Below are 47,231 nucleotides of genomic sequence, written 5' to 3' on the forward strand. Positions count from 1 at the left end.
GTCCGATGGCTCGCCGCAGGCCGAGCCCGGCGGACTTGTCCGACATCAGCGGCAGCACCACCAGGCACACAGCAAACGGCAGGCTGAACAGATACAGGCGCAGGAGCAATTCGCCGCCATACGGCTGKAGTGGAATCAACACCAGCGGCGCAAGGGCCCCGGCCGCTGCCGTCAGCCACGGCGCCTTCCGCCGGTAGCCCACAAAGGCGCCGACAGCGGCGAGAATCCAGACCAGAGCAACCTCGGCCATGCGCGTGTACACGACGAACACGTGGGCATCACTGCCTGAGACTCTGGTACTCAGCGCACCGAAGCTGTTCGCGCCGATGTCACCGAGCGAGCCGAACAGTTGGCCGAAGTGCCCCTGCAGGAAGGCTGACGCCGCAAAGAGCAGCCAGCCGACCGGCAGTACCACGGCAAGAACCGGCAGGAAGCGCAACCGGAGACGGCCGGTCAGGAGCATTGCGGCCAGAATGGGGATCACGGCAAAGGGGGTGAGCTGATGTGAAGCCGTCATGGCGAGCAGGATCAGCCCGCAGACCACAACGAGCACTGCCGCGTCCGTCCGGGGCGGTTCAATGACGCCCTGCCGGGGGACCGCGCCGTCCAGCTTGCTGACATTCCGGGAAAGCCATCGCGAGAACCGGGTGCGTTCCGTGGGCCACGCCCACCCGCCAAAGACGCTCAGCAGGCAGGCAATCAGGGTGAGCAGGAGGAAGAACGAATAGGCCTGCGGCGACAGATAGTCTTGTCCAATCCAGCTGGCCAGGTAGAAGATCCAGACGGCCGCCCAGGCCTGGCGCGGATTTGCCGTCAACCGCCGGGCCAGGGCCAGCAACGGTGCCAGCATGAGGATGTTGATCCCCACCGGCGCCCACGTTGCGATACCCATGAGATCCTTCGCTCCCGACGCTCCGGAGAGCATTCCCAGAAGGTTGAAGAATCCGGGCCAGTTGAAGTACGCGTCCAGGCTGGGATCCAGCTGACCCGTTTGGGCGATGTTGTCGGCAATGCCCAAATGGCGGAAGCTCGCCTCAAGCCGGGGCAAGCCGTGGATGACGGGATCGGCGCCATTCAGGACAACCGCCGTGACCAGAAGTTGCCAGGTCAAGAGCGCCGGAACGAGCCGGCGGAGGCTCAGCGAGGCGACGAATCCGACCAGGCTGAGTGCGAGTGCGACAAAATAGGCTGGGGGGAGGACGTCGATGAGTCCGGCCCCGCCGATCCTCAGAGGGTCGACCTGCGTCATGCTCCAGACACCGAGGACGAGGGCGGMCGCGGCCACTGCAGCCAGGGCGCCGACATGCCACGTAGGAGTCAGGCCGAGGTTGCGGTGGGTGGGCGGTTTGGCACCGCCGTCCCGAAGCCGCGCATCATGCCGGTGGGGGGTGCGCACAGGGGGGCTTGCTGCCATTTCGTGTGTCATGATTTCTCGATTCAGGTCGGCTGGTGGCGCGCCGCTGAAGGAATCTCGCCTGCGGTGGCGGCGGGCTTCACTCGGGTCAGGGTGACCAGACGCCGAGCAGCGATCACTGACGCTGTCGCCTGGGCGACGGCCCAGAGCACGGAGACGCCGGTGAGGCCGTAGTTGACGGCCACGGCCGCGGCGGGAGCCACGACCAGGACGGCGGCCAGAGTGGCGACCACTGTGGCTTCGAAGAGTCGCCCTTGGGCCCGGCACAGCCCGTAGTAGACCTGCGTAACGCAGCTCAGGAGAAGTGCCGGAACGAGTACGGGAAGAAGGACCCACGCGGACGCATACTGCGGCCCGAGGAAGCTCAGGAGCAGGGGCCCGGCAATCACCAGGATCAGGCCGGCCACGAGAGTCAGGACCAGGCTGGCCCGGAGCGCTGAGGCGACGAGGCCTGGCCGCGCCCGCGTTCCCGCGAGGGCCGTCTGCAGGGTGAAGCCGGCTGACTGCGGGACGAAGAACACCGCGGAGGCCATCATCCACACTATGTACCAGGCGGCAGTGGAGGAGGGGCCCAGGGTGGATGCAACGATGAGCGGAAGCACGTAGCCGGGCGCCCGGTCGGCGAGCATGAGGGCGTGGTTGGGAAGCCCCGGTTTCAGGAGTTTCAGGGCCGGGCCGGGCCGGAGACCATGCCTCCAGTCCGGGGATACCTTGGCCCGGGCAAGCTGGCGAAACCCCACGAGGACGCTGGCCAGCGCACCGGCCGCAACGGCGCCGACAACGACGGACAGGTCCCGGATCCCGACGGCGAACCCGGCGGCCAGGAAGGCAAGCTGCACGAGGCTCTGCACAAGGCTTCGGACCAGGGTGCGGTCGGCGCGTTGCTGGGCCACGCCCACATGATCCAGCTGATACGCGCTGGCGGCCAGAAGCGCCGTGGCCAGGAACAGGACCGTGACCACGGGATCGTTCCAGGCCTCGCCCACGCCCGTGCCGAGCCACCGCGTGATCACGACCAGCAGGCCCGCGCCAAACAGGGAAGACGTAGCAACGGTGAGCAGGCTTGTGGCGACGAGGCGCCGCCCGCCGTCAGTTTCCGTCGGAAGCAGTGTCAGCGTGGCGGGGCCGACGCCCAGCATCCCCAGCTGCACGGTCAGGAGGGCGGCAGACACCACCGCGGATCCGAGGCCTATTTGCTCCGGGGKCAGGACGAGGGCCGCCAGCGCCCAAAACAAAAAACCCGTGACCATCGGCGCGATCCGCGCGGCGGCAAGCCAGGCCGCGTTCCCTCCAACCGAGATGGGCTTATGCGCCGGGCGCAGGATCTCACCGAACATGGCGCGGTAGTTGTAGAGGAAAAACCCCATCCAGTACGGCAGGAAGCGGGGAGCCTTGAAGAGGGACAGGCCCACGCCCCGCACTGTGGCCAGCAGGGGCAGCATCGCCATCCAGCCGGCGCGGCCCGGATGCTTTCGGACGGTTCGGGCCATCCCGGCCCCGTCCTGGAGCCACTGGTCGCGGGCGTAGTCAAACGTGTCGTCGAACCGGTGCCTGACCACGACGGATTCGGAAACGCCAAGCCGGTACCCTGCCTGCTCCAGGCGGATCCTGAGCTCCACATCCTCCCCGGAGCGGAATTCGTCGTCGAACCMGACCGAAAGMAGCACGTCGCGGCGCATCAGTGTGGCGCTCACGCCGAACCAGCTGCGCACCCGGCTGTGGTTGTGGTGCCAGGCCAGCGCCGCCCCCCAATACCCAGGGCCGTCGGCTTCGCTGGCCAGACCGAACTGCAGGCCGTCGTAGCCGCCGGACTCGAATTCGTCCAGCAGTCGGCGCAGGCTGTCCGGCGGAAGGACGACGTCGGCGTCGATCAGGGCGACGACCTCACCAGTGGAGGTTCGGGCTCCGAGCATGCGGGCGGCCGGCAGGCCGTGGCCTTCGTCGGAGATGACGGTTGCCCCGCACTCGCGGGCGATTGTAGCGGTGTCATCCGTCGAACAGCCGTCGACGACGATCATCTCGTGCGGATGTTGGCTGCGGATTGACTCGAGGCATTCGCGCAGCCAGGCTGCTGCATTGCGCGCCGGAACCACGACCGACACCTTCAGATCGCTCACGTGGGCTCGCCTCACTCATCCAGTTTTGAGCGGACCAGGTTCGCGATGTAGTCAGAGGCCTGGTCCGCGGACCAGGCGGCGGGCAGCCGGAGCAGCCAGCAGGGAACGTCCTCCAGGGCCCGTCGCACCACGGCCGCTTTTTGGCCGAAATGATCCTCCAGCGGGACGAGGCTGGTGGCACCGAGGGCCTCGACGAGCCGCCGCGACACCATGGGCAGTTCCGAATGGAAGTTGCCGACGATCCGGGACGTCATCCACTCGGCGCTTCGTGCTTCCAGCCGTGCGTCCGCGCCGTCAAAGCGTTCAAGGAAGATGGCCAGCTGGGTCGGCGCCGCGGAGGAGATCCGCTGCGCCCCGAAGACGTGCTCCGGCTGCACCATGCGGTGTTCGGGGGACCACCGCCGCGTGAAGGCGGCCGTTTTTGGATAGCGGACAATGACCGGGTGGACTGCCGTGGCCAGGTGGGCCACGGGTTTTGTCATCCATCCGGGGGCCAGGGGCTTGCGGGTCCCCCGGAACATGTCCGGGTAGATCGCACGGTGGTGGGGTTTGATGAACATMGGTTTGGCGTAGCCCATGAGCATTCCGCCGGCGCCCATGAAGGCCCAGTCGTCAGCCATGAACCGCACATCGGGCATGGCGACCAGCTTCGCCACCGTGCTGGTCTTTCCGACCCCGCCCCAGGCCGGCAGGAGAACCCCGGAACCGCGGAAGTCCACCACCGCGGCATGGATCATCGCCGTCTCCTCCTGAACGCACAGACGGTCCAGCAGCGGGATAACAGAGGTCAGGAGTTCACCGGCGCCTTCGACCCGGTAACCGTCTTTCGTCTCGATGATCTGGACGTGGTCTGCCGGGATGTAGAGGGAGTCTCCGGTGAAACGGTAGGCATCCTCCGCGTGCGACTGGCTGGAAATCGGCGATATCTGTCCGCCGACGGTTATCCGCCGTGGCGCACTGGAGTCCCCCAGGAACGGGGCGAACATATCCCGCAGTTGCGGTTCACCCGGCGTCCCGGCCTCCACATCTATGCCTACGATCCCGTGGACGTCGAAGGAGGCTCCTGCAGACGCACTAATCGGCTGTTTCACGTCGCGTTCAGACTGGCTCATGATCCAAGCTTTCTGGGGTCGGGGTCCTGCGGTCAGGTGGTTCAGGGTGCAGATGATGCACCGGGCGGTGTACGGGGACGGATGCGTCATCTGCTCGTGTCACTGGACTTCCCTCCAGGCATCTTCCGCCGACACCGGGGCCGGTTTCAGCGGGACGGGCGCGGCAGGCAAGCGGCGGCCGCGTACATAGCCGGTAGCGGTGGCCGCGAGGACGGCGATGATGACGGCCGCCCTGCCCAGTCCCGCGGGGTCTTCGCCGCGCAGCCAGCCGCGGATTCCGGCAAACACCGCCCGGGGCAGGACCTGCCGCACGTAGCGCCGTTCGGGGCCTAGTGCCCGCTTGTGGCCGACCACCCTGCTGACCTGCGCTTTGGAGATCCCTTCGGACCAGGAGCGTGCCAGCATGTAGCGCAGGGTGCMGCGCGTGGCAGGGACATGGTGGTGCACCAGGGCCGCGGGTTCATAGACCACCCGGGAGCCGGGGGCGCCGATTACGGCGCGGATGCATAGCTCGGTCTCTTCGCAGCCCAGCGGGGTGGCGTCCTGGCGTCCCAAGGCTGTGTTGAATCCTCCGACGCGGCCCAGGACATCGGCCCGGAAGGACATGTTCGCGCCAATGACGTTGCGGACCTCGGCGGCGACTTTAGGCATTCCCCGGTACGTGCACCCGACAATCCAGTCGAGCTCGTTGGCGAAGTGGCCCGGCCGCCCTGCTTCCCAGAGCGGTTCCACCCGGCCGCCCACGGCCAGGACGTCGGGGTCGTCGTAGAGGGCGACGAGCCGCTCGATCCAATCCGGCGCTGCCTCGGCGTCGTCGTCGAGGAAAGCCACGATCTCTGCCTTGGCAACGGAGGTTCCGGTGTTTCGGGCGCCGGAGAGGCCCTTGGGGCCGCTATTTTCGACAATTACCGCGTCCGGGACGGTGAAGATCAGTCGCTTGTACAGGTCCACGTTGTAATCGACGACGACGATCGTCTGCTTGGGCGGTACGGTCTGGGTGCGCACCGAGTCCAGGGCGCCCATCAGCATGTCCCACCGGTCCTCCGAATAGGAGCAAATCACCACAGATACTGCCGGCAAGGCTGAATGCTCGGACATCTTATTMACCTGTCCTTATGCCCAGAACGCTGCTGGGATCGGTGGGGACGTGTGGGAACACCACGCTGGGGTACTTGTACTTGACTCTTCGCAGGGCCTCGGGGCGGGCTCCGGCGGTTGGAGCCTCCCAGCTCACGCGCTCGCGGGCAAGGGTGCGCAGAACCCGCCAGCCGTCCCGGAAGGTGTGCAGGTTCGACTGTCCCGAGATGCGCGACAACTCGTGGCTGGGGACCTCGGCAATGCGCAGACCGGCCCGTGACGCCCGCACAATCAGTTCCGTCTCGATCTCGAAGCCGTCCGACTCCAGCTCCAGAATGTCAACGCATTCGCGGYGGAGGGCGATGTAACCGTAGCAAAGGTCCGAGTAGTCGCTGTGGAGAACKGCATTGGCGAGCCCGGTGAGCATCTTGTTTCCCCCGCTGCGCAGCCACGTGAGATCGTCCGAGCCGCCGCCCGTCACATAGCGTGAGCCTTTCACGAAGTCGTATTCGTGCTGGAGCGGAGTCACCAGCCAGCCGATCTCCTGGGGGTCCATGCTGCCGTCGCCGTCAAGCATGACGATAATGTCGCCGGAAGCCGCGGCAAAGCCGGCCCGCACCGCGTTGCCTTTGCCCGGGCGGGGTTCGGCCACCACCACGACGTCCAGGCGCAAGGCCCGCGCGACGTCGACTGTGGCGTCCAGGGAACGGCCGTCAACGATTACCACCTCATCCACGTAGGAGGGCATTCGCCGGAGCACCCACGGCAGGTTCATTGCCTCATTCAGAGTGGGAATGACCACACTGACGGAGGGATTTGCCGGAGGGGGCGTCGTTTGGGGGCGCGCGTTCGGCTTGAGATTCGGAATGGACACTGGCCTCACCACTCAATGACGTGTTTCTGCTCGCCTCAACTGCAGCGCTTCCCGGCTGCTCTCACCGAAAATTAGACCCAACGCTTACGCTTTACAGTTGCCGACAACTTAGTGAATTACCCCAGGGTTAAAGTCTGGTCACGGCACCTTGCATTAACCTTGGATTAACTTGATGATTCAACTAAAATGGTCGGGAAACGGTTGATGGACCGATGCCTCCATGCGACACTGGCCGGATGCGGACATACGTGCGTAGGGGGCGCGTGCCGATGAATCGCCGTCACCCCCTCACTTCCCGGGTCGTGCTGTTTCCTGCCATGGTTCTTGTCTCCGCCCTGGCGCTGGCCGGGTGCGGCTCCGATGCCGCTMCCCGCGGTGAGCGGCCGCTGTTCACGTCTGTTTCGCCGTCGCCCGCTCCGTCAGCCGCCCAACCCACCGGGTCACCGTCCACCGGCTCCCCGCCAGGGGTCCCGACCGGGTCTGCCGAAGGCGGCGCCGCGACTGAGCCGGCTCCGGCGGCGGCCAGCCAGCCCGCTCCCCGGTCGGGAGCCAGCCAGGCACCGCTCCCGGCCCGGACCACGGATGTGTCCATGACGGCCAACCTGCCAGGCTGGAAGCAAGTGTTTGTCGAGGACTTCTCCGCTGGCGACGTCCCGCTGGGCGGCTTCCCCGGCCCCCTCTACAGCGCACGATGGAGCGCCGGCTACAAAGACGGGACCCCGGACACTGCCGGGCAGAAGAATCCTGGAAAAACCGGCTACTACCCGTCGAAAGTCCTCAGCGTCCGCAACGGCTCGCTGGACTGGTACCTGCACACAGAAAACGGGATCACGATGGGGKCGGCGCCGATGCCCAAGATCCCAAACGCCAGCTCCAATCCGCCGCGCGCCAACAGCCTCCTCTACGRCCGGTATTCGGTCCGCTACCGGGCTGACGCGCTGCCGGGCTTCAAGACCGCCTGGCTTCTGTGGCCGGACAGTGGCGTCTGGCCTCGGGACGGCGAGGTCGACTTCCCGGAAGGGGACCTCGCCAAAATCATTTACKGCGCTGTACATTACGACCGCAACGGCGCGGACGCCTTCGAGAAGCTGGACTCGGACCAATCCGTCACATCCTGGCATGTGGCGACCATGGAGTGGAGCCCCGGGCGGGTCGAGTTCTTCCTGGACGGACGGTCCCTGGGCGTCAGCACCAAAGCGCCGACGACACCCATGCACCTGATCCTGCAGACCGAGTCCTGTCTGACCGGCTGCCCTGCCCCGGAGGCCCAGGGCCACGTGTCCCTCGACTGGATCAGCGTCTGGGTGCCGGCCTGATTCTCACGGCTCTACCGGATCGTGCAGGGGACGTGCAGCGTCCGTAACCCGAAGCGCGCCCGGCGCCGGGCCTTCACCTGCGGCGGAGCGTGAAGGAATCAGTGAAGGTGTATCCCTCTGCCGGAACGAACCGGGCCGCCAGTTGGTCCGCCGTCGCCGTGACATCGAGCGTCCCGAAGGCCGGCTCMCGGTTCTTTCCGGACGTGCTGGCGAAATAGCCCATTTCCGGGTCATCCGATTTCACGTTGTAAAGTCCGACACCGCMGACTCCGATCGTAGCGAACACGGTCCCAGAGCCCTGGTTCATGGAGTTGCCGGTATCGGCCAGGCAACCGGAGGTGAAGGTGGCGGGAACGAGTTCCGCGCAGTCCCCGCCGCTGGCCAGCTGATGGGTCCGCTGATAGATGTGGTCGTGACCGGACAGGACGAGGTCCACCTTCTTATCGATCAGCATGTTCGTGAAGTCCTTCCCTGCCTGGCAGTCATAGTTGCCGACGCTCAGGCAGGGGGTGTGYATTCCCACCACCGTCCACGGGATGTTATGCGATTTGGCCCCGTCGATCGCGTCGGCGGTCCAGCGCCAGCGTTCGCTGTCCCTCGAATAGTCCAGCGGCTCCCCGCCCCGGAAATCGATGCCGGGGGAGACCATAATGAAGCGGACCACGGGATTCTGCTCGGGAACATCGACGCGCCATTGCGTGCCGTATTCGCCCTGGAGACCGGGCAGCCTGTTGGGCAGGCACTGGACAAATTTCTCGATGTCGCCCTCGTGGCCGTCGCTCTCGTGGTTCCCGGTCACCAGTTGATAGGGAAAATCCCCGCCGAGACGTGCGGTGACCATGTCGCAGAACTGCTGTTCGATCCCGGCTTTGTACGTGAAGTCGCCGAGGGCGAGATTCAACTGGGGGCGGAGKCCGGCAACGACGTCGAGCACTTTCTTGGCGCCTGAACTGACGCCGATATCGCCTTGGGCGGTGAAGTGCACGGCTTCGCCGGACGACGGCGCGGGACCCGACGTCGGCGTGCCCGGCGCCGGTGCCGAACCCGACGACGGCGTGCCGGTGCTTGGGCGCGGTGCGGGTTCMGGCGGCCCGGGCTGGCAGGCGGAAAGCAGCAGGCTCAGGATCAGCAGGCAAGCGCCCAGACCGGCCTTGCCACGTTTCCCCAGGGACCTGGCCACGATTCCTCACATCACTCGGTTAATCAGGACTGTGTTGGTMAGCGCTGTGCGAATAGTTCTGCGACATAGGGTGATTGCCCGGCGTTTATAGGCCAGAGTAACCCGGCCGTGGAGTGAAGGCCAGAGAACGCGTCGGCCCCAGGCCGGGGAATCAGGTGCCGGCCCGGTCGTCCGATCAGGCGCCGTCACAGGCGCCGGGAGTCCGGAATCCGCACGCCCGGCGTCAAGTGCCTGCGGGACCCTAGCCCGGGATGGGGTTCCTCGTTAGCATGCAGGGTGGGGGAATACCCCGATCGCTCTGGCGGGACAGCCCGCCCCCGCTCGAAGGAGACCATTGTGACGCTGCCCGAAGGTTTGACCCCCGGAGTGTGGACACTGGACATGTCCCACAGCGAAGTCGGTTTCAGTGTCCGCCACGCGGGCATCAGCAAGGTCCGCGGCCGCTTCAATGAGGCCTCCGCGGAGGCCCGGGTGCGCGATTCCCTGGCCGACGCGAGCCTGCACGCCACGGTCAAGACGGCGAGCTTCGATTCGGGGGACGCCAACCGCGACAACCACGTCCGCGGCGCCGACTTCTTCGACGTGGAGAAGTACCCCGAAATGACCTTCCGGGCCACCGGGATCCGGGGTGACGGGGAGGACTATGTGCTGACCGGAGACCTCACGATCCGCGATGTCACCAAGCCCGTCGAGCTCGAAGTTGAATTCACCGGGGTCGCCGTGGACCCGTTCGGCGCCACCCGGGCCGGCTTCAGCGCAGAGGCGGATATCAGCCGCAAGGAATTTGGCCTGACCTGGAACRCCGCCCTGGAGGCCGGTGGACTGCTGGTCAGCGACAAGGTCAAGATCAGTGTTGAAGCCGCCATGGTCAAGCAGGCCGACGCCTCATAACCGGTCGGCCGGAAGCGGTACCCGGGGTCGGCTCCGAAAGCCAGGGATTATTCCGGGCCACCCCTCAGGCCGAATGTCACTCCCACGGGCGAGAATGGATCCATGAAGACACTTCTGAACATCATCTGGCTGCTCTTTGGCGGCCTGTGGCTGGCCCTCGGATACTTCTTTGCCGGAATCGTTTGCTGTCTGCTGGTCGTCACCATTCCGTGGGGCATCGCCTCGTTCCGCATCGCGTCCTATGCGTTGTGGCCGTTCGGCCGAATGGTGGTGGACAAGCCCGGCGGACACGGCGCGTTTGCCCTGCTGGGCAATGTCATCTGGCTGCTGGTGGCGGGCATCTGGATCGCGATCGGGCACGTTGTCACGGCCTTCGCCATGGCCATCACGATTATTGGCATTCCGCTGGCGATCGCCAACCTCAAGCTCATCCCGGTCTCGCTGATGCCCCTGGGCAAGCAGATCGTCCCGAGCAACACGCCCTATGTGACGGCTTACAGCCACGACCGCCGCTACTAGGGCGGCGGCGCAGCCGGCGGAACCCGGGGGACACTTCCGCCACCGGATCCACGGAAATCGAGGGAGAGGATCATGAGCGAACTGGCGTCCGGGGACACAGACCTCATGCTGGTGATTGTCCGCGAGTTCAGAGCACCGATCCGGGTAGTCTGGTCCGCGCTGACGGACCCGGACCAGGCTCCKGAGTGGTGGGGCCCGCGGGGCTTCCACGTCCCGCGCGAGAGCATCGACGCGGACTTCGAAGTCGGGGGCCTCTACCGCGCCTGCATGATCCAGGACAGTACCGGGCAGGAATTCTGGTGGAGCGGGGTGCATACGGATATCGAGCCGCCGCAGCTATTTGTGTTCACCCATGCCTGGGACAAGCCGGACGGCACCCGAGGCTTCGAAACCGAGGTAACCATCCAGCTGGACGAGATCGACGGCGGAACCCAAATGACGTTCACCCAGGGCCCGTTCGACTCCGCGGCCAGCCGCGACCGCCACGGCGAAGGGTGGCGGGAGTCGTTCGACCGGCTGGCGAATCACCTCAGCGTGGCCGCCTAAGCCTCACCACTGAGTTCAGCCACGCGGCCCTAGGGGCGGCGGCTGCTGCCGCGCGGCGGGTACGCCGTTCACCCGAGTTCGCCCTGCAGGTTCCGGCGGGCAGCCTCCAGCCACAGCCCGCGCCCTCGGTCAGTGTGAAACAGCGGATCAAGCTGCAGCAGTTGGCGGACGACGGCGGCGCGGCCGGCCGCGAAGTCGGCGTCGCCGATGTGGGCGAAGTCTTCCCTGACGGCGGCCAGATAGCGGGCGTAGGCCTCCGGTTCCCCGCCGAGGACGGAGAGATCGGCGTCGCTAAGCAGCGCGCCGGCGTCGTCGCCCGGCTCCGGACGGTGGTCCGCCGTCAGCAGCACCAGACGCGCCACCTCATCCACTTCGGCGGCCGGGAGACCGGCGTGCCCGAGCCGGTCTTCGGCCAGCCGCGCCGATTCTTCCTCATCCTGGCCCGCGACGCCGCGGTACACGGCGTCGTGGAACCACGCGGCCAGCACCACGGCCCGTGGCGGACCGGCCGGGTCGCAGAGCAGGTCCAGGGCCTCCAGTACGGCCAGCAGGTGGGTGCGGCCGTGGTATTTCCGGTGCTCCTCGCCCCAGCGGTCCAACAGGTCCAGGAACAGGGCGTCGTGGCCCGGCAGTACCTCGTTCCAGCGGTTCAGGAGCGGGACCCGGAGGGACTTTCCGCGCCGGCGGGCAGGAATCCGCAACCCGCTGGCAATCAGCTTCCGGACCAGGACCCGGCCCTCGACGGGAACGGCGCCGGCCGCCACCAGGGCCTCGTACCGGRCTTCGGCGACGTCATAGTGGTCGCCGTCGAACGCCCGCCCGGGAATGCCGGCGGCCGCGGCGAAGGCGTGCAGCTCTTCAAGCGACGTGTCCGACACGAGGTGGGAAAAGCGGGTCCCGTGGGCGGGCCAAAGCGGCGGATCGACGTAGACGGCCATGGAGGCAGTCTAGCGCCGACCGACGACACCGGCCCGGGCGTCGGACGTGCTCCAGCCGGAACTGCGCCGGCCCAGCCCACGCCGGCCGGGACGGCTCCGCCGGCGCCACATCCGGCGCACGAAGTCTGCCTATGCGGATATTTCTCAGTGAATAAACCGCATATGAGGAATAGTATGGACTTATGCCCAAAATTCGCGTCTCCGAAGCAGCCCGCTTTCTCGGCGTTAGTGACGACACCGTCCGGCGCTGGATCGAACAAGGAAGCCTGACCCCGCTCAAGGATGATTCCGGCCGGCTGGCCGTGGACGGCCTCGAGCTCGCGCAGCTCGCCCGGGAACAGGCCCAGCTTCCGGAGGACCCTGCCCGGGTGGGCAGCTCCGCCCGCAACCGTTTCKTGGGACTCGTGACCGCCATTACGGCCKATACCGTGATGGCGCAAGTGGAGCTGCAGTGCGGGCCTTTCCGCGTCGTGTCACTGATGAGCAGCGAAGCCGTGCGAGACCTCGGGCTGGAACTCGGCTCCGTMGCCACCGCCGTCGTTAAGGCCACCACAGTGATCATTGAAACGCCCAAGGGAAAGAGCCTCGCATGAGTCTCCGCACGAAGATCGCCGCCGTCGCCATGACTGCAGCCATGGCCGCTGCCGCCGCCGGTTGCGCCGCTACCACCGGCCAAAATTCCGCKGCCAGTGACTCCGGGAAGACTCTCACCGTGTTCGCTGCAGCATCGCTGAAGGCCCCCTTCACCAAACTCGCCACCACCTTCGAGGAAAGTCACCCGGGCACCAAAGTGGCGTTGAGTTTCGCCGGGTCATCCGATCTCGTCACCCAGATCAGCCAAGGAGCCCCCGCGGACGTTTTTGCCTCGGCGGACACCAAGAACATGGCCAAGCTCGCTGATGCCGGACTGTTGGACGGTGCGGCCGCGAATTTCGCCACCAACGTCCTGGCGATCGCCGTCCCGCCGGGCAACCCGGCCTCGATCGCGTCCTTCGCCGACCTTGCCCGTCCCGGGGTTCGGGTGGTGGTGTGCGCCGGCCAGGTCCCCTGCGGTACCGCCACCGCCGCCGTCGAGAAAGCCACCGGCGTGACGCTGAAACCGGTCAGCGAGGAATCCTCCGTCACCGACGTCCTGGGCAAAGTCACTTCGGGCKAGGCMGACGCGGGCATCGTCTACGTCACGGACGTCAAGGCTGCCGGTGACAAGGTCAAGGGGATTCCCTTCGCCGAAGCGGACAAGGTCATCAACACCTACCCCATCGCCACAGTCGGTTCCAGCAGGAATAAGGAACTGGCCGCGGCCTTCAATGCACTAGTCACCGGTGCCGAAGGTAAAAAGGTCCTGAGCGATGCCGGGTTCGGCACACCGTGAGACGCGCATGAGGCACGGCTATCAGGGTGTCCCGCGCTGGATCTACGTCCTCGCCGCGGCGGGGGCCCTGTTTGTCCTGCTGCCCCTGGCCGCCATCGTCGCGAAGATCAACTGGGCGGAGTTCCTGCCGCTGGTCACGTCGGAATCGTCCCTGACCGCGCTGGGACTGAGCCTGCGCACCTCCGCGGCCAGCACGGTGCTGTGTATCGTGCTGGGCGTGCCGCTGGCCCTCGTCCTGGCCCGCGGGCAGTTCCGCGGTCAGCGGCTCCTCCGCTCCTTCGTGCTGCTGCCGCTAGTCCTGCCGCCCGTCGTCGGCGGCATCGCGCTGCTCTACACTTTTGGCCGGCAGGGTCTGCTCGGCCGMTCGCTGGAACTGGCCGGTATCCAGGTCGCCTTTTCGACGACGGCGGTGGTCCTCGCCCAGACCTTCGTCGCGCTGCCGTTCCTGGTGGTGAGCCTTGAAGGGGCGCTGCGCTCGGCCGGGAGCCGGTACGAGGCCGTCGCCGCGACTCTGGGCGCCCGCCCCACCACGGTGCTGCGTCGCGTAACCCTGCCCCTGGTGCTGCCCGGGTTGGCTTCCGGCGCCGTGCTTTCGTTCGCGCGCAGCCTTGGCGAATTCGGCGCCACGCTCACGTTTGCCGGCAGCCTGCAGGGCGTCACCCGGACCCTGCCGCTGGAAATCTACCTGCAGCGCGAGACCGACGCCGATGCCGCCGTCGCGCTGTCCCTGCTTCTTGTCGCCGTGGCGGTCGCCGTCGTCGGGCTGTCGTACCGGCGCCCCGGGGCGGCCGGCGGGCGCGGACCCAGCGGGACTGAACGCGCAKCGCGGGACGGGGCGCCGGAGCCGGCGCCGGAGAGAGTGGCGCCGTGAGTGTCCGAATTGACGCCGCCATTGCCGCCCGCGGCTTTGACGTGTCCCTGAGCCTGGCGCCGGGGGAAACCGTCGCCGTGCTGGGTCCCAACGGGGCCGGCAAGTCCACGCTGCTGTCAGTCATTGCGGGCCTGCTCCGGCCGGACGCAGGGAGGGGCGACGTGGACGGCAAGGTCCTGTTCGACCTCGGTCCCGCGACKAACACCTGGACGGCGCCCCACCGGCGCGGCACCGCCCTCTTGGCCCAGGAGCCGCTGTTGTTTCCTCACCTGAGCGCGCTGGACAACGTGGCCTTCGGCCCCCGCAGCGCCGGCGTGGCCAAGGCAGCGGCCCGGGAAACCGCGCGGCACTGGCTGGCCGAAGTCGACGCCGTCGACCTCGCGTCCCGGCGGCCCGGGGAACTCTCCGGAGGCCAGGCACAGCGGGTGGCCGTGGCACGAGCGCTGGCCGCCGACCCCGAGATGTTGCTCCTGGATGAACCCATGGCGGCCCTGGACATCCACGCCGCGCCGCTGCTGCGTCGGCTGCTCAGGCGCGTCCTCGCCGGGCGCCGGGCCGTCATTGTCACCCACGACGTCCTGGACGCCTACATGCTCGCCGACCGGGTGATCGTCCTGGAAGAGGGCAGGATCACCGAGGAGGGCCCGGTCCGCGAGGTGCTCCAGCGCCMGCGCAGCCGATTCGCCGCCGGTCTCGCCGGGCTGAACCTCGTGACCGGCACCGTTACCGCCGCCGGTATCCGGTCGCCCGAGGGGCTGGAATTTGCCGGCCAGCATGATGCACCGCTGGTCCCAGGGCAGGCAGGCGTGGCCGCGTTCCCGCCGTCCGCCGTGTCCGTGTTCCTCTCCGAAGCGCACGGCAGCCCGCGGAACTCGTTCCGGGTGAGGCTTACGGACCTCGAGCCGCACGGGGACCAGATCCGGGTCCGCGCCGGCGAGTTGGCCGCCGACATTACGCCGGCCGCCTCCGCCGACCTCGGCCTGGCGCCGGGGCTGGAGGCCTACTTCGTGGTCAAGGCCGCGGCGGTGTCMATCTACCCGGCGTAGGTTGTTGTCTTGGCAGGGTGTGGTTGGTGGTTGGTGCCGGTCAGTCCCGGGCCGGTCAGCCGCGGGCAGGTTAGCCGCGGGCCGGTTAGCCGAGGGCGGCGCGGACCGGGTGCCGGCTGGCCGCGCCGATCTCGCCGGTCAGCCGCGGGCCGGTTAGCCGCGGGCGGCGCGCACCGGGTGCTKACTGACGATGGRGACACGGTTGAACGCGTTCATCGTGATCGCCAGCCAGCTGACGGCGGAGAACTCCTCGGCTGTCAGGTGCTTGCGGGCCTGGGCGCCCTCGCGGTCGCGGGCGTGGGCGTCGGAGATGGTCGTGATGGCCTCCGCCAGGGTCAGGGCGGCCCGTTCCTTGTCGGAAAAGAGTGCGGTGTTGCGCCAGGCGGGGAGCACAGCCAGGCGCTGGGCCGACTCGCCGTTCTTGACGGCATCGCCCACATGCAGGTCCAGGCAGTAGGCGCAGCCGTTGATCTGTGAAATGCGGACATTGAGCAGCTCGATCAGCTTCCCGTCCAGGCCGGCCTCTGTGGCGGCTTCTTTGGCTTTCAGGCCCAGACCGTTGAGCGCGCGCCAAGCGGCAGGGTGTTCCTTGTCCAGGAAGACACTCCGGTGCCCGGGATTCTGCGGTGCCGACGTCTCGTTCATGGATTCCACAATACCGACGAGGTTCCGCGCGCCCCGGAGCGTCGTGTGACAATTCTGTCAAGCATATGACAAGCTTTGGAGGTGGGAGTGATTGGCCCGGCGGCTGGTTCCTTGGGGGACCCGGCCGCCGTGCCGCTCCTTCCCGGCCGGGTACTCCTTGCCGGCGGGCTGGCCTTGCCAGCGGGCTGGCCCTGCCGAGTTCTGCCAGGCCCAGCGGCGGTCCGCCAAGCTCCGCTGCGGGGGACATGCCCCGCGTCTGGACCTGGTTGCGGGGGGCATGTCCAGCGGTCGCCTACCCCAGCGGAGGACATGTCCAGTGGTCGCCTAACCCAGCCGTGGACATGTCCAGTTTTGAGGTCCACGAACGGGCATGAGGGGAGTATGTCCACTCGTGCAGGTCAGCCGCGGGCATGTCCCGCAGTCACGAGCGTCAGCGGAGGACATGCCCCGCTGTCAAACGGTGCTAGGGGGCGAGATGTCCAGCCTTCAACGCGGTGCGGAGGGCGAGGGCGTTACCGACCAGCTTCAGGAGCACTAAGCCATCCCTTGCCGCGCGTCGAGGGGCACCGGACATGCTCATTGGCCGACCCTGGAGCGGCGCACCGGTTCATTCTTCGTGCCGACCTTGGCGGCCATGCTCATTCTGGATGCGGGCTCCTGTGGGCATGCTCATTTTTCGCGCCCGGGTGGATTGGGCATGTCCAGTCTTTGATTCGAACGATAGGCATGCTCATCGGGCTGAGTTGGCTTGGGGGGACCTGCTCATTCCCAGCCCCGAATCCGGGACCATGCTCATTTTTCGCGCCCGGATGGATGGGACATGTTCATTCCTGGATTCGAACAGTGGACATAGTGGGATTATGTCCATTCCTGGCGGACGGGGGAGAGCATGTTCCGTGGCAGCAGCGGTCAGGGTCCCAGATGTGCGGTCCCGCCCCCGCAGCCCCCGCACCCCGGGCCCCCGCACCCCGGGCCCCCGGCCACCGGCCCCGCGGTCCAGCGCGGCCCGTGCCAGCGGGGACTCCGGCCCTAGACAGCTGTTTCGCCGTCGGCAAAYATGGACCCAAAGGGACCTAATGCAAAGTTGAGCGGAGTACACTCAACTTTAATATCAGCATGTTCCCGAAAGGAGCTCTCTTTGGACGCCAAATTCACTACCAAGAGCCAGGAGGCTCTTGCGGCCGCCGCCATGAACGCCTCGACGGCGGGAAACCCGCAGCTCGAACCTGCCCATCTGCTCAAGGCGCTCATKGATCAGCGGGAGGGCGTTGCCGTCGCACTACTCCGCGCCACGGGCACGGACCCGGATTCCGTYAGCGTCCAGGCCAGCTCCGCCATCAAGTCACTTCCGTCCACCTCTGGCAGCTCTGTGCAGCAGCCACAGCTGTCCCGCACCGCCCTGCAGGCCATCAAGAATGCCCAGAACGAGGCCGAACGCCTCGGCGACACCTTCGTCTCCACCGAGCACCTGCTGCTGGGGCTGGCGTCCGGAAGTGACGCCGTCGGCAAGCTCATGCGCGACGCCGGCGCCTCCCACGAGGCCCTACTCGCGGCCCTGCCCGGGGTCCGCGGCGACCGCAAGGTGGACAATGCCGACCCGGAAAACACCTTCCAGGCGCTGGAGAAATACGGCACCGACCTGACAGCGATCGCCCGCTCCGGAAAGCTGGATCCGGTGATCGGCCGCGACGCCGAGATCCGCCGCATCATCCAGGTCCTGAGCCGCCGCACCAAGAACAACCCCGTCATCATCGGCGAACCCGGCGTGGGTAAGACCGCCGTCGTCGAAGGACTTGCCCAGCGGATCGTCGCCGGAGACGTCCCCGAAAGCCTGCGCGGCAAAACCCTGATCGCCCTGGACCTTGCGTCCATGGTGGCCGGCGCCAAATACCGCGGCGAATTCGAGGAGCGGCTCAAGGCCGTCCTGGAGGAAATCAAGAGCTCCGAGGGCCAGATCGTCACGTTCATCGACGAKATCCATACGGTGGTCGGGGCCGGTGCCTCCGGGGACAGCTCCATGGACGCCGGCAACATGCTCAAGCCCATGCTGGCCCGCGGCGAGCTMCGGCTGATAGGCGCCACCACTCTCGACGAATACCGCGAGAACATCGAGAAGGATCCCGCCTTGGAACGCCGCTTCCAGCAAGTTTTCGTCGGGGAGCCGAGCGTGGAGGACACCATCGGCATCCTGCGCGGCCTCAAGGAGCGCTACGAGGCCCACCACAAGGTCGCCATCGCCGACTCCGCCCTGGTCGCCGCCGCCACGCTCTCCAACCGCTACATCTCCGGGCGGMAGCTGCCGGACAAGGCGATCGACCTCGTGGACGAGGCAGCGTCCCGGCTGCGCATGGAGATCGATTCCGCCCCGGAGGAGATTGACCAGCTGCGACGCTCAGTGGACCGCCTGACCATGGAGGAACTGGCCCTGGCCAACGAAACCGATCCCGCATCGGTGGAGCGGCTCGCCGCGATCCGGGCGGACAAGGCGGACAAAAATGAAGAGCTGGCCGCCCTCAACGCCCGCTGGGAAGCCGAGAAGGCCGGCCTGAACCGCGTCGGCGACCTCAAAGCCAGGATCGACGAACTGCGCTCCGCCGCCGAGAAGTTCCAACGCGAAGGCGACCTCGAGGCGGCCTCGCGCATCCTTTACGGCGAACTGCCCGCCCTCGAGCGGGAACTCAATGAAGCCGCTGAGGCGGAGTCGGCCCGGGTKGCCGGCGGCGGCGCCAAGCAGGATCTCATGGTGGCCGACGAAGTCACCGCCGACGACATCGCCGAGGTCATTTCGGCCTGGACCGGCATTCCCGCCGGGCGCATGCTGCAGGGCGAGAGCCAGAAGCTGCTGGACATGGAGCACGTCCTGGGCGAGCGGCTGATCGGCCAGAAGAAGGCCGTCGCCGCGGTCTCCGACGCCGTGCGCCGCGCCCKCGCCGGAATCAGCGATCCCAACCGGCCCACCGGCTCGTTCCTGTTCCTCGGTCCTACGGGCGTCGGCAAGACCGAACTCGCCAAGTCCCTCGCCGACTTCCTCTTCGACGACGAGCGCGCGATGGTGCGGATCGACATGTCCGAATACTCGGAAAAGCACTCCGTGGCGCGCCTCGTCGGGGCCCCTCCCGGGTACGTCGGCTACGAAGAAGGCGGCCAGCTCACCGAGGCCGTCCGGCGCCGGCCCTACTCGGTGCTGCTGCTCGATGAAGTGGAAAAGGCCCATCCGGAGGTCTTCGACATTCTCCTGCAGGTGCTCGACGACGGACGTCTCACCGACGGCCAGGGCCGCACTGTGGACTTCCGCAACGTGATCCTGGTGCTCACCTCGAACCTCGGCAGCCAGTACCTGGTGGACCCCACCCTCGACGCCGAGGCCAAGAAGAACGCCGTCATGGCCACCGTGCACGCCTCCTTCAAGCCCGAGTTCCTGAATCGGCTGGATGAAGTGGTGCTGTTCGATCCGCTGAGCGTGGAGGAGCTGTCCCGGATCGTGGAGCTGCAGGTCAAGGAGYTGGGCGAACGCCTCAAGGGCCGCCGGCTGAACCTTGAAGTCACCGAGGGCGCCCGCGCATGGCTGGCGGTAACCGGCTTCKACCCCGCCTACGGCGCCCGTCCGCTGCGCCGGCTGGTGCAGCGCGAGATCGGCGACCGGCTGGCCAAAGCCATCCTGGCCGGCGAGATCTCCGACGGCGACACGGTTGTGGTGGACACCGCGCCCGACCTCATGGAACTCACCATGGGCGGCCCGGCGGTCACGGACCGGCCCGACGGCGGCGCGTCGACCGGCAGCGGCCTCTCGGTCCGGCGCAAGGAGTAGGCGCCKCCGGAAACCGTAAGTTAAACGCCGCTGGCAGCCGGGTCGTCCCGGCTGCCAGTGSGTTAAGCCCGGTTCGCTAAGGCCACGCCAAGCCAGGGCGGGGTGGGGCTCTAGGGAAGCAGGGACTCCATGATGACGTTCCCGCCGTCCGTCACGGCATAGCAGTCCACCCGGCGGTCGCCCTTGTTCCAGCTGCTCGAACTGGGGTAGGCCAGCTTGTAGCTCAGCGCGTAGTCGCCGGCCTTGTCCGTCAGGGGTGCGTCCTTGCAGGCATCGCGCGCCTTTTGCTTGAGGGCATCCCGGCCGGGGTAGGAGTCATCTGCTGCGTACCTCTCCACGGCGACTAACTGCGYCGAATGGCCGGTGGAGCAGTCCACGATCGTGGACTGATCGGCATTCGGGTCGAAGTCMTTGAAACAGTCACGCAACTGGAAGTCCAGGGGATTGACGCCTTCCAGCGGCAAGGCCCCKCGGCTGGCCGGGGCCGACGCCGACGCCGACGAGGTTGCGGAGGCCKGGCTGCTGCTATCCGCGGAGGGCTGGGCGCTGCCGGCAAACGAGGCCACCGCCCACCACACCAGAAGCCCGAGGACGACGAGCACGGCCGCGGCGACACCGAGCCGCTTGGGCCCTTKCCGGCGGATCCGGCGGGCGAGGGGGCGTGCGGTGTCTGAGACTGCTGAGGAGATGCCGGCGAGGCTGACGCCTGGGAGCTTCGCGGACAGGCGGTTGGCGGTGGAGGGTTTCGTGGCCGCGGGGTCGTCAGTGCGGGGCGCCCCGGCCGGCCCGGCGGTCCTATCCGCCGCAGATGTCGCGGTCCRTTCCGGGTCGGCCGTCACAACGGGCAGGGCGGACGTCGGCAGCCTCGAAGGCGGCGGCGGGACGGACCCGGCGTCGTGCCTTGGATTCTCTTCAGTCACTGAGAAATTCACCACTTCCGTGCATCTTTGCCGGGGCTGGAGGCCCGGCATTGTCACCCTTTTCCGGGCGCACATCACGAAACTCTATCGAAGAAGCGGGTCGGGGCGCATACGCCGGGGGCTGCGACGGCGGCTTCCGGGGGCGCAACACTGTCCACAGGGGACGGGCCGGCAAGCAGTTGACGCCGAAAGCATGTAATCTAGGTGTACGACAAATTGACCAAACATTCCGGGGCCTCACCGATCGCCAAAGGTGACCACCTCCGGTCCAAGTACAAAAGGGGGTCACGCCATGGGGCGCGGCCGTCAAAAGGCAAAAGCTACCAAGCAGGCTCGGGACATCAAGTACTACTCCCCGAACACTGACTATTCGGCCCTTCAGCGCGAGCTCACGGGCCCGGGAAGTCGTGCCACGAACCACTTCACGGATGACCCGGTCGAGCCGGATTATTCGGCGTATGTGGATAAGTACGCGGACGATTTGGAAGACGACGACGACGAGGTAGATACCCGTCGGATTGGTTAGTCGACGCTTCCTCCCGGGAGCTTTGTCCGGGGGGAACCTTCCGGCACTGCGGTGCCAACCATAGATTTTCAGGCCGCTGGCCAYACCTGTGCTTCAGGCGTGGCCGGCGGTTTTTCTTAAGCCCCCGGGCGGACCACGTCGCGACGCCGCGCAGTTGTCACCGCCGGGGCCCCGGGCTACGTTGATCGTGCCGGATTTTCCCGGACACCACGCCGACGCCCGGAAGGACAGCCATGACCATGCGCACAGGATTCGCCGAGGGCGAGCTCTGCTGGACCGACCTCCAGACCGGCGACGTGGAGGCGGCGAAGGCCTTCTACGCGGACGTTTTCGGCTGGCGTTACGAAAACTTGCCCACCCCGGACGGACGCAGTTATGCGAAGGCCTTCCTCGGCGATGACCTCGTGAGCGTCATCGCCCCGCAGAACTCACCGCAGGGTACGCCGCAGGAGTCCGCGGGTCAACAGGGCTGCTGGAACGTGTATTTCGCCACCGACGACGCCCGGGACCTGGCTGCCGAACTGGCCCATTCCTCCGGGCATCTTGAGTTCGGTCCCGAGGCCGTCGGCGACACCGGCGTCATGGTTTTCTTMGCCCCGCCCGGCGGCGGAACCACGGGTGCCTGGCAGGCCGGCAGCCACTTCGGAGCTGCCCGGAGCCAGGAGACCGGAGCCCTGGCATGGGCGGAGCTCCTGACGCCCGAGCCGCAGGCCGCCGTCGGGTTCTTCCAGCAGATCTTCGGGCATGAGGTGACCGAATACCCCCAGGACGACGGCGGCACGTACACAACGCTCATGGTGGACGGCACCGAGGTGGCCGGGATCGCGCGGGTCCCGGGCGATGCGCGGGACACCCTGCAGCCCGGGTGGCAGGTTTACTTCGGCGTGTCCGACGTCGCGGAAGCAGTGAAGGCGGCGGTGGCCGCGGGCGGCGTCGTGCTGATTGAGCCGGAGGACGCCGAGGAGGCCGGCAGCATCGCCACGATCCAGGATCCGCAGGGCGGCGTCTTCAGCCTGCTGGAGGTTTAGGGCCGCGGCTTAAGCGCATCGAGTGCTCCATAACTGCCGTTTTCAGGTCTCAAAACGGCAGTTTGGGCCCACGCCGGCAGGGTTCCCTGGCCGAGCTTGCGAGGCGAGGGAGCCGGTGGGGAGGAGCACTCGACGTCGGGTCGGGGCCTTTAGGCGTAGGCGTTGACCAGGCGGACGGCGCCGCCGTCGACGCCCTTGGCGCCCTGGACGTAGTCGGGGCCGGACTTGATGATCGAATCCGAGTTCTCCTCCACCGTGCCCATGATCCAGGACGGCAGGCCGCGGTCGTTGAGCCGGTTCACGGCGGCGTCGGCGGCCTCCGGGGAAACGATGGCGACCATGCCCACGCCCAGGTTCAGGGTGCGCTCGAGGTCGGCCAGCGGGACGTTGCCGAGCTCGGCGACCAGCTTGAAGATGGCCGGCAGTTCCCACGTGGCGCGGTCAACGGTGGCCAGCAGGCCCTGCGGGAGGACGCGGGCGAGGTTGGCCGCGAGGCCGCCGCCGGTGACGTGGCTGAAGCCGTGCACGGCCTTGYCGCCCGCGGAGCCGTTCACCGGGAAGGTGCGGGCGAGGTCCAGGCAGTCGGCGGCGTAGACGCGGGTGGGCTCCAGGAGCTCCTCGCCCAGGGTGCGGCCGAGTTCGGAGACCTGGCGGTCCAGGGCCCAGCCTGCGTGGTTGATGACGCGGCGGACCAGGGAGTAGCCGTTGGAGTGCAGGCCCGAGGAGRCCATGCCGATCACGAYGTCGCCGGCGCGGACACGGTCCGGGCCCAGCAGGGCGTCGGCCTCGACCACGCCGGTGGCTGCACCGGCGACGTCGTACTCATTTTCGCCGAGCAGGCCGGGGTGTTCRGCGGTCTCGCCGCCCACCAGTGCGGTACCGGCGACCGAGCAGGCGGCCGCGATGCCGCGGACGATGTCCGCGATACGTTCCGGCACAACCTTGCCGCAGGCGATGTAGTCGGTCATGTACAGCGGCTCGGCGCCGACCACGACGATGTCGTCCACCACCATGCCGACGAGGTCAAACCCGATGGTGTCGTGGATGTCCATGGCCTGCGCGATGGCCACTTTGGTGCCGACCCCGTCGGTGGAGGTGGCCAGGAGGGGCCTCTTGTAGGTCAGGAGCCGGGAGACGTCGTAAAGACCTGCGAACCCGCCGACGCCGCCGATCACCGAGGCGTTGTGGGTTGCCTTCACGGCATCCTTCATGAGTTCGACGGCGCGGTCTCCCGCTTCGACGTCGACGCCGGCGGAGGCGTAGGTGATGCCGGCGTTCTGGGCGGCGTTCATGTCAGCGGCCGGGGAGGCGGAAGTCATACTGGCTCTTTCTTGTCGGCTTTGGTGACGCGGTCGGCATCGGTGAGCAGTTCTTCGAATTCGGAGTCCGGCCCCGGATCGCAGCCCGTGGCGCCGGCCTTCTYGGCCGGGTCGTCCGAGATCGAGGTGCCGGGTTCGGCGTCGGGGGCGTCCGGGCCGCCGGACGCGGCATCCGMCGGAGCAGCCGGCGCGGAAGCGTCCGCTCCGGGAGCAGCTCCGCCGGCGGCGGGAAGACCGCCGAGGTCCGTGCGCTCGAGTAGGTTCTTGCCGAGCTTGTCTGCGCCGGGCAGCTCGATCGGGTACTTGCCGGTGAAGCAGGCGGTGCAGAGGCGTTCGCGCGGCTGCCGGGTGGCGGCGATCATGCCGTCCTCGGAGATGTAGGCCAGCGAGTCGGCGCCGATCGCCTGGGAGATCTCGTCGATGGTGGCGCCGTTGGCGATCAGTTCGGCGCGGGATGCGAAGTCGATGCCGTAGAAGCACGGCCACTGTACCGGCGGCGAGGAGATCTTGACGTGCACGGAGGCGGCGCCGGCTTCGCGAAGCATCCGGACGATCGCGCGCTGGGTGTTGCCGCGGACGATCGAGTCGTCCACCACCACGACGCGCTTGCCGCGGATCACCGATTCCAGGGCGTTGAGCTTGAGCCGGATGCCGAGCTGCCGCAGGGTCTGCGACGGCTGGATGAAGGTGCGGCCCACGTAGGCGTTCTTGACKAAGCCGTGCGCGAACGGGATGCCGGATTCCTCGGCGTAGCCCACAGCGGCGGGCGTGCCGGATTCCGGGACCGGAATGACAATGTCCGCTTCCTGGGTGTTCTCGCGGGCCAGCTGGCGGCCCATCTCCACCCGGGATTCATAGACCGAGCGGCCGGCAATGGCGGCGTCCGGGCGGGCAAGGTAGACGTATTCGAAGACACAGCCGGCCGGGGTCGCCTCGGCGAAGCGCTGGGAGCGGACGCCGTCCTCGTCGATCGCGATGAATTCGCCGGGCTCGATTTCGCGGATGAAGCTCGCGCCGACCGTGGCCAGGGCTGACTGCTCGGAGGCGACCACCCAGCCGCGCTCCAGCCGGCCGAGGCACAGCGGGCGGATGCCGTAGGTGTCGCGGGCCGCGTAGAGGGTTCCCTCATCCATGAAGACGAAGCAGAAGCCGCCCTTGATCTTGGGCAGGAGCTCCAGGGCGGTTTGTTCGAGGGACTTGCCCTCTTCACCCTCCAGGAGCGCCGTGACCAGGGCGGTGTCCGAGGTGTTGCCCTGCTTCATTTCGCCGCTCAGGTTTCCGCCGTTGCGGTCCGTGATCATGGCCTTGAGCTCGGCCGTGTTCGTCAGGTTGCCGTTGTGGGCCAGCGCCACGGTGCCCGTGGAGGTCGCGCCCAAGGTGGGCTGGGCGTTGGCCCAGTGGCTCGCACCCGTAGTGGAATAGCGGCAGTGGCCGACGGCCAGGTGCCCGGTCAGGGTGTTCAGCGTAGCCTCGTCGAAGACCTGGGATACGAGGCCCATGTCTTTGTAGACGTTGATCCGCTTGCMGTCGCTGGTTGCAATACCAGCCGACTCCTGACMACGGTGCTGCAATGCATACAGCCCGTAATAGGTAAGTTTTGCTACTTCTTCACCGGGTGCCCAGACCCCAAAGACGCCGCATGCGTCCTGAGGGCCTTTTTCGCCTGGGAGAAGATCATGAGAAAGTTTTCCATCGCCGCGTGCCACTGGTCGATTATCTCACGATGTGCGCTAAGACTTTTCCGGCGCCCKGTTTATGACCTGCCGGCAGGCTCAGGCGCGGCTCAGGCGCGGTTCTCGCCGTCGGCGTCGGGTGTCGAGTCYGGAACGGACTCGACGACGGCGCGCCCGGCGCGGCGGACGCTGATCCGGTCCAGCACCAGGGCCGCCACGGCACCCAGAATGACGCCGCCGGCCGCGCAAAGGACCATGAAGAAACCAAAAACGGAGCCGCTGTCGTAGCTGGCATCACCCGGGAGGGCGTAGGCGATGATGGCCGCCGCAACGACGCCTACGAGCCCGCCCAGGATCAGGAACGGCACGTACTTCGGCGCCCGCCGGACGGTGACCTCGCGTCGCTCCGGGACGCTGCCGGGGGCTGACTCCCCGTGGGGTTCGGTGCCTGCGGTGCCGGGGGTTTCGTGGGAAGACATGCCGTTAAGCCTACTGCCCTTCGACTCATTGCCGGAGACCCGTTCCGGGAGCAGACTAGGGCTAGGAACAGACGAGCCAAGGATCCGCCATGTTAGCCTCAGCCGACCGCGTTCGTGACCAGCAGCGCCTGCTCTGGGATGAGTTCTCGGCGGGCTGGAAGAAGTGGGACGTTGAACTGCTMGACTGGCATGCGCCGTTCGGGGACGCCCTGCTCGAGGAGCTCCGGTTGCGCCCCAACTCCTGGGTGCTGGATGTCGCGGCAGGCACGGGGGAACCTGCACTCAATGTGGCAGGGCAGGTGCCGCACGGGCGTGTGGTCCTCGCTGACATTTCCGCCGGTATGCTCCGCGTGGCCGAAGAAAAGGCATTGACCCKGGGCCTGCACAACCTGGACTTCAAGGTTTGCGACGCTGCTGCCATGCCCTTCGCTGACGACACGTTTGATGCCGTGTACTGCCGCTTCGGTTTGATGTTTTTTCCGGTCATGTCCGCGGCCATGCGCGAGATGGCGCGCACCGCCAAGCCGGGCGCCCGGGTCGGCGTCGTCGTCTGGGGACGCGCCGCCGAGAACCCATGGGCCAGCCTGATCCTGGGCACGATTGCCCGGCACCGCGAGCTGCCCCTTGCGCCGGCAGGGACTCCGGGGCTTTTCCGCTGTGCACCCGCCGGGTTCATGACGCAGATGTTCACGGACGCAGGGCTCACGGACGTGACCGAGCGCAAGGTCAGCACCGACCTCGTGTTCGAATCCCCCGAGAGCTACTGGGAGTTCATGACGGACATCGCGACCACAGTGGCGATGGGGCTCGCCAAGGCGGACGAGAGGTCTCGGGCTTTGATCCGCTCGGACGTATTCGCGTTGCTGGGCCGCTATGAGCACGACGGCGCCATCCAGCTCCGGTCCACCGCCACGGTGGTGGCCGGGACCAAGGTGTAGGAAKCCGGCCGGTTTTCGCACCGTTTTCGGACCGGCAGCCAGACCCAACAACCGGCCCAGCGCCAATTAGCCGGGTTTTCGCGCCGTTTTCGGACTGGCGCGTCGCCATCGGTCGAATGCGGCCCGGATCCGCGATGCATCCGTCCGGTTCCGGAGCCGTGGTCCGAAACCGCAGCGAAAACCGTCCGGAGCGCGGCCCGGATCCGCGCTGCCCGTGTCGGATTCCGTAGCGCCTTCCCGGAAGCTTGGCAGGATCAGCGTCGGCAGGACGGGAGAGTCTGCCGCGGAACGCCTGCCGTGGCCAGAAACGCCTCAAATTTCCCGGGACTGGAGAGCTCCGACCACGTCCAGCGGATCACGCGTCGGCCGGTGGCGCGAATCCGGTCCTCCCGGCGCTTCTCATCGGTGAGGGCCTCAGCGGGTGTCCGGCCTTGCAGAAACTCCGCCTTGCGGTACTTCACGAGTCCGTCGAATTCGCCGCACAGCTGCTCCTCGGGCCAGTCAAAGTCTGTGAATGCGACCAGCCCGCGGGCGTCGCGGATTTCGACCTGAAGGAGGGGAATCCGGAAGCCGAGCCGGTGCATCAGGGCGCGGCTTACCGATTCGCCGGGGGAGCCGGACGCCGGATCAGCGAAATCCAGGGCTGTCCGGATTCGCCGGGCTGCCGCTTTTGTGTAGTTGCCGTCGATGCCGGTGTGGAGTTCCTCGCGGCTGAGCGGTGCCAGATTGTCAGTCTGCGGCCGGAGGACGTGGTCGAATACCGTGACTCCCTGTTCGAACGATTCGAAGGCGGCCAAGTCCAAGGCTGTCCGGACGCGGTCCGTGACCAGGAGCCCGTGACGCTCCTCGATCTGTGCCGAGTCCAAATCGACGAAATGCCGCCGGACCCCCGCGCGCGAGCGGCCACCGCCGTCGTCGAAAGTGCATGCGTGCACCAGCTGGCCGTGGCMCAGCAGCGGCATGTCCCACAGTGCGGCGGAAGACTGGCGACAGAAGATGGTGCGGCTCTTCAACGTGGACGCCGCCGCCCRGATGAGGACCGGATACCGGTCCCACGGCGTCAGCAATTCCCAGTCCTGCGCCCGCACGTAGACGCCCTGCCGGATCCGCCGGAGCTGCCCGGACTTCGCCTGCCGGGCAAGACCCCGCGCGTCCTGGCCGAGCCGCGCAAGGTCGCTGCTAAGAATCAGTGGTGGTAGTTCCATGCCCCGATGGTGGCCTGTGAGGCTGGGCCGGACAACCACCGCCGGGGCGGATGTGGAGAACTCTTCCGCGGCGGTTTCAGACCGGCGCGACGACGTCGGACTGGCGTGCCGCGGATCCGCGCTGMCTGTGTCCGATTCTGCAGCCATGCTCCGAAACCGCAGCGAGAACCGCCCGGCGCGCATCCGGAACCTCCGGGCGGGGATGGTTAGACGCCCGGGGTGCCGGGCGCGGACGGTCGGACGCCCGAACCGGCCGCGGAAGGTTAGACGCCCAGTTCTTCCTTCAGCGCCGCGACGTGGCCCTGGGCCTTGACCTGGTACTGTGCCAGCTTCACCTTGCCCTCGGGGTCCAGCACCACGGTGGAGCGGACGAGGCCCTCGGTGACCTCGCCGTGGACCAGCTTCTCGCCCCAGGCGCCGTAGGCGAGGGCGACAGCGTGGTCCTCGTCGGCCAGGAGCGGGAAGGTCAGGGCAAAGTCGCCGGTGAAGTGGGCCAAGGCCTCGGGGGCGTCGGGGGAGATACCCAGGACCTCGTAGCCCGAGCCCTGCAGGGACGCGAGGTTGTCGCGGAAGTCGCAGGCCTCGGTGGTGCAGCCGGGGGTGGCGGCCTGCGGGTAGAAATACACAATGACGTTCTTGCCGCGGTAGTCGGCGAGGGACACGGGCTTGCCCTCGRCATCGGGAAGGGTGAATTCCGGGGCCGGGGTGCCGGGCTGGAGCTTGACGGTCGGATTGGCGTTCATGAGGATCCTTCAGGACAGGGAGACAACGGGTCTGTGGTGCACAACACCGGTGGTGCAGGCTGTATTCCGCCGTSTGGCAACGCCCGTCGGCGCCCCCAGCTGCGCCGGGTCCGGTGCACGGTGACAGCTTTTTCATAGCTCCGGCATAGGTGCCGTGGCTAGTTTGAAGCAACTATGGAACACCACACGCCACGCCAGCGACGAATCGGACCCCGGCCCGCGACGGTCAGCAAACCTCGTCGGGCGGCCGTCCGGCTACGGACCCTGATCGCGGCGGCCTGTGCCGCAGTCCTTGCCATCGCGCTGGGTCCCGGCATCTTCTCAGCCGCGGAGGCACGCAMGACGACGGCCGCCGCGGGAGCATTCGCTGCCAGTCCGGCGGCCGGCAGTGTTTCGTCGTCGGCCGGTCCCGGCGTGTCGGCCCCGGCATCCGCCGCGGCGGCGGGATCCGTCGACGCCGCACTGGACGCGAAAATCCAGGCCATTATCGACGCCAACAGCCAGTATCAGATCGGCGTGGCGCTGGTCGACGTGTCGTCCGGCGCGGACCCCGCAGACGTCCACGAATACGGGGTCCGGGAGCAGTTCGTGGCGGCCAGTACCGCCAAAGTCCTGGCCGCCGCGGCCTACTATCACCTGGTCGAAACCGGCGCCGCCAGCCTCGATGACCCTTTGGGCGACTACACGGCAGGGTTCCAGCTGCGCGAAATGATCCAGCAGAGCGACAACGACTCGTGGTCGCTGATCATGGATGCCGTGGGTCACGAGGAGCTGACGGACTACRCGGCGTCGCTGGGCGTGACCTACGATCCGGAAACCAACACGCTGACCCCGGCGGAAATGGCCGGCATCCTGTCCGGGGTCTATTCCGGAACGCTCCTCAACGCCGAGGACACCGCGCAGCTGCTGTCCTACATGCAGGACACCAACTACGAGACGCTCATTCCCGCCGCCGTGCCGGAGGGGATCACGGTGTTCCACAAGTACGGGCTCCTGGACGATGAACTGCACGACGCCGGCATCCTCACCAAGGACGGCACGGCCTACGCGCTGGTCATCTACACCAAGGGTCAGAGCCTGAGCGACCTCCCGGAACGCACCGACGTGATCCATCAGCTGACGCAGGCCGTGACGGGCGCCCTCTTCTAGGCCGCCCGTGACGGAACGTGCGGCGTCTTCGGAAATTCGCGGCGGAATCGGACGACCGCACCGCGGATCCGCGGCGCCCCTGTCCGGAACCGTGGCAGAAAACCGAACGCGGCGCGGAGCKGGCGTCCGGCGCTTAGACGCCCAGCTCCTCGCGGAGAGCCCGCACGTGGCCCTGCGCGCTGACCTGGTACTGGGCCACGACCACKTTCCCGTCGGGACCGACCACCACAGTGGACCTAAGGKTTCCTTCGCGGACTTCGCCGTCCACCAGCTTCTCGCCCCAGGCTCCGTACGCCAGGGCTGTGGCGTGGTCCTCGTCCGCGAGCAGCGGGAAGGTCAGGGCATGCTCGGCGGCGAAGTCTGACAGGGCCTCCCGTGCATCGGGGGAGATGCCCAGGACCTCGAAGCCCGCGCCTTGGAGGGCGGCAAGGCTGTCGCGGAAGTCGCAGGCCTGCGTGGTGCAGCCGGGGGTGGCGGCGCGGGGGTAGAAGTAGACAACGACGTTTTTGCCGCGGTAGTCGGCCAGGGAAATCCGGCGCCCCTTAGAGTCGGTCAGCGTGAACCCGGGGGCCGGAGCGCCGGTCCGGAGCCTGGTGGTGGCGTGCAGCTTGGTGGTCACGGTGGATTGCATGAAGTTCCTTCGATCGAGGGCCGGGATGGTGGTGGCAGCGGGGGTCAGATGCTGTATTCCGCCGGTCCGCGGACGGTCGCCAGCGGACCGGGGACGAAGCGGTAGCCGCCGCTGCGGACGGTGACGACGGCGTGCCGGCAGCCCTTGAGCTTCCGGCGCACCCGGCCGACGTACACATCGATGGACCGGGTGGCCGCACCAGGGGTGTCGAACGCGTCGAGGCAATGCTGTAGTTCCTGCCGGCTTACCGTGCGGGAGCAGTTCTGCACGAGGCATCTCAGGAGGGCGAACTCCACGTCCGTCAGGGGCACGCGCTCGCCRTCGAGCCTGGCGTCCCCGGCTGCGAGGTCGACGGCGAGCCGGCTKATGCTGCCGGGGGCAGGCGCCAGCGGCGCCCCGCCGTCGTCCTCAGCCGTGGCAAGCAGTTCAGCTCCGACAGGAAGTTCGGCTCCGGCGGGAACCTCCGGTGCGGTTCCCGCCGGGGTGCCGTCCTCGCCGGGGGACCGGGCGACKGCGGACGTTGCTGCCCCGGCGGCGGGCCTAAAGTGGACTTCCGCCTCCGGGGCACATCTGAGGGCGCGGCCAAGCACGAGTTCGGCCGCCCGGGCCAGGACCGCCGGGCCACAGTCGGCATTGTCCGGAAGGGTGACCCAGACGGCCAGCCCCTTCGCGGTGAGGCCGGCCTGTCCTGCTCGTCCGATTTGTCCAGGCCCTCCGACCCGGCCGACAGGCCCGGTGCGGCCAACCGGGCCGCGCTGTCCGTAAGCGGCGTGTGCCGGGCCGGCCGCGGCCGGCTGGCTCATACGCCGCCGCGGCGGATCAGCTTGCCGGTCGGAGTCCGGCCGTCAACCAGGGTGCCGCGGAGGTAGGTCTGCCGGACAACGCCGGAGAGCGCCTTGCCGTCATACGGGGTGATGGGGTTCTTGTGCTTGAGCTTGGAGACATCCACGACGTACGCCTCGTCCGGGGCAAAGACGGCGAAGTCGGCGTCGTACCCCAGCGCGAACTGGCCCTTGTTGGAGAGGCGTGCCAGTGCGGCCGGCTTCTCGGCCATCCACGAGACCACCTGTTCCAGGGGGATGCCGCGGTGCCGGGCCTCGGTCCAGATCAGGGACAGGCCCAGCTGCAGTGAGGAAACGCCGCCCCAGGCCACCGCGAAGTCCCCGTTTTCCAGGTCTTTCAGATCAAGGGTAGACGGGGAGTGGTCCGAGACGATGCAGTCAATGGTGCCGTCCTGCAGGCCTGCCCAGAGCAGCTCGCGGTTGGAGGCCTCGCGGATCGGCGGGCAGCACTTGTAGGCGGTGGCCCCGTCGGGAATTTCCTCGGCCATGAGGGTCAGGTAATGCGGGCAGGTCTCCACCGTGAGGTGGACGCCGTCGCGCTTGGCGCTGGCGATCATGGGCAGGGCGTCGGAGGACGAGAGGTGCAGGATGTGGGCGCGGRCGCCGGTCCAGCGGGCCCGTTCGATKACCTCGGCGATGGCCTTGTTCTCGGCGCCGCGGGGGCGGGAAGCCAGGAACGTCGAGTAATGGTCGCCGCCCGGGTGGGGTGCCCGGTCGATTGCGTGCGAGTCCTCGGCGTGGACGATCATGAGCGAGTCAAAGGTCTTGAGCTCGGCCATGTCCTCTTCCATCTCGTCAGCGTCCAGGTGCGGGAACTCGTCCACGCCCGAGTGCAGGAGGAAGCATTTGAAGCCGAACACGCCCTCGTCGTGGAGGCCGCGCAGCTCGGCCTTGTTGCCCGGCACGGCACCGCCCCAGAACCCGACGTCTACGAACGCCTGGTCCTCGGCCACTTCACGCTTGAGCTTGAGCCCTTCGACAGTGGTGGTGGGCGGGATGGAATTCAGCGGCATGTCGATGATGGTGGTCACGCCGCCGGCCGCGGCTGCCCGGGTGGCGGAGGCGAAGCCTTCCCATTCGGTGCGGCCGGGCTCGTTGACGTGGACGTGGGTGTCCACGAGGCCCGGCAGCAGGGTTTCGTCGTCGGCGAGCTCAATCACTTCTGCGCCAGCTAGCCCGTTGCCTAGGGGCTCGATCGCGACGATCTTGCCGCCGCGCACGCCCACTTCACGCGCCGCGATGCCGGCGGTGGTGAGGATGCGCCGGCCCCGGATGACGAGGTCAAAGCGTTCTTCAKACATTGAGGGGCTCCTTTGTGCGGGCACTTTTCGCTGGTGCGGTGCTGGCCGGGACCAGGCCCGGMAGTTCCGCGCCGATGCGCTTTCCCAATTGTTCAAGCAGGGGACCTGCTTCGGCTATACAAGTTTCTACCTTGGCTTCCAGCGAAGTCAGCGGGTAGACCTGGCGGAATCCGGATTCCTTCTGCTGTTCCGGTGTCAGGGTGGTGCGKCCGCAGACCGCGACCACCGGGACCCCGGCGCGCYGGGCCGCCCGGGCAACGCCCGCGGGAGTCTTGCCCAGCAGAGTCTGTTCGTCCAGGCTGCCTTCGCCGGTGATCACCAGGTCCGCGTCGGACAGCCGTTCTGCCAGTCCGGTGAATTCGAGGACGACGTCGATGCCCGGCCGGCGGGTCGCGGCCAGTGCCGCGATCGCCGCGTAGCCCACGCCGCCGGCTGCGCCCGCGCCCGGAGCCTCGGCTGCCCGGAGCGCCCGGGGGCCGATCTCGGACGTCAGGACCTGCACGAAGTGGGCCAATGCTGCATCCAGGAGCACGACGTCGGCGGGGGTGGCGCCCTTTTGCGGGCCGAAGATGCGTGCGGCGCCGGACGGTCCGAGCAACGGGTTGTCGACGTCGCTGGCGAGCACGAAGCGTGCCTCGTMCAGACGGGAATCGAACCCGGAGAAGTCGATCCAGGCCAGCCGGGCCAGGGCTGCCCCGCCAAGCGGCAGCTCACGGCCGTCGGCGTCGAGCAACCGCGCGCCKAGACCCTGCAGGACGCCGGCGCCGCCGTCGGTGCTGGCGCTCCCGCCGACCCCGAGGATGATCTGCCGGCACCCGGCGTCGAGCGCTGCGCGGATCAGTTCGCCGGTGCCCAGGCTGCTGGCGCCGGTGGCGCTCGCCGAATCCGGCGCTGCACCGGCGCGGCTGCCGGGCAGGACGGCGAGCCCGGAGGCGGTGGCCATCTCGATGACGGCAACGCGACCGCGGACKGCGAAGTCCGCGCGGACCGGCTCACCGGTGGGGCCGCTGACGACGGCGCTCCGGCGGGCGAAGCCGGAGCCGACGGCGGCATCGAGGGTGCCCTCGCCGCCGTCGGCCACGGGAATCCTGAGGACCTCAAGGTTGCCGCCACAGGCGCGTTGGAGCCCAGTTTCAACGTGCCGGGCAACGTCCGGGGCCGAGAGCGAGCCTTTGAACTTGTCCGGCGCTATGACCACCTTCATCTCAGGCCTGCATCGCCAGGATGGCGGTGGGGGCGTCTTCGGCGGTCTCGGCCAGGGCCTCGAACTCGTTGACCGCGTTGATCTCCACACCCATGGAGATGTTGGTGATCTTTTCCAGGATCACTTCCACCACCACGGGAACCTTGAACTCGCCGGCCAGCGCCTTGGCCTTGTCGAAAGCGGACGCCAGGTCGTTGGGGTCCTCCACGCGGACGGCCTTGCAGCCCAGGCCTTCGGCGACCTTGATGTGGTCCACGCCGTAGCCGCTTGCCGTTGCCGAGAGATCAGTGGAGTTGATGTTCTCGAACGCCAGGGACACGTTCTGTTCCATGTTGAAGCCGCGCTGGGACTGGCGGATCAGGCCCAGGTAGGAGTTGTTGACCACCACGTGGATGTAAGGCAGGTTGAACTGCGCTCCCACAGCCAGTTCCTCGATCATGAACTGGAAATCGTAGTCACCGGACAGGGCAACAACGGTCTCGTCCGGCTTGCCGCGCACAACGCCGAGGGCGGCCGGGGCGGTCCAGCCCAGCGGACCGGCCTGGCCGGCGTTGATCCACTTGCGGGGGCCGAACACGTGCAGCATCTGGGCGCCGGCGATCTGCGACAGGCCGATAGTGGACACGTACGTGGTGTCCTTGCCGAAGGACTTGTTCATCTCCTCGTACACGCGCTGCGGCTTGATCRGGATGTTTTCGAAGTGCGTCTTGCGGTGCAGGCTGGCCTTGCGTCCGGCGCACTCGGCCGCCCAGGCGCTGTAGTCCGGCAGGGTGCCGGCAGCCTTGCGCTCGCGGGCGAGCTCCACCAGCCCGGCCAAGGCCGCGCCGGCGTCCGAGGCGATGCCCAGGTCCGGCGAGAACACACGGCCGATCTGGGTGGGCTCGATATCGATGTGCACGAACGTGCGGCCGGCCGTGTAGGTGTCCAGACCGCCGGTGTGGCGGTTGGCCCAGCGGTTKCCGATGCCGATCACGAAGTCGCTGCGCAGGTAGTTCTCGTTGCCGTAGCGGTGGCTGGTCTGCAGGCCCACCATGCCGRCCATCAAGGCGTGGTCGTCCGGGATCGCACCCCAGCCCATCAGGGTGGGGATGACCGGAACGCCCAGCAGTTCGGCCAGTTCCACCAGCTGCTCGGAGCCGCCGGCGTTGATGATGCCGCCGCCGGCCACGATCAGCGGGCGTTCGCCGGCCGTCAGCATGTCAAAGGCCTTTTCCAGCTGCTTGCGGCTGGCCTTCGGCTTTTCCACGGGCAGCGGCTCGTAGGTCTCGATGTCGAACTCGATCTCGGCCATCTGAACGTCGATCGGCAGGTCCAGCAGCACCGGGCCCGGGCGGCCGGAGCGCATCAGCTGGAAGGCCTTCTGGAAGGCGCCGGGAACCTGGCCGGGCTCCAGGATGGTCATGGCCATCTTGGTGACGGGCTTGGCGATGGACTCGATGTCCACGGCCTGGAAGTCTTCCTTGTGCAGCTTGGCAACCGGGGCCTGGCCGGTGATGCAGAGCATCGGGATGGAGTCTGCCCAGGCTGCGTAAAGCCCCGTGATCATGTCCGTGCCGGCGGGGCCGKACGTGCCGATGCAGATGCCGATGTTGCCGTCCGCTGCACKGGAGTAGCCGTCGGCCATGTGGCTGGCGCCCTCAACGTGGCGGGCCAGGGTGTGGCGGATGCCGCCGTGGGCCCGCATCGCGGAATAGAACGGGTTGATTGCCGCCCCTGGCAGGCCGAACGCCTCGGTGGCGCCCTCCTTTTCCAGGATGGCGACGGCTGCGTCAACAGTGCGCATCTTCGTCATGGTGTGCTCCTTGAAAGTCTGTTTTGGGTGTGGAGGGGGAGCCGCCGTCGTGAAGTACGACGGCGGTTGCCCTGTTTTGCTTGGTTCCGGCCTGTCGCCGGGCTGCTTACTTCCGGCCTGGGTTACTTTCGACCGCTGAGCTGGAGGACCTGCTTGAAGAGGCCCGAGTGGTCCAGTCCGCCGTCGCCCTGGTTGACGGTGGCGGCGACGAGCTGTGCGACGACGGCGCCGAGGGGGACGGCGACGTTGGCTTCGCGGGCAGCGGAGGTGACGATGCCGAGGTCCTTGTGGTGCAGGGCCAGGCGGAATCCGGGGTCGAAGTTGCGGTCCAGCATCTTCTGGCCCTTCTGGTCCAGGACCTTGGAGCCGGCGAGTCCGCCGCCGAGGACCTTGAGGGCGGCGTCCGTGTCCACGCCGTAGGCCTCGAGGAAKGCAATCGCCTCGGCCAGGACCTCGATGTTGACCGCGACGATCAGCTGGTTGGCTGCCTTGACGGTCTGGCCGGAACCGGACGGGCCGACGTGGACGATGGTCTTGCCGACGGCCGTCAGGACGTCCTGAGAGGCCTCGAAGTCAGCGGCGTCGCCGCCCACCATGATGGACAGCGCGGCGTCGATGGCGCCCTGTTCGCCGCCGGATACCGGGGCATCGAGGGGGCGGATCCCGGCTGCTTTGGCGTCGTCGGCCAAACGCTTGGCGACGTCCGGGCGGATGCTGGATGCGTCGATCCAGAGCGTGCCCTGCTTGGCGTTGGCGAACACGCCGTCGGCGCCGCTGACGACGCCTTCGACATCGGGGGAGTCGGGCACCATGGTGACGACGACGTCGGCGTCCTTGACGGCCTCGGCAATGCTGCCGGCGCCGCGACCGCCTTCGGAGACGAGCTTGTCGATTTTGTCCTGGCTGCGGTTGAAGCCGGTGACCGTGTGGCCGGCCTTGACGAGGTTGATGGCCATGGGCAGGCCCATGATGCCGAGTCCGATGACTGCGATGTTGCTCATTGTTTTTCCTTTACTGAAGTCTTGTTAGCGCGGGTGCCGGTGGGCCCACGCCCGCCGGGTTCCCTGGCCGAGCTTGCGAGGTTAGGGTGCKGGTGGGGACTAGCCTGCGGCGTGCTGGCGGATGGCCCAGGCGAAGGCGGTTTCCGCCGGTTCCTTGTATTCGAGGCCGATGTAGCCCTCGTAGCCGAGTTCGCGGCTGCGGGTGATCCATTCGCCCAGCGGCAGACTGCCGGTTCCGGGGGCGCCGCGGCCGGGGCTGTCGGCGATCTGGATGTGGCCGAAGTCTTTGGCGTGGCCTTCGATGACAGCAGCGACGTCGTCACCGTTGACCGCCAGGTGGTAGAAGTCGGCCAGGAGCTTGATGTTCTCCGCGCCGGTTTCGTTCTTGACCCGGGCGATGACGTCGAGAGCATCCGCCGCGGTCAGCAGCGGGTAGCGGGCTGCGCCGCTGACAGGCTCCAGCAGGACGGTTCCGCCGATCCGGGCGACTMCGGCGGCTGCGGCGGCCAGGTTCTGTACGGCCAGTTCGTCCTGTTCCTCGGGGGAATGCTCCTCCTGGCGGTTGCCGTACAGGGCGTTGAAGGCGGTGCAGCCGAGTCGCGCGCCGATCCCGGCGACGACGTCGATGTTGTCTTTGAATTCGGCGCTGCGGCCCTTCCAGGACACGAGGCCCCGGTCTCCCGCGGGCATGTCGCCGGCGTTGAAGTTCAGGCCGGTGAGCTGCACGCCGGCATCCGTGATGGCGTTCTCGAACCGGGTGACCTGGGCGTCGGTAGGGACGGATGTCTCGAAGGGCCACCAGAATTCGACGGCGTCAAAACCGGCGGCCTTCGCCGCGGCCGGGCGTTCCAGGAGAGGGAGCTCCGTCAGGAGGATGGAGCAGTTCACGGTGTACGTCATTGTGGGTTCCTTCCGGTGTGGGCGGGAGCTGGATCCCGGGCTTCGTTGCCTTGCAGACCATCTTCTGCTATTTCCGCTTTGTGGAATTTAGATTCTGCTTTATGAAAAGTGTAGGGAAGTTAGGGCAGGAGAGTCAAGGGGTGCGCGTCAAGCGGCGTATGTCCGGGAGGGGCGCGGGGATGCTGCGGATCCGGCGAAGGGTGGTTCTAACGCTTCGTGGGATCTTTCCGGGCTGCCAGGCCCACGAGCGCGCCGATGCCTATGCCGATCAGCAGGCCTGTGAACGGCTTGTCGACGGTGGTGACTCCGATGGCGAAGCCGAGGGCCGCGCCAAGGAGCATTCCGATCCACAGGGATTCGTACTTCACAGCCTCAGGCTAGCAAGCATMGCCCGGGCCGCAAGGGGTTCCGGCTTGGGAACATCATTTGGTGCGGAGGCGCGCACGGCCCCGGAACCACGAAAGAGTTCGGAACCACGAAGGAGTCCGGAACCAAGAAGGAGTCCGCCCCGACAGGCGGGGCGGACTCCACAGGGTGATTCAGCACAGCGCGGAACAGCACTCGCTGGAGCAGCAATGTGCGGACCAGCAGTGCGTGCACCGGTACGGCACGGACCTGCCTTAGGTCAGGCGGATCTGGCGGTTGACGTCCTTGTACAGCAGGTAGCGGAACGGACCCGGGCCTCCGGCGTAGCAGGCCTGCGGGCAGAAGGCCCGGAGCCACATGAAGTCGCCCGCCTCGACTTCCACCCAGTCGTCGTTGAGGCGGTAGACGGCTTTGCCCTCCAGGACGAAGAGTCCGTGTTCCATCACGTGGGTTTCGGCGAAGGGGATGGACGCCCCGGGCTGGAACGTGACGATGTTGACGTGCATGTCGTGGGCGAGGTCGTCGGGGTCCACGAAGCGGGTGGTGGCCCAGGCTCCGTTGGTGTTCGGCATGGGCCGGGGCTCGACGTCCTGGTCACGGGTGACGAAGGATTTGGCCGTGAAGCCTTCCAGGGGCTCGTAGGCCTTGCGGATCCACTGGAAGCTGGCGGCCTCCCCGGCGGAGTCATTGGACACTTTCCAGTCCGAGCCGGCGGCGAGGTAGGCATAGCCGCCGGCCTCGAGGTGGTGGATTTCGCCGTCGAGGGTCAGTGTCAGTTCGCCCTTGGTCAGGAAGATCACGCCTTCGACGCCGGCCTCTGCCTCGGGCTTGTCGCTGCCGCCGCCCGGGCCCACCTCGACAATCAGCTGCGAGAACGTCGTCGCAAAGCCGGCGATGGGCCGGGCGATGATCCAGGACCGGGTGTTGGTCCAGCCGGGAAGGTTGCTGGTGACGATGTCGCGCAGCACCCCCTTGGGGATGACGGTGTAGGCCTCCTTGACCACGGCGCGGTCGGTGAGGAGCTGGGTCTGCGGCGGYAGACCGCCTTCGGGTGAAAAGTAGTTGCTCATGGGTGTGTCCTTTTCGCTGAGGGGGTGGAAGAAGCGGCCAGCCGCGGGTGGGCCAGCACGGTGAGTTGGGGAAGTCCGACGCGGGCCAGCTCCAGGACTTCATCGGCGCCGACAGCACCACATTGGACGCCGCGGAGCACAAAGGCGGCCAGGGCGCGTGCGGTGGCKGGCTCATCCATGACGCCGCCGCCGGTTTGTTCCACGTAATTGCGGAGCCGGGMAGCGGMAGCGGGGAGCCCTTGCCGGTAAAAGGCGTAGGTCGCGGCAAACCGGCTGGGCAGCTGGGCCGGGTGGAGGTCCCAGCCCTGGTAGTAGCCGCGTTCCAGCGACCGGCGGACCAGCCGGCCGTGGAGCTGCCAGGCCTGTTCCACGTTGTCGCCCACCGGGATGATGTTGGTGGAGCCGTCGGAGAGCCGGATGCCGGTGCCGGCCACGGCAAGCTGCATGACTTCCTTGGCGAAGTCCGCCACGGGATGTTCCATGGACTGGTATTCGGCCGAGATCTGCAGCGACGCGGAGTAGTCGTACGTCCCGTAGTGCAGCCCGCTGATCCGGCCGGGCACCGCGTGCGGCAGGCGCGCCACCGGAGATGTCCCGTCCGGGCCCAGGATGAGCTGCGGCGTTTCCACCTGCACCTCGAACCGGAGCCGGCCCGCGGGGAGCGAGTGGACGTCCTCGAGCCGGGACACGGCGAAGGCCATGGCTTCCACCTGCGCCACGGTGGTGACCTTGGGCAGGGTGAGGATGAGCCCATCCGGGAGTTCGCCGGCCGCGGCCAGCTGCGACACGAAGAGGTCCAGGGTCCGCAGTCCCCGGGCCCGGGTGGCGGCTTCGAAGCACTTGAAACGGATTCCGATGAACGGCGGCGCGGTGCCGGCGGTGACGGCGGCGGCCACGGCGGACGCCGCGGCAACAGCGGCGGTGTCCTCGGCGTCGTCGCCCCGGTCCCCGAACCCGTCCTCGAAGTCCAGCCGGAGGTCCTCGACGGGCTCGGTTGAGAGTTTGGCCCGGACCCGGGGCGCGACGGCCGCCGCCAGGTCGGCGTCCTGGCCCTGCAGTGCGCACAGGCTTTCGATGCCGCCGCGGGCGTCCGCCCCGGCGAGGGCCTGGGCGCCCCAGTCGGCCGTGAACTCCGGGCTGAAGCGGTCGGCGGGAACGTAGACGGTGTGCACGGGCTGGCGGGAGCCGTCGTCGCCCGGGTAGTTGCGCTCCAGCAGCCGGTCGGTGTCGGCGAGCTGCGCGTCAATCCTGGCGAGGTCGGCCCCGGAGAGGGACGGCGTCACCGGTCTCTGGCTCCGTCCCTGTCCCTGTGGCCGTAGTCCGGCGCCGGGGGAGGTGGCTGCCATCCCTCAGCCCACCAGCTCGTAGGCCGGGGTGGTGAGGAAATCGGTGTAGTCCTCGGACAGGCAGATGTCGCCGATCAGGCGGCTGGCCGGAAGGTAGTGCTTCGCAAAAGCGTCCTCGCCCACCTCGCCGCGGAGCTTCTCGGTCTCCTCGGCGAGGATGGCGGACACCAGTTCGCGGGTGACGGTCCGGCCGGTGTCGGCGAGCACCGAGTGGTTGCGGATCTGCTGCCAGACCTGGGACCGCGAGATTTCGGCCGTGGCGGCGTCCTCCATCAGGTTGTGGATGGCCACGGCGCCGTTTCCGGAGATCCAGACGGCGGTGTAGGCCACGGCCACGTAGAGGTTCAGACGCATGCCTGCCTCGGTCACCTGGCCCTGGGCGGAACGGATGTCCAGAAGCTGCTCGGCGGTGACGCTGACCTCGGGCCGCTGCTTGTCCAGCTGGTTGGGCCGCGCACCCAAGACTGAGTCGAACACCTCGCGGCAGATCGGCACCAGGTCCGGGTGCGCCACCCAGGAGCCGTCGAAGCCGTCGTTGGCCTCGCGGGTCTTGTCCGCCCGGACCTTCTCAAAGGCCTGGGCGGTCACCTCGGGTTCGCGCCGGTTGGGGATCACCGCCGCCATGCCGCCCATGGCAAAGGCGCCGCGGCGGTGGCAGGTCTTGACCAGGAGTTCGGTGTAGGCCCGCATGAACGGCGCGGTCATGGCGACGCTGGCGCGGTCGGGAAGGACAAAGCCCTCGCCGGCGTCCCGGAAGTACTTGATGATGCTGAACAGGTAGTCCCAGCGTCCGGCGTTCAGGCCGGAGGCATGGTCGCGCAGTTCGAACAGGATCTCGTCCATCTCGAAGGCCGCCGGGATGGTCTCGATCAGGACGGTGGCGCGGACGGTGCCCTGCGGGATGCCGAGATAGTCCTGCGCGAAGACGAAGATCTCGTTCCACAGCCGTGCCTCGAGGTGGCTCTCCATCTTGGGCAGGTAGTAGTACGGTCCGTGGCCGTTCTCCAGGAGCCGCTTGGCGGTGTGGAAGAAGTGCAGGCCGAAGTCCACCAGGGCTCCGATCGTGTGTTCCCCGCCGATCAGCAGGTGCCGTTCGCCCATGTGCCAGCCGCGGGGCCGGGCCACCACGACGGCGAGCGGGGCGTCGGTGCGCAGCGCGTACTCCTTGCCTTCGGGCGAGGTGTACTTCAGTGTTCCCTCGGCGGCGTCGCGGAGGTTKAGGATCRATTCGACYACGTTGGACCAGGTGGGCGTGCTGGYGTCCTCGAGGTCGGCGAGCCACACCTTTGCGCCGGAGTTCAGCGCGTTGATGGCCATCTTGGCCGGTGCGGCCGGCCCGGTCATCTCGACGCGGCGGTCCTGCAGGGCTGCCGGTGCCGGTGCCACGCTCCAGTCGGCGTCGCGGATTTCCCGGGTCTCCGGCAGGAAATCCAGGCGGCCGGTCCGGGCAACGTGCTCGCGCTTGACGGCTCTGGCCTTGAGAAGTTCKGCACGGGTTCCGGCAAAGCGGAGATGAAGTTCCTCGACGAAGGCGAGAGCCTCCGGGGTCAGGATTTCCCCGGCCCGGTCGATGGGCTGGGGATCGGTGACGGTGAGAGCCATTTCTGGTCCTTTCCTAGGCTGTGAATCAGGCGTGGGCCGGGACGGCACGGGTGGCGGCGTGGGCTGCGCCAGCCACAGCGGCGGCGACGTCGGCGGCAACATGTGGGTCGAAGACGCTGGGGATGATGTAGCTGGCATTGAGCTCATCGTCCGCCACACGGTTGGCGATTGCCTTCGCGGCGGCCACCAGCATTTCCGGGATGATGTCGGAGGCGCCGGCGTCGAGCAGCCCGCGGAAGAAGCCCGGGAAGGCCAGCACGTTGTTGATCTGGTTGGGGTAGTCGCTGCGGCCAGTGGCCACAACGGCCGCGTGCTTCGACGCGATCACCGGGTCGATTTCCGGCGTGGGGTTGGCCATGGCAAAGACGATCGCATCCTTGGCCATGGAGGCAACCTGCTCCTCGCCGATCACGTTGGGGGCGCTGACGCCGATGAAKACGTCCGCACCCTTGAGGGCCTCGTGCAGGGTGCCCGAGAAGCCGGCCTCGTTGGTGTTGGCCGCGATCCAGGAGCGGTGCTCGTCGTCGTACTTGGCGCCGTGGTGGATGGCGCCGGAGCGGCCGGCGGCGATGATGTGGTTGGCGCCCTGGGCCTTGAGCAGTTGGATGATGGCCGAGCCTGCGGCGCCGACGCCGGAGACCACGATCTTGACATCGGCGAGCTTCTTGCCCACCACGCGCAGGGCATTGACCAGGGCGGCCAGGGTGACGATCGCGGTGCCGTGCTGGTCGTCATGGAAGACCGGGATGTCCAGTTCCGCACKGAGCCGGTTTTCAATCTCGAAGCAGCKCGGCGCGGCGATGTCTTCCAGGTTCACGCCGCCGTAGACGGGGGCGAGTGCCTTGACGATCATGATGATTTCCTCGGTGTCCTGGGTGTCCAGGCAGACCGGCCAGGCATCGACGTTGGCGAACTGCTTGAAGAGTGCGGCCTTGCCCTCCATCACCGGGAGCGCCGCGGCCGGGCCGATGTTTCCCAGGCCCAGGACGGCGGAGCCGTCGGTGACKACGGCGATGGTGTTGCGCTTGATGGTCAGGTTCCTCGCAGCGGAGGGGTCCTCCGCGATCGCCAGGCAGACGCGGGCGACGCCGGGGGTGTAGGCGCGGGAGAGGTCGTCGCGGTTGCGCAGGGCGACCTTCGGGACCACCTCGAGCTTCCCGCCAAGGTGCATCAGGAAGGTGCGGTCCGAGACATGCTGGACCTTCACGCCGTCGAGCGCGTTGAGGGCGTCCTTGACGCGGGCCGCGTGCTCGTCGTCGGTGGTGTTGCACGTGACGTCGACGACGAGCGTGTCGTGGTGGGATTCGGTGACGTCCAGGGCGGTGATGGCGGCGCCTGCCGCGCCGACGGCCGCCGCCAGTTCGCTGGTGGCGGTGAAGCTGGACGGCGCTTCCACGCGCAGGGTGATCGAATTTCCGGGGCTGGGGTTCGCCATTGAGTTCCTCCTGGTATGGCCCGTGACGGGCCGCTCACGCTTCGATGAATGTTTTCGTATTATGGATATTATTATCTGCTTAGTGGAAAAACAACCCTTGTTGCGTCATCGTCCGGGTGGCGGGGTGCTGTATCTTTGGTTTTCAGCTGTATTTCACGATGTGGATAAGAAATGTCGACGCCGACGCGCAGGAGAGAATCTTTATGGCTGATAAGCCCTCGGKAGGCGTGCAGTCCGTTGAGCGCGTCTTCGAACTTCTGGAACTGATTACCGATGCGGGCGGCGAGGTCACCCTCAGTGAGCTGTMCAATTCGACCGATCTGCCCCTTCCTACCATTCACCGGCTCCTGCGCACCCTTGTTGCCCTGGGGTACATCCGGCAGCTGCCAAACCGCCGCTACGCGCTGGGGCCGCGCCTGATCCGCCTGGGTGAGGCGGCCAACAAGCAGCTCGGTTCGCTGGCCAGGCCCCAGCTCAAGTCGCTTGTGGACCGGCTGGGCGAAACGGCCAATATGGGTGTCCTGGACTCCGACATGGTCATCTATGTCGCCCAGGTGCCGTCGCTGCATTCGATGCGCATGTTCACCGAGGTGGGCAAGCGCGGATACATGCACGCCACCGGCATGGGCAAGGCGATCCTGGCCCAGCTGGACGATGACACGGTCCGCGGCATCGTCGGACGCCAGGGGATGCCGACCCCCACCCCGAAGAGCATAGGCGACGTCGATACGCTGCTGGAAGACCTGAACCTCATCCGCCAGCGCGGCTACTCCATTGACGAGGAAGAGCAGGAGGTCGGGGTGCGGTGCTTTGCGATGGCCATCCCCGATGCGCCGACACCGGCCGCCATCTCCGTCTCCGGACCCGTGTCCCGGGTGGACCAGGCGTTCGCGGACAAGGCCGTGCCGCTGCTGCGGGAGGCCGCCCGCGCGATCTCGGACGAGCTCAAGCAGGGCTGATCCGCCAGGGCGCAAAGCCGCCGTCCGGATCCGGAAGCACGACAAGCGGGGCCTACGGTCGTAGGCCCCGCAAGTCGCTGCCGTGGGCGGGATGGATGGGCTCCTAATGCTCGTCGGCTGCAATCCTGGACGGCTCTACGGGAACTTCCTTGCCGTCGCAGTCAAACAGTTTGCCGTTCTCGTAACGGTCGCCCTCGGCGAGGCATTTAAGGTCTTCCTGACGGATGACCCTGTCGGTACCGGCCACGAAGACCGACTGGTTCTCGGAGTTCCCGGCTTTCAAGTGGTTGAAGAGCAGGTTCAGGAGGATGGCCATCAGGGCTGCCGAGCTGATGCCGGAGTGGAAGATGGTGCTGAACCAGGTGGGGAACTTGTCGTAGAAGGTCGGTGCGGCGATCGGAATCATGCCGAAGCCCAGTGATGCCGCGACGACGATCAGGTTCATGTTGTTGCGGTATTCCACTTTGGCGAGGGTCCGGATGCCGCTGGCGGCGACGGTTCCGAAGAGGACGACGCCGGCACCGCCCAGGACGGGCGTCGGCACCGAGGCCACGACGCGACCCAGGACGGGAAGCAGGCCGAGGACCACCAGGATCACTCCGCCGGCGCTGACCACGAAGCGGCTCTTGACACCCGTGATGGCAACCAGACCCACGTTCTGGGCGAAGGCACTCTGGGTGAAAGAGTTGAACAGCGGCGAGATGGCGCTGGAGAGCATGTCCGCCCGGAGACCGTCGCCAATCCGCTTGGAGTCAACCTTGGTGMCGACGATGTCGCCCACGGCAATGATGTCGGCCGAGGTTTCGGTCAGGGTGACCAGGATGACGATCAGCATCGAAATGATCGAGGCGACCTCAAAGGTGGGAAGGCMGAAAGCAAACGGTGTGGGGAAGGCGACGATTGCGCCCTGGCTCACCTTGGAAAAATCTGCCATGCCGACTGCGAAGGCGATCAGGGTGCCCAGAACCATCGCGAGCAGGATCGAAAGCCTCGAGATCGCGGCATTCCCCACCTTGCTGAGCAGCAGCACAATCGCCATGGTGACTGCGGCGAGGCCGATGTTTGCCACGCTTCCGTAGTCCGGCGCCTTGCTGTTGCCGCCCATGGCCCAGTTGGCCGCAACCGGCATCAGCGTCAGGCCGATGGTGGTGATGACCACACCGGTCACCACCGGGGGAAAGAAGCGGATGATCTTCGAGAACAGCGGCGTGATGAGCAGCCCGATCAGCGACGCCGCGATGACGGAGCCGAACACGGCCTGGATGCCGCCGCCGCCGTGGACGATCGCCACCATCGTCGAAACGCCGGCAAACGAAACGCCCTGCACGAGCGGGAGCCGGGACCCGAAGAACGGGATGCCGATGGTCTGCAGGATGGTGGCGAGGCCGCCGACGAAGAGGCAGGCGGCGATCAGCAGGCCGATGTCCTGCGACGACATGCCGGCGGCCGCGCCGATGATCAGCGGCGGGGCGATGATTCCGCCGTACATGGTGAGAACGTGCTGCAAACCGTAGGCGAACGTGCTTCCGAGCGGCAGACGCTGGTCTTCGGGGCGACCGGACCGAGCGGCGCGCGCCGCTGTCKCGGCTAATTTCTTCTTGGTGTTCATGGCAGACTTTCTTGGTTCATGGCAGACGTCTTTGTCTGGCTAACGGTGTCTGGCTAACAGTTGTGGCAAAGCAATTTGGCCCGTTTCCCGGGGTTCTTGTCCGGCTGTTTCCCGTGCCGGAGCACCGGAAGACCGGACAAGAACCCCGGGGGTCGCGACCGGCAAGMGCGCGGTTCCCGGACCGGCCTAGCAGAATCCTGCGATACCGCTCCAGGCGATCTCCGCGGGACTGGCGTCCTCGCGCTGGACTGTGGCCTCGATCAGGCCGTAGGGCCGGTCCGCGGCAAAGAAGACCTCGTTGGGGTTGTCGAGGCCAAACGGCGAGAGGTCGACGAGGAAATGGTGCTTGTTGGGCATGGAGAACTTGATCTCGTCGATCTCTCCGTGGGCCTMGAGGACCTTGGCGCCCATGTCGAAGAGGGTCTGCTGCAGGGCGTGGGAGTAGTTTTCGCTGAACCCTTCCAGCAGCAGGCTCTTGACGTCGTCGTAGCTCTTGTTGAAGTCGGTGGTGCTGAAGTCGGTGCCGGTCTTGAAGCGCCAGCGGGCGGAGACGTCCGTGGCAAGGATGCGGTCCGTGGTTTCCGGCAGTGTGGTGTATTTGTCCCGCGGGTAGCCCACAAAACCGGACTGCGTGGACTTGAGCACCGTGAGGTCCTTGAGCCCGGAAATCAGGTGCASGTCGGCGCCGTCCCGGACCAATACCGCAGTGCGCACCTCCTGGCCGTTGCGGACGAAGGAGTGGTCGTGCTCGGCGCCGTGAGCCCGGATGCGGTCCCAGCCGTACRACTCCGCTTCCCACCGGCCGCCGGAGACCCAGTCGAAGCTCGAGGTGAAGTGCTCGCCMAACCGCAGAAGGAACGCTTCCGGGGAGCCGACGCCCTCCCGGGCGAAGGCGTAGATCGTGTTCTTCTGTGTGTCGGTGGCGACGACATGACCGTTGTCGCCCGCAAGGTGTGCGGCGGCGAAATCGCCGCGGAGCTGCGAGGTCACGTTCAGGTCCTCGATCTCGTGGCGGTCCGTGTCCCGGGTGATTTTGACGACCCGGACTTCGGCCTTTCCGTACTGGTTGTGGCCGAGGATGATCTTGTTGCTCATGGCTATTCCCAACTTCCGTGATGTGGAACCTAGGTTCCATCATTGAAATTAAGCGCGTGTTTCGCACGCGTTTCCGATGGAGCCGACCCAACAAAAAGAGCCGACGTCCAGTGACGTCAGCTCATTACAACCCTGCCTGCTGCTCCCAGGTTACGTGACCTACGCCACGAATTGGTTTAAACATTAGCCCCGAGGTGCCGTGGTGTACATCACTTTGGCAAAAATCGGATTGTGACTGGCCGCCCAGTCGGCGGTCCCGCCCCGCCCCTTGACCGCCGTCGCGGCGCTCTCTAAGATTTCCACATAACAATAAAAGTTTTCCAAAATGTGGAAATCTGGTGCAGCCCCGGCGCGGCCCTTGAGGGACTGGGG

The 47,231-nt window shown here is 67.2% G+C and carries 43 protein-coding genes; 14 read left to right on the forward strand and 29 right to left on the reverse strand.

The genetic code is table 11. From position 1 onward, the window contains the following. The 5 genes from AC1DBQ_RS04530 to AC1DBQ_RS04550 all read right to left on the reverse strand — a co-directional run. Positions 1 to 1,414, reverse strand: a 1,414-nt coding sequence (locus AC1DBQ_RS04530; RefSeq protein WP_476927366.1) for a hypothetical protein, incomplete at its 3' end; no start/stop codon positions are given. 23 nt (positions 1,415 to 1,437) lie between these two features. After that, positions 1,438 to 3,531 (reverse strand): glycosyltransferase, encoded by a 2,094-nt coding sequence (locus AC1DBQ_RS04535; RefSeq protein ID WP_476927367.1) that lies wholly within the window; start codon positions 3,529 to 3,531, stop codon positions 1,438 to 1,440. Positions 3,532 to 3,542: 11 nt separating this feature from the next. After that, positions 3,543 to 4,643 carry a hypothetical protein gene (locus AC1DBQ_RS04540; RefSeq protein WP_344365912.1) on the reverse strand — a complete coding sequence of 367 codons (1,101 nt, stop codon included), beginning with the start codon at positions 4,641 to 4,643 and terminating at the stop codon, positions 3,543 to 3,545. Positions 4,644 to 4,742: 99 nt separating this feature from the next. Further along, complete coding sequence (locus AC1DBQ_RS04545) at positions 4,743 to 5,741, reverse strand: glycosyltransferase family 2 protein (protein ID WP_476927368.1); 999 nt, start codon at positions 5,739 to 5,741, stop codon at positions 4,743 to 4,745. Between the two features lies 1 nt (position 5,742). Further along, complete coding sequence (locus tag AC1DBQ_RS04550) at positions 5,743 to 6,603, reverse strand: glycosyltransferase family 2 protein (RefSeq protein WP_476927403.1); 861 nt, start codon at positions 6,601 to 6,603, stop codon at positions 5,743 to 5,745. A 581-nt stretch (positions 6,604 to 7,184) separates the two neighbouring features. Here AC1DBQ_RS04550 and AC1DBQ_RS04555 point away from each other — a divergent pair. Further along, positions 7,185 to 7,910: a glycoside hydrolase family 16 protein gene (locus tag AC1DBQ_RS04555; RefSeq protein ID WP_476927369.1), complete on the forward strand. Its 726-nt coding sequence runs from the start codon at positions 7,185 to 7,187 to the stop codon at positions 7,908 to 7,910. A gap of 73 nt (positions 7,911 to 7,983) precedes the next feature. Here AC1DBQ_RS04555 and AC1DBQ_RS04560 read toward each other — a convergent pair whose 3' ends face one another. Then, entirely contained in the window at positions 7,984 to 9,090 is a 1,107-nt protein-coding gene (locus AC1DBQ_RS04560; RefSeq protein WP_476927370.1) for a metallophosphoesterase, read from the reverse strand. 336 nt (positions 9,091 to 9,426) lie between these two features. On the opposite strand from AC1DBQ_RS04560, the gene AC1DBQ_RS04565 reads away from it, so the two are divergent. From AC1DBQ_RS04565 to AC1DBQ_RS04575, 3 genes are all read left to right on the forward strand, one after another. After that, on the forward strand, positions 9,427 to 9,981 hold the full coding sequence (locus AC1DBQ_RS04565) for a YceI family protein (RefSeq protein WP_476927371.1): 555 nt from the start codon (positions 9,427 to 9,429) through the stop codon (positions 9,979 to 9,981). Positions 9,982 to 10,083: 102 nt separating this feature from the next. Beyond that, positions 10,084 to 10,500, forward strand: a complete 417-nt coding sequence (locus AC1DBQ_RS04570; protein WP_091252775.1) for a YccF domain-containing protein — start codon at positions 10,084 to 10,086, stop codon at positions 10,498 to 10,500. Positions 10,501 to 10,572: 72 nt separating this feature from the next. Beyond that, positions 10,573 to 11,046, forward strand: a complete 474-nt coding sequence (locus AC1DBQ_RS04575; RefSeq protein WP_091252778.1) for an SRPBCC family protein — start codon at positions 10,573 to 10,575, stop codon at positions 11,044 to 11,046. Between the two features lie 68 nt (positions 11,047 to 11,114). Here the strand turns inward: AC1DBQ_RS04575 and AC1DBQ_RS04580 are convergent, their stop codons facing one another. After that, a complete protein-coding gene (locus tag AC1DBQ_RS04580) occupies positions 11,115 to 11,984 on the reverse strand; it encodes a DUF4031 domain-containing protein (RefSeq protein ID WP_476927372.1) in 870 nt (289 codons plus the stop codon). 182 nt (positions 11,985 to 12,166) lie between these two features. Between AC1DBQ_RS04580 and AC1DBQ_RS04585 the strand changes: the two genes are divergently transcribed. From AC1DBQ_RS04585 to AC1DBQ_RS04600, 4 genes are read left to right on the forward strand one after another with little or no spacing between them, the layout of a single operon-like run. Beyond that, entirely contained in the window at positions 12,167 to 12,577 is a 411-nt protein-coding gene (locus AC1DBQ_RS04585) for a TOBE domain-containing protein (RefSeq protein ID WP_476927373.1), read from the forward strand. Further along, complete coding sequence (gene modA / locus AC1DBQ_RS04590) at positions 12,574 to 13,356, forward strand: molybdate ABC transporter substrate-binding protein (RefSeq protein WP_476927374.1); 783 nt, start codon at positions 12,574 to 12,576, stop codon at positions 13,354 to 13,356. Before AC1DBQ_RS04585 ends, modA begins: the two co-directional genes overlap by 4 nt. A 7-nt stretch (positions 13,357 to 13,363) precedes the next feature. Continuing rightward, a complete protein-coding gene (locus AC1DBQ_RS04595) occupies positions 13,364 to 14,227 on the forward strand; it encodes an ABC transporter permease (protein ID WP_476927375.1) in 864 nt (287 codons plus the stop codon). Then, complete coding sequence (locus AC1DBQ_RS04600) at positions 14,224 to 15,273, forward strand: sulfate/molybdate ABC transporter ATP-binding protein (protein WP_476927376.1); 1,050 nt, start codon at positions 14,224 to 14,226, stop codon at positions 15,271 to 15,273. The genes AC1DBQ_RS04595 and AC1DBQ_RS04600 overlap by 4 nt, the downstream gene beginning before the upstream one ends. Before the next feature lie 153 nt (positions 15,274 to 15,426). Here the strand turns inward: AC1DBQ_RS04600 and AC1DBQ_RS04605 are convergent, their stop codons facing one another. Then, on the reverse strand, positions 15,427 to 15,918 hold the full coding sequence (locus AC1DBQ_RS04605; RefSeq protein WP_476927377.1) for a carboxymuconolactone decarboxylase family protein: 492 nt from the start codon (positions 15,916 to 15,918) through the stop codon (positions 15,427 to 15,429). A gap of 1,138 nt (positions 15,919 to 17,056) precedes the next feature. Here AC1DBQ_RS04605 and clpB point away from each other — a divergent pair. After that, positions 17,057 to 19,726, forward strand: a complete 2,670-nt coding sequence (gene clpB, locus AC1DBQ_RS04610; protein WP_476927378.1) for an ATP-dependent chaperone ClpB — start codon at positions 17,057 to 17,059, stop codon at positions 19,724 to 19,726. 110 nt (positions 19,727 to 19,836) lie between these two features. On the opposite strand, the gene AC1DBQ_RS04615 is transcribed toward clpB, so the two are convergent. Continuing rightward, complete coding sequence (locus AC1DBQ_RS04615) at positions 19,837 to 20,646, reverse strand: septum formation family protein (protein ID WP_476927379.1); 810 nt, start codon at positions 20,644 to 20,646, stop codon at positions 19,837 to 19,839. Between the two features lie 292 nt (positions 20,647 to 20,938). Here AC1DBQ_RS04615 and AC1DBQ_RS04620 point away from each other — a divergent pair, with 292 nt between their 5' ends. Continuing rightward, positions 20,939 to 21,172, forward strand: coding sequence for a DUF3073 domain-containing protein (locus tag AC1DBQ_RS04620; RefSeq protein ID WP_116767215.1), 234 nt, complete (start codon positions 20,939 to 20,941; stop codon positions 21,170 to 21,172). A 233-nt stretch (positions 21,173 to 21,405) separates the two neighbouring features. Further along, entirely contained in the window at positions 21,406 to 22,200 is a 795-nt protein-coding gene (locus AC1DBQ_RS04625) for a VOC family protein (protein ID WP_476927380.1), read from the forward strand. Between the two features lie 149 nt (positions 22,201 to 22,349). Here the strand turns inward: AC1DBQ_RS04625 and purM are convergent, their stop codons facing one another. From purM to AC1DBQ_RS04640, 3 genes are all read right to left on the reverse strand, one after another. After that, entirely contained in the window at positions 22,350 to 23,519 is a 1,170-nt protein-coding gene (gene purM / locus AC1DBQ_RS04630; RefSeq protein WP_476927381.1) for a phosphoribosylformylglycinamidine cyclo-ligase, read from the reverse strand. Then, on the reverse strand, positions 23,516 to 25,225 hold the full coding sequence (purF, locus tag AC1DBQ_RS04635) for an amidophosphoribosyltransferase (protein WP_476927382.1): 1,710 nt from the start codon (positions 25,223 to 25,225) through the stop codon (positions 23,516 to 23,518). Before purF ends, purM begins: the two co-directional genes overlap by 4 nt. Positions 25,226 to 25,302: 77 nt before the next feature. Then, positions 25,303 to 25,671 (reverse strand): hypothetical protein, encoded by a 369-nt coding sequence (locus AC1DBQ_RS04640; RefSeq protein ID WP_476927383.1) that lies wholly within the window; start codon positions 25,669 to 25,671, stop codon positions 25,303 to 25,305. 89 nt (positions 25,672 to 25,760) lie between these two features. On the opposite strand from AC1DBQ_RS04640, the gene AC1DBQ_RS04645 reads away from it, so the two are divergent. Then, positions 25,761 to 26,609, forward strand: a complete 849-nt coding sequence (locus AC1DBQ_RS04645) for a class I SAM-dependent methyltransferase (protein WP_476927384.1) — start codon at positions 25,761 to 25,763, stop codon at positions 26,607 to 26,609. Positions 26,610 to 26,863: 254 nt separating this feature from the next. On the opposite strand, the gene AC1DBQ_RS04650 is transcribed toward AC1DBQ_RS04645, so the two are convergent. Together AC1DBQ_RS04650 and bcp (AC1DBQ_RS04655) are read right to left on the reverse strand one after the other, a co-directional pair. Beyond that, entirely contained in the window at positions 26,864 to 27,814 is a 951-nt protein-coding gene (locus tag AC1DBQ_RS04650) for a hypothetical protein (RefSeq protein ID WP_476927385.1), read from the reverse strand. Positions 27,815 to 28,077: 263 nt separating this feature from the next. Further along, entirely contained in the window at positions 28,078 to 28,557 is a 480-nt protein-coding gene (gene bcp / locus AC1DBQ_RS04655) for a thioredoxin-dependent thiol peroxidase (RefSeq protein WP_476927386.1), read from the reverse strand. Between the two features lie 174 nt (positions 28,558 to 28,731). Between bcp (AC1DBQ_RS04655) and AC1DBQ_RS04660 the strand changes: the two genes are divergently transcribed. Continuing rightward, positions 28,732 to 29,706 (forward strand): serine hydrolase, encoded by a 975-nt coding sequence (locus AC1DBQ_RS04660; RefSeq protein ID WP_476927387.1) that lies wholly within the window; start codon positions 28,732 to 28,734, stop codon positions 29,704 to 29,706. 133 nt (positions 29,707 to 29,839) lie between these two features. Here the strand turns inward: AC1DBQ_RS04660 and bcp (AC1DBQ_RS04665) are convergent, their stop codons facing one another. The 12 genes from bcp (AC1DBQ_RS04665) to AC1DBQ_RS04720 all read right to left on the reverse strand — a co-directional run bounded on the left by bcp (AC1DBQ_RS04665) (position 29,840) and on the right by AC1DBQ_RS04720 (position 43,196). Continuing rightward, positions 29,840 to 30,337 (reverse strand): thioredoxin-dependent thiol peroxidase, encoded by a 498-nt coding sequence (bcp, locus tag AC1DBQ_RS04665; RefSeq protein WP_476927388.1) that lies wholly within the window; start codon positions 30,335 to 30,337, stop codon positions 29,840 to 29,842. 44 nt (positions 30,338 to 30,381) lie between these two features. Next, positions 30,382 to 31,140 carry a winged helix-turn-helix domain-containing protein gene (locus AC1DBQ_RS04670; RefSeq protein ID WP_476927389.1) on the reverse strand — a complete coding sequence of 253 codons (759 nt, stop codon included), beginning with the start codon at positions 31,138 to 31,140 and terminating at the stop codon, positions 30,382 to 30,384. Beyond that, a complete protein-coding gene (gene allB / locus AC1DBQ_RS04675; RefSeq protein WP_476927390.1) occupies positions 31,137 to 32,480 on the reverse strand; it encodes an allantoinase AllB in 1,344 nt (447 codons plus the stop codon). Before allB ends, AC1DBQ_RS04670 begins: the two co-directional genes overlap by 4 nt. Next, positions 32,473 to 33,684, reverse strand: a complete 1,212-nt coding sequence (locus AC1DBQ_RS04680) for a glycerate kinase (protein ID WP_476927391.1) — start codon at positions 33,682 to 33,684, stop codon at positions 32,473 to 32,475. Before AC1DBQ_RS04680 ends, allB begins: the two co-directional genes overlap by 8 nt. Position 33,685: 1 nt before the next feature. After that, positions 33,686 to 35,476 carry a glyoxylate carboligase gene (gene gcl / locus AC1DBQ_RS04685; protein WP_476927392.1) on the reverse strand — a complete coding sequence of 597 codons (1,791 nt, stop codon included), beginning with the start codon at positions 35,474 to 35,476 and terminating at the stop codon, positions 33,686 to 33,688. A gap of 122 nt (positions 35,477 to 35,598) precedes the next feature. Then, complete coding sequence (locus AC1DBQ_RS04690) at positions 35,599 to 36,477, reverse strand: 2-hydroxy-3-oxopropionate reductase (protein ID WP_476927393.1); 879 nt, start codon at positions 36,475 to 36,477, stop codon at positions 35,599 to 35,601. 99 nt (positions 36,478 to 36,576) lie between these two features. Next, on the reverse strand, positions 36,577 to 37,377 hold the full coding sequence (locus tag AC1DBQ_RS04695) for a hydroxypyruvate isomerase family protein (RefSeq protein WP_476927394.1): 801 nt from the start codon (positions 37,375 to 37,377) through the stop codon (positions 36,577 to 36,579). Positions 37,378 to 37,583: 206 nt separating this feature from the next. Then, positions 37,584 to 37,745 (reverse strand): hypothetical protein, encoded by a 162-nt coding sequence (locus AC1DBQ_RS04700; RefSeq protein WP_476927395.1) that lies wholly within the window; start codon positions 37,743 to 37,745, stop codon positions 37,584 to 37,586. Positions 37,746 to 37,997: 252 nt separating this feature from the next. Next, positions 37,998 to 38,813, reverse strand: a complete 816-nt coding sequence (locus tag AC1DBQ_RS04705) for a bifunctional allantoicase/(S)-ureidoglycine aminohydrolase (RefSeq protein WP_116767195.1) — start codon at positions 38,811 to 38,813, stop codon at positions 37,998 to 38,000. Continuing rightward, positions 38,810 to 40,096, reverse strand: coding sequence for a DUF6986 family protein (locus AC1DBQ_RS04710; RefSeq protein WP_476927396.1), 1,287 nt, complete (start codon positions 40,094 to 40,096; stop codon positions 38,810 to 38,812). The genes AC1DBQ_RS04705 and AC1DBQ_RS04710 overlap by 4 nt, the downstream gene beginning before the upstream one ends. 66 nt (positions 40,097 to 40,162) lie before the next feature. Beyond that, positions 40,163 to 41,761 carry a malate synthase A gene (aceB, locus tag AC1DBQ_RS04715; protein WP_476927397.1) on the reverse strand — a complete coding sequence of 533 codons (1,599 nt, stop codon included), beginning with the start codon at positions 41,759 to 41,761 and terminating at the stop codon, positions 40,163 to 40,165. A gap of 25 nt (positions 41,762 to 41,786) precedes the next feature. Further along, positions 41,787 to 43,196, reverse strand: a complete 1,410-nt coding sequence (locus AC1DBQ_RS04720; protein ID WP_476927398.1) for an NAD-dependent malic enzyme — start codon at positions 43,194 to 43,196, stop codon at positions 41,787 to 41,789. Between the two features lie 203 nt (positions 43,197 to 43,399). Here AC1DBQ_RS04720 and AC1DBQ_RS04725 point away from each other — a divergent pair, with 203 nt between their 5' ends. After that, positions 43,400 to 44,155, forward strand: a complete 756-nt coding sequence (locus AC1DBQ_RS04725) for an IclR family transcriptional regulator (protein WP_476927399.1) — start codon at positions 43,400 to 43,402, stop codon at positions 44,153 to 44,155. A 103-nt stretch (positions 44,156 to 44,258) separates the two neighbouring features. Here AC1DBQ_RS04725 and AC1DBQ_RS04730 read toward each other — a convergent pair whose 3' ends face one another. The 3 genes from AC1DBQ_RS04730 to AC1DBQ_RS04740 form a co-directional block, all read right to left on the reverse strand. Further along, complete coding sequence (locus AC1DBQ_RS04730) at positions 44,259 to 45,764, reverse strand: nucleobase:cation symporter-2 family protein (RefSeq protein ID WP_476927400.1); 1,506 nt, start codon at positions 45,762 to 45,764, stop codon at positions 44,259 to 44,261. A 186-nt stretch (positions 45,765 to 45,950) separates the two neighbouring features. Beyond that, on the reverse strand, positions 45,951 to 46,859 hold the full coding sequence (gene pucL / locus AC1DBQ_RS04735) for a factor-independent urate hydroxylase (RefSeq protein WP_476927401.1): 909 nt from the start codon (positions 46,857 to 46,859) through the stop codon (positions 45,951 to 45,953). A gap of 183 nt (positions 46,860 to 47,042) precedes the next feature. Continuing rightward, positions 47,043 to 47,231, reverse strand: a 189-nt coding sequence (locus AC1DBQ_RS04740) for a hypothetical protein (RefSeq protein WP_476927402.1), incomplete at its 5' end; no start/stop codon positions are given.

The sequence above is a fragment of the Arthrobacter sp. 10T413_2 genome (genome assembly GCF_056394205.1).

Excerpts from the sequence above, each read along its gene's own strand:
- AC1DBQ_RS04620 (WP_116767215.1), top strand. The coding sequence starts at position 20,939 with ATGGGGCGCGGCCGTCAAAAGGCAAAAGCTACCAAGCAGGCTCGGGAC.
- AC1DBQ_RS04570 (WP_091252775.1), top strand. The coding sequence starts at position 10,084 with ATGAAGACACTTCTGAACATCATCTGGCTGCTCTTTGGCGGCCTGTGG.